This is a genomic window from Pseudomonas psychrophila HA-4, assembly GCF_000282975.1.
Taxonomy (GTDB): Bacteria; Pseudomonadota; Gammaproteobacteria; order Pseudomonadales; family Pseudomonadaceae; genus Aquipseudomonas; species Aquipseudomonas psychrophila_A.
In genome coordinates this window covers 1-53,771 of the sequence record NZ_ALJC01000110.1, presented here as the reverse complement: position 1 = coordinate 53,771, position 53,771 = coordinate 1, and the positions used below count along the sequence as shown (strand labels likewise).

At 57.8% G+C, this 53,771-nt stretch carries 45 protein-coding genes, 1 pseudogene and 1 riboswitch; of the genes and pseudogenes, 14 read left to right on the top strand and 32 right to left on the bottom strand.

Going from position 1 to position 53,771, the window contains the following annotated elements; all coding sequences use genetic code 11:
- Window positions 1-55 precede the first annotated feature (55 nt).
- From B347_RS27245 to B347_RS0118310, 13 genes and pseudogenes are all read right to left on the bottom strand, one after another.
- Window positions 56-844 (bottom strand): methyl-accepting chemotaxis protein, encoded by a 789-nt coding sequence (locus B347_RS27245; RefSeq protein WP_423812789.1) that lies wholly within the window; start codon window positions 842-844, stop codon window positions 56-58.
- 69 nt (window positions 845-913) lie between these two features.
- Window positions 914-1,174: pseudogene (locus B347_RS27240) on the bottom strand (HAMP domain-containing protein); the annotation flags it as partial.
- 1,037 nt (window positions 1,175-2,211) lie between these two features.
- Window positions 2,212-3,501 carry an adenylosuccinate synthase gene (locus B347_RS0118360; RefSeq protein ID WP_019411159.1) on the bottom strand — a complete coding sequence of 430 codons (1,290 nt, stop codon included), beginning with the start codon at window positions 3,499-3,501 and terminating at the stop codon, window positions 2,212-2,214.
- A 57-nt stretch (window positions 3,502-3,558) separates the two neighbouring features.
- On the bottom strand, window positions 3,559-4,746 hold the full coding sequence (locus B347_RS0118355; RefSeq protein WP_019411158.1) for an ATP phosphoribosyltransferase regulatory subunit: 1,188 nt from the start codon (window positions 4,744-4,746) through the stop codon (window positions 3,559-3,561).
- Between the two features lie 372 nt (window positions 4,747-5,118).
- Window positions 5,119-5,997, bottom strand: coding sequence for a protease modulator HflC (hflC, locus tag B347_RS0118350; protein ID WP_019411157.1), 879 nt, complete (start codon window positions 5,995-5,997; stop codon window positions 5,119-5,121).
- Window positions 5,997-7,178 carry an FtsH protease activity modulator HflK gene (gene hflK / locus B347_RS0118345; RefSeq protein ID WP_019411156.1) on the bottom strand — a complete coding sequence of 394 codons (1,182 nt, stop codon included), beginning with the start codon at window positions 7,176-7,178 and terminating at the stop codon, window positions 5,997-5,999. The genes hflC and hflK overlap by 1 nt, the downstream gene beginning before the upstream one ends.
- A 96-nt stretch (window positions 7,179-7,274) precedes the next feature.
- Complete coding sequence (gene hflX / locus B347_RS0118340) at window positions 7,275-8,576, bottom strand: ribosome rescue GTPase HflX (protein ID WP_019411155.1); 1,302 nt, start codon at window positions 8,574-8,576, stop codon at window positions 7,275-7,277.
- 12 nt (window positions 8,577-8,588) lie between these two features.
- The gene (hfq, locus tag B347_RS0118335; protein ID WP_019411154.1) at window positions 8,589-8,849 is read right to left on the bottom strand and encodes an RNA chaperone Hfq; all 261 of its coding nucleotides are present in this window, start codon (window positions 8,847-8,849) and stop codon (window positions 8,589-8,591) included.
- A 90-nt stretch (window positions 8,850-8,939) separates the two neighbouring features.
- Complete coding sequence (gene miaA, locus B347_RS0118330) at window positions 8,940-9,920, bottom strand: tRNA (adenosine(37)-N6)-dimethylallyltransferase MiaA (RefSeq protein WP_019411153.1); 981 nt, start codon at window positions 9,918-9,920, stop codon at window positions 8,940-8,942.
- Entirely contained in the window at window positions 9,920-11,833 is a 1,914-nt protein-coding gene (mutL, locus tag B347_RS0118325; protein ID WP_019411152.1) for a DNA mismatch repair endonuclease MutL, read from the bottom strand. The genes miaA and mutL overlap by 1 nt, the downstream gene beginning before the upstream one ends.
- Window positions 11,830-13,257: an N-acetylmuramoyl-L-alanine amidase gene (locus B347_RS0118320; RefSeq protein WP_202800818.1), complete on the bottom strand. Its 1,428-nt coding sequence runs from the start codon at window positions 13,255-13,257 to the stop codon at window positions 11,830-11,832. Before B347_RS0118320 ends, mutL begins: the two co-directional genes overlap by 4 nt.
- A 2-nt stretch (window positions 13,258-13,259) precedes the next feature.
- Window positions 13,260-13,730: a tRNA (adenosine(37)-N6)-threonylcarbamoyltransferase complex ATPase subunit type 1 TsaE gene (gene tsaE, locus B347_RS0118315; protein WP_019411150.1), complete on the bottom strand. Its 471-nt coding sequence runs from the start codon at window positions 13,728-13,730 to the stop codon at window positions 13,260-13,262.
- Window positions 13,718-14,578 (bottom strand): NAD(P)H-hydrate dehydratase, encoded by an 861-nt coding sequence (locus B347_RS0118310; protein ID WP_019411149.1) that lies wholly within the window; start codon window positions 14,576-14,578, stop codon window positions 13,718-13,720. Before B347_RS0118310 ends, tsaE begins: the two co-directional genes overlap by 13 nt.
- Window positions 14,579-14,640: 62 nt before the next feature.
- On the opposite strand from B347_RS0118310, the gene queG reads away from it, so the two are divergent.
- Entirely contained in the window at window positions 14,641-15,708 is a 1,068-nt protein-coding gene (gene queG, locus B347_RS0118305) for a tRNA epoxyqueuosine(34) reductase QueG (RefSeq protein WP_026014277.1), read from the top strand.
- Between the two features lie 338 nt (window positions 15,709-16,046).
- Window positions 16,047-16,304 (top strand): DUF3077 domain-containing protein, encoded by a 258-nt coding sequence (locus B347_RS0118300; RefSeq protein ID WP_019411147.1) that lies wholly within the window; start codon window positions 16,047-16,049, stop codon window positions 16,302-16,304.
- On the opposite strand, the gene B347_RS0118295 is transcribed toward B347_RS0118300, so the two are convergent.
- Both B347_RS0118295 and orn read right to left on the bottom strand, forming a co-directional pair.
- Window positions 16,301-16,912, bottom strand: coding sequence for a trimeric intracellular cation channel family protein (locus B347_RS0118295; RefSeq protein ID WP_019411146.1), 612 nt, complete (start codon window positions 16,910-16,912; stop codon window positions 16,301-16,303). The two genes, B347_RS0118300 and B347_RS0118295, sit on opposite strands and share 4 nt — an antisense overlap.
- Before the next feature lie 149 nt (window positions 16,913-17,061).
- Window positions 17,062-17,604, bottom strand: a complete 543-nt coding sequence (gene orn / locus B347_RS0118290) for an oligoribonuclease (RefSeq protein ID WP_019411145.1) — start codon at window positions 17,602-17,604, stop codon at window positions 17,062-17,064.
- A gap of 106 nt (window positions 17,605-17,710) precedes the next feature.
- On the opposite strand from orn, the gene rsgA reads away from it, so the two are divergent.
- Window positions 17,711-18,742 (top strand): small ribosomal subunit biogenesis GTPase RsgA, encoded by a 1,032-nt coding sequence (rsgA, locus tag B347_RS0118285; RefSeq protein WP_019411144.1) that lies wholly within the window; start codon window positions 17,711-17,713, stop codon window positions 18,740-18,742.
- A gap of 112 nt (window positions 18,743-18,854) precedes the next feature.
- Here the strand turns inward: rsgA and motB are convergent, their stop codons facing one another.
- Both motB and motA read right to left on the bottom strand, forming a co-directional pair.
- Window positions 18,855-19,859 (bottom strand): flagellar motor protein MotB, encoded by a 1,005-nt coding sequence (motB, locus tag B347_RS0118280; protein WP_019411143.1) that lies wholly within the window; start codon window positions 19,857-19,859, stop codon window positions 18,855-18,857.
- Between the two features lie 3 nt (window positions 19,860-19,862).
- A complete protein-coding gene (gene motA, locus B347_RS0118275) occupies window positions 19,863-20,714 on the bottom strand; it encodes a flagellar motor stator protein MotA (RefSeq protein ID WP_019411142.1) in 852 nt (283 codons plus the stop codon).
- 264 nt (window positions 20,715-20,978) lie between these two features.
- Between motA and B347_RS0118270 the strand changes: the two genes are divergently transcribed.
- From B347_RS0118270 to asd, 3 genes are read left to right on the top strand one after another with little or no spacing between them, the layout of a single operon-like run.
- Window positions 20,979-22,508 (top strand): HDOD domain-containing protein, encoded by a 1,530-nt coding sequence (locus tag B347_RS0118270; protein ID WP_026014276.1) that lies wholly within the window; start codon window positions 20,979-20,981, stop codon window positions 22,506-22,508.
- A gap of 42 nt (window positions 22,509-22,550) precedes the next feature.
- Window positions 22,551-23,369: a rhodanese-like domain-containing protein gene (locus tag B347_RS0118265; protein ID WP_019411140.1), complete on the top strand. Its 819-nt coding sequence runs from the start codon at window positions 22,551-22,553 to the stop codon at window positions 23,367-23,369.
- Window positions 23,370-23,386: 17 nt separating this feature from the next.
- Window positions 23,387-24,238 (top strand): archaetidylserine decarboxylase, encoded by an 852-nt coding sequence (asd, locus tag B347_RS0118260; RefSeq protein ID WP_019411139.1) that lies wholly within the window; start codon window positions 23,387-23,389, stop codon window positions 24,236-24,238.
- An 81-nt stretch (window positions 24,239-24,319) separates the two neighbouring features.
- Here the strand turns inward: asd and serB are convergent, their stop codons facing one another.
- The gene (gene serB / locus B347_RS0118255) at window positions 24,320-25,534 is read right to left on the bottom strand and encodes a phosphoserine phosphatase SerB (RefSeq protein WP_019411138.1); all 1,215 of its coding nucleotides are present in this window, start codon (window positions 25,532-25,534) and stop codon (window positions 24,320-24,322) included.
- Window positions 25,535-25,667: 133 nt separating this feature from the next.
- On the opposite strand from serB, the gene B347_RS0118250 reads away from it, so the two are divergent.
- A complete protein-coding gene (locus B347_RS0118250; protein WP_019411137.1) occupies window positions 25,668-27,206 on the top strand; it encodes an AhpA/YtjB family protein in 1,539 nt (512 codons plus the stop codon).
- Window positions 27,207-27,510: 304 nt separating this feature from the next.
- On the opposite strand, the gene B347_RS0118240 is transcribed toward B347_RS0118250, so the two are convergent.
- The 9 genes from B347_RS0118240 to B347_RS0118200 form a co-directional block, all read right to left on the bottom strand.
- On the bottom strand, window positions 27,511-28,215 hold the full coding sequence (locus tag B347_RS0118240) for a PqiC family protein (RefSeq protein WP_026014275.1): 705 nt from the start codon (window positions 28,213-28,215) through the stop codon (window positions 27,511-27,513).
- Window positions 28,216-28,395: 180 nt separating this feature from the next.
- Window positions 28,396-30,660 carry a DNA topoisomerase IV subunit A gene (parC, locus tag B347_RS0118235; protein WP_019411134.1) on the bottom strand — a complete coding sequence of 755 codons (2,265 nt, stop codon included), beginning with the start codon at window positions 30,658-30,660 and terminating at the stop codon, window positions 28,396-28,398.
- 11 nt (window positions 30,661-30,671) lie between these two features.
- A complete protein-coding gene (locus B347_RS0118230) occupies window positions 30,672-31,193 on the bottom strand; it encodes a retropepsin-like aspartic protease family protein (protein WP_019411133.1) in 522 nt (173 codons plus the stop codon).
- Window positions 31,190-32,170 (bottom strand): esterase-like activity of phytase family protein, encoded by a 981-nt coding sequence (locus B347_RS0118225; RefSeq protein WP_019411132.1) that lies wholly within the window; start codon window positions 32,168-32,170, stop codon window positions 31,190-31,192. Before B347_RS0118225 ends, B347_RS0118230 begins: the two co-directional genes overlap by 4 nt.
- Complete coding sequence (gene parE / locus B347_RS0118220; protein ID WP_019411131.1) at window positions 32,170-34,074, bottom strand: DNA topoisomerase IV subunit B; 1,905 nt, start codon at window positions 34,072-34,074, stop codon at window positions 32,170-32,172. The genes B347_RS0118225 and parE overlap by 1 nt, the downstream gene beginning before the upstream one ends.
- A gap of 52 nt (window positions 34,075-34,126) precedes the next feature.
- Window positions 34,127-34,735: a YqiA/YcfP family alpha/beta fold hydrolase gene (locus B347_RS0118215; RefSeq protein ID WP_019411130.1), complete on the bottom strand. Its 609-nt coding sequence runs from the start codon at window positions 34,733-34,735 to the stop codon at window positions 34,127-34,129.
- Window positions 34,736-34,835: 100 nt separating this feature from the next.
- Window positions 34,836-35,651, bottom strand: coding sequence for a 3',5'-cyclic-AMP phosphodiesterase (gene cpdA / locus B347_RS0118210; protein ID WP_019411129.1), 816 nt, complete (start codon window positions 35,649-35,651; stop codon window positions 34,836-34,838).
- A 55-nt stretch (window positions 35,652-35,706) separates the two neighbouring features.
- Window positions 35,707-36,159, bottom strand: a complete 453-nt coding sequence (locus B347_RS0118205) for a DUF1249 domain-containing protein (RefSeq protein ID WP_019411128.1) — start codon at window positions 36,157-36,159, stop codon at window positions 35,707-35,709.
- Window positions 36,150-36,773 (bottom strand): NUDIX domain-containing protein, encoded by a 624-nt coding sequence (locus tag B347_RS0118200; protein WP_019411127.1) that lies wholly within the window; start codon window positions 36,771-36,773, stop codon window positions 36,150-36,152. The genes B347_RS0118205 and B347_RS0118200 overlap by 10 nt, the downstream gene beginning before the upstream one ends.
- 221 nt (window positions 36,774-36,994) lie before the next feature.
- Between B347_RS0118200 and B347_RS0118195 the strand changes: the two genes are divergently transcribed.
- Window positions 36,995-37,732 (top strand): RsiV family protein, encoded by a 738-nt coding sequence (locus B347_RS0118195; protein WP_019411126.1) that lies wholly within the window; start codon window positions 36,995-36,997, stop codon window positions 37,730-37,732.
- Between the two features lie 52 nt (window positions 37,733-37,784).
- Here B347_RS0118195 and cytX read toward each other — a convergent pair whose 3' ends face one another.
- Together cytX and thiC are read right to left on the bottom strand one after the other, a co-directional pair.
- Window positions 37,785-39,047 carry a putative hydroxymethylpyrimidine transporter CytX gene (gene cytX, locus B347_RS0118190; RefSeq protein WP_019411125.1) on the bottom strand — a complete coding sequence of 421 codons (1,263 nt, stop codon included), beginning with the start codon at window positions 39,045-39,047 and terminating at the stop codon, window positions 37,785-37,787.
- Between the two features lie 165 nt (window positions 39,048-39,212).
- Entirely contained in the window at window positions 39,213-41,102 is a 1,890-nt protein-coding gene (thiC, locus tag B347_RS0118185; protein ID WP_019411124.1) for a phosphomethylpyrimidine synthase ThiC, read from the bottom strand.
- 154 nt (window positions 41,103-41,256) lie between these two features.
- Window positions 41,257-41,362: riboswitch (TPP riboswitch) on the bottom strand.
- Window positions 41,363-41,557: 195 nt separating this feature from the next.
- On the opposite strand from thiC, the gene B347_RS0118180 reads away from it, so the two are divergent.
- Both B347_RS0118180 and B347_RS0118175 read left to right on the top strand, forming a co-directional pair.
- The gene (locus B347_RS0118180) at window positions 41,558-42,994 is read left to right on the top strand and encodes a TolC family outer membrane protein (protein ID WP_019411123.1); all 1,437 of its coding nucleotides are present in this window, start codon (window positions 41,558-41,560) and stop codon (window positions 42,992-42,994) included.
- A 147-nt stretch (window positions 42,995-43,141) separates the two neighbouring features.
- Complete coding sequence (locus B347_RS0118175) at window positions 43,142-47,830, top strand: dermonecrotic toxin domain-containing protein (protein ID WP_019411122.1); 4,689 nt, start codon at window positions 43,142-43,144, stop codon at window positions 47,828-47,830.
- Between the two features lie 13 nt (window positions 47,831-47,843).
- Here B347_RS0118175 and waaA read toward each other — a convergent pair whose 3' ends face one another.
- The 3 genes from waaA to B347_RS26065 all read right to left on the bottom strand — a co-directional run bounded on the left by waaA (window position 47,844) and on the right by B347_RS26065 (window position 49,969).
- Entirely contained in the window at window positions 47,844-49,130 is a 1,287-nt protein-coding gene (waaA, locus tag B347_RS0118170) for a lipid IV(A) 3-deoxy-D-manno-octulosonic acid transferase (protein ID WP_026014274.1), read from the bottom strand.
- 28 nt (window positions 49,131-49,158) lie between these two features.
- On the bottom strand, window positions 49,159-49,422 hold the full coding sequence (locus tag B347_RS25170) for a hypothetical protein (RefSeq protein WP_033387952.1): 264 nt from the start codon (window positions 49,420-49,422) through the stop codon (window positions 49,159-49,161).
- Between the two features lie 244 nt (window positions 49,423-49,666).
- Window positions 49,667-49,969 carry a polymorphic toxin type 44 domain-containing protein gene (locus B347_RS26065; RefSeq protein WP_337459911.1) on the bottom strand — a complete coding sequence of 101 codons (303 nt, stop codon included), beginning with the start codon at window positions 49,967-49,969 and terminating at the stop codon, window positions 49,667-49,669.
- Window positions 49,970-50,151: 182 nt separating this feature from the next.
- On the opposite strand from B347_RS26065, the gene B347_RS0118160 reads away from it, so the two are divergent.
- The 4 genes from B347_RS0118160 to B347_RS0118145 all read left to right on the top strand — a co-directional run bounded on the left by B347_RS0118160 (window position 50,152) and on the right by B347_RS0118145 (window position 53,628).
- Complete coding sequence (locus B347_RS0118160) at window positions 50,152-50,484, top strand: DMT family transporter (RefSeq protein WP_019411119.1); 333 nt, start codon at window positions 50,152-50,154, stop codon at window positions 50,482-50,484.
- A gap of 146 nt (window positions 50,485-50,630) precedes the next feature.
- Window positions 50,631-51,806 (top strand): NAD(P)/FAD-dependent oxidoreductase, encoded by a 1,176-nt coding sequence (locus tag B347_RS0118155; protein WP_019411118.1) that lies wholly within the window; start codon window positions 50,631-50,633, stop codon window positions 51,804-51,806.
- On the top strand, window positions 51,803-52,615 hold the full coding sequence (locus B347_RS0118150) for an aldo/keto reductase (RefSeq protein WP_019411117.1): 813 nt from the start codon (window positions 51,803-51,805) through the stop codon (window positions 52,613-52,615). Before B347_RS0118155 ends, B347_RS0118150 begins: the two co-directional genes overlap by 4 nt.
- A gap of 41 nt (window positions 52,616-52,656) precedes the next feature.
- Window positions 52,657-53,628 (top strand): hypothetical protein, encoded by a 972-nt coding sequence (locus B347_RS0118145; RefSeq protein ID WP_019411116.1) that lies wholly within the window; start codon window positions 52,657-52,659, stop codon window positions 53,626-53,628.
- Window positions 53,629-53,771 lie beyond the last annotated feature (143 nt).

Below are 53,771 nucleotides of genomic sequence, written 5' to 3'. Positions count from 1 at the left end.
CCGCATCGCTACTAACGCGAGCAAGCCCGCTCCCACAGGATCAAACAGCGCATTTCTAAGCCCTGAACTGCCCCAAGCTCGCTTTCAGTTGCGCCGCTAAACCATCCAATACCTTGCCGCTGGCCGTGGTCTGAGTCACCGCCTCTGCGGCGCGCTCAGCCTGAGCATGAATCACCTCTACCCGCCCGCGCACCGCATGCGCTCCCTGCGCCTGATGCGCCGCAGCTTTGGTGGCCTCCCCTATCGCCGTGTGAACTTGCTCAACCGACGCCTGCACGCTCTGCTGCAATTGCACACTACCGCGCAACACCGCCAAGCCCTCATCAGCTTGGCGTCCAGCCTGCGCTATCGCTGCCACTGCTTCTTTGGCGCCCTGCTGCAAGGCCACGATATGTGCCTGAATATCGCCTGTAGAGCTTTGTGTCTTGCTCGCCAGCGCACGCACTTCATCCGCCACCACGGCAAAACCACGCCCTGTCTCACCCGCCCGCGCCGCTTCAATGGCTGCGTTCAACGCCAACAAATTAGTTTGCTCGGCGATGCCATGAATCACCGTCAGCACCACCTCTATCTGTTCACTTTGCTGTGCCAGTCGCTCGATGACCTTGGCGCCGGCACCCACTTGCCCAGCCAGCGCTTCGATCAAACCGCCTACTTGCGCTGAAGTGCGAGTGTTCTCATCGGTGGCCTGACGAATATCCACCACCTGTTTGAGCGCCGCCTGCATGGCTTGGCTTTCAGACTGTGCGTCATCGGCCATGGTCGACAGCGCCTTGAGGCTCTGCGCCACTTCATCACGCTGCAACTGCGCGGCCGCATCCGCCCCGGCATTGCGTACGCTCATGGCGCTAATCTCGACCCCGGTGCGCTGCGCCACATCCCCGGCTTCTCGCACGATGGGCTGTAACTTGTCGACAAAGCGGTTAACCGCCGCCGCCATGTCACCAATTTCGTCTTTGCTGTTCAGGCCCACACGCTTAGTCAAATCGCCATCGCCCGCCGCCAGGTCATTCAGCGCCGCAATCAACAGCAGTAATTTGTTGACCACACGCCTACCCAACACCACCGCCAGCAACAGCAATACACCCAAGCCCACCAGCGCTAGGCCCAAACCGATGCGCCAGCGCAAAGTGTCTGCCGCATCCTGCACCGTCAGCGCCGTATTGGCCTGCATCTGCGCCGCCGCAGCCTGAGCCGACTGCAAACGTGCGCCCAAAGCCTTTGAGCTGTCGTTCGCCGCACCTTGCAGGCTTTCGTCGACCAATTGCTCACTGCTGGCTATCAGCAATGCAAAGCGCTTATCCAAAGCCGCCAGCTCCTGTTCAACCGACGCGGTGGAAACCCCCATTAAAACTTTGCCGATCTCAACCCCATTAGGACTGATAGGCGCTTCGAGGTAGTACACCGCCGGGTCGCTGCGCGCCGCATCTAAGACTTTGTCCAGTGCACGCTCGCCCTTGCCCTTTTCCAGCAGCGCTTGGTTGATGGGGTTGTCTCGATTGAGATAACGCGTCAGGTGTTGCCCCGTCGCGTCGTCGTAGACCACAAACAACACATTAGGATTTCGCTGAGCACGGCGCGCGAATTCAGACAGCGCAGGCACATCGTTGTCCCACATTGCACGGGGCGCAACAGACGCCAGCAATTGCGCCATATCATTTGCCGAGTCTTTAAGACTCTTCTCCAGCGTTTCCCACAATTGCATTTGCTCTTCTTTCAGACGCGGTGCTAAGCCTGCGGTCAGGCGTTGGCGGGTGCTAGAAGATAACCCTTCAAGACTGCTCTTGACCTCACGGTCTGCCTGCGCCAATTCAGCCGAGAGCTTTTGACTGTCAGAGGCCAGACCCGCGTCTAAATCAGACTCCAACGCCGTGACCGTGCTCCGTGTGAGTGCAACAGCCACCAGCACTTGCACCAAAAGGGCGATACCGAGGGTAACGAATACAGGCCGCAGCAAACGGCTTTGTAACAATGAGAGAACGGCAGACACAGAAAAACCCTCTACAACGGTGCCATTATATTGATGGCACACTAATAGCATTTTCAAAGCAAGGGTCGTGCCGCGGGTCTGCTGACTGTAGAAGCGAGCTTGCCTCGCGAGCGTTTAGAAGATCAAAAGATCGCGAGCAATCGAGCGTCGACCGGCTGCTCCTACAAAGGGCTAAAACAACAAAAGGCCCCGAAGGGCCCTTTGTTTTGTATCGCGACGTGTTACGCGAACGGGTGACGCAAAACGATGGTTTCGTTGCGGTCCGGACCTGTCGAGACGATGTCGATCGGCGCGCCGATCAGTGCTTCTACGCGCTTGATGTAAGCGCGGGCGTTTTCTGGCAGCTCTTCCAGGGTTTTGGCACCCACGGTCGATTCGGTCCAGCCCGGTACGGTTTCGTACACAGGCTCCAGGCCTACGTAGCTGTCAGCATCAGTCGGCGCCACTTCAACACCGTTTGCATCTTTGTAGCCGACGCAGATGTTGATGGTTTCCAGACCGTCGAGTACGTCCAGCTTGGTCAGGCAGATGCCCGAGATGCTGTTCACATCGATAGCGCGACGCAAGATAACGGCGTCGAACCAGCCACAACGACGAGCACGACCAGTGGTAGCACCGAACTCGTGACCTTGTTTGGCCAAGTGAGCACCAACGTCGTCGAACAGTTCAGTCGGGAACGGGCCAGAACCTACGCGAGTGGTGTAAGCCTTGGTGATGCCCAGGATGTAATCCAGGAACATCGGGCCAACGCCCGAACCGGTGGCAACGCCACCCGCAGTGGTGTTGGAGCTGGTGACGTACGGGTAGGTACCGTGGTCGATGTCCAGCAACGAACCTTGAGCGCCCTCGAACATGATGTCTTTGCCAGCGCGACGCAGGTCGTGCAGCTCAGCAGTCACGTCCAGCATCAACGGCTTCAACAGCTCAGCGTATTCTTTGCACTCGGCCAGCGTCTTGTCGAAGTCGATGGCGGTTTCTTTGTAGTAACCGACCAGCATGAAGTTGTGGTAGTCCACCAACTCGCGCAGTTTGGCTTCAAAACGCGGCATGTTCAGCAAGTCGCCAACACGCAGGCCACGACGAGCAACCTTGTCTTCGTAAGCCGGGCCGATGCCACGACCGGTCGTACCGATCTTCAGCTCGCCACGGGCTTTTTCACGGGCTTGGTCCAACGCAACGTGGAACGACAGGATCAGCGGGCAAGAAGGGCTGATACGCAAGCGCTCGCGCACCGGTACGCCTTTCTCTTCCAGCTTGATGATTTCACGCAACAGGGCGTCGGGAGCAACCACCACACCGTTACCGATCAGGCACTGCACGCCTTCGCGCAGCACGCCCGAGGGGATCAGGTGCAGAACGGTTTTTTCGCCGTCGATTACCAAGGTGTGGCCAGCATTGTGGCCACCTTGGTAGCGCACTACAGCGGCAGCATGTTCGGTCAGCAGATCAACGATCTTGCCTTTGCCCTCATCACCCCATTGGGTGCCCAGGACTACGACATTCTTACCCATAACACTTGTCCTCATTCGCGCAAACTTGGTGCCGGCAACAACCGCCGGCAGGAAAACTCAAGAAACCAGCGGCACTACTTGCCACAAGCCGTTCTGCTGAATCAATTGGCGGTCGCAGTCCGCGTCACGGGCGGCGGCTTGTGGCTGCCCAGGCAATGCCTGAACCACACGCTGACCTTCACTGCGAAGCTGGCAAACCTGCTGCCAGAGTGCCGCATCTGTGCTGTCAGGCATCCAGATACCGCCAGACGGTAACTCGACTTCAGCACGCCCCAGGGTCACCAGGGTTTTCAAATCGGTCGAAAAGCCGGTCGCCGGACGGGCACGCCCGAACACAGCACCGATGTCGTCATAACGACCGCCCTGAGCGATGGAATCTCCAACGCCCGGTACAAAAACCGCAAACACCACACCTGTGTGGTAGTGATACCCACGCAACTCACCCAGGTCAAAATACAGCGGCAACTGCGGAAAACGCACAGACAACCGCTCGGCAATTGCCAGCAAGTCGTCCAGAGCCGCCAGAACCGGGGCCGGAGCCTTGGCCAGACGCTCACGCGCAGCAACCAGCACTTCGCGGCCGCCACACAATCCAACCAATGCCTGGAGCATGCCTGCCAAATCAGCCGGCAAGCCTTCGGTCAAGGCCGTTACTTCGTCGATCGCCTTACGTTGCAGGGCGTCGAACAATTGTTGTTCCACTTCAACCGACAGGTTGGCCGCACGGGCCAGCCCACGGTAAATGCCTACATGCCCAAGGTCCATATGTACATCCGGCACATCGGCCAGTTGCAACATCGCCAGCATCAGGCTGATGACTTCTACGTCGCTGCTCGGGCTTGCATCGCCATACAACTCGGCACCCAACTGGATCGGGCTACGCGAGGATGACAACGCGCGCGGCTGAGCATGCAGCACGCTACCGGCGTAGCACAGACGGCTCGGACCTTCGCGACGCAAGGTGTGCGCATCGATGCGCGCCACTTGCGGCGTTATGTCGGCACGAAAACCCATCTGGCGACCCGTTTTCGGGTCAATAACCTTGAAGGTCCGCAAGTCGAGATCCTGGCCAGCTCCTGTTAGCAAGGACTCCAGGTATTCGATATGCGGGGTGACGACGAACTCATAGCCCCAGCTCTGGAACAGATCCAACACCTGACGCCGCGCGACTTCAATGCGGGCTGCTTCAGGTGGAAGTACTTCTTCGATGCCATCTGGCAGAAGCCAGCGGTCTACCGTTGCCATTACGCCATTCCCCTATGATCCGGGCGGCCAGCCAGCAGGCGAGCCTTGAGTAAAGCAGAACGTGGCTGTGTCTTCAGCGCGCACAGCAAAAAAGCCTGAATGACAGGCTCAGCACATTCCTCGAAAAATCTGCCGACGCTGTAACAGCCATTCGGTCAATCAAACATGCAGACGCAAAAAAGCCGGGAATTTCCCGGCTGCCGCATCATACACACGTTTTATAAAAGGATCACCCCGCGAGGCAATTTGCCCGCCCGGCGGAGTGAATGCATGCTCCCAAAACCTCTGTAGCAGCGCTTGTTCGCGATCTTTTAACACTCAAAAGATCGCGAGCGAGCTTGTTCCTACAGAAGCGGAAGGGAGCCGCTCCTTTTACTGCTGTGCAGGCTTGGACTTTTCCAGGTAGCGGAAAAAGTCGCTGCTTGGGTCTAGGACCAGTACATCGCTCTTGTTCGCAAAGCTTTCGCGGTAAGCGCGCAGGCTGCGATAGAACTTGTAGAACTCTTGGTCCTGACCGTAAGCCTTGGCGTAAATCGCAGCAGCCTGGGCATCACCATCACCGCGTGCTTCTTCGGACTGGCGATAAGCCTCGGCCACCAGAACACGACGTTGACGGTCGGCGTCAGCACGAATGCCTTCTGCCAGTTCGTTACCCTTGGCCCGATGCTCACGTGCTTCACGCTCACGCTCGGTGCTCATACGTTCGAAAACGCTGCGGTTTACTTCTTTAGGCAGGTCAATGGCCTTGACGCGAACGTCGACCACTTCGATACCCAGCTCTTTCTCAGCCATTTTGTTCAGCGATGCGGTGATGTCAGCCATCAGTGCATCACGCTCACCCGACACCACTTCGTGCAAGGTGCGCTTACCGAACTGGTCACGCAGGCCAGACTCCAGACGACGCGACAAGCGCTCGTCAGCAATCTGCTTCATGCCCGACGTTGCGGTGTAGAAGCGCTCGGCATCTTTCACACGCCACTTGGCGAAGGCATCAACCATGACCGCTTTCTTTTCCAGCGTCAGAAAACGCTGAGTCGGCGCATCCAGCGTCATCAGGCGGGCGTCGAACTTGCGCACCTGGTTAACATAAGGAATTTTCACGTGCAGGCCCGGCTGAACATCCGCCTGAACCACACGGCCGAAGCGCAACAGCACTGCACGCTCAGTTTGCGAGACGATGTAGAAGCTGTTCCAGGCAACGATCGCCACGACAACGGCAACAATAAGGGCGATCAGCGATTTATTGCTCATCAGCGACTCTCCCTGGTACGCGGTGGTGTCGGCAGATCCGTGTTGATGTGCGAGCTTGAATCATTGGCGCTCGCCGCAGCTGCCGAACCCGTTGCCGGGGTGCTGCCATTACGGCCTTCGATCATTTTGTCCAACGGCAAGTACAGCAGGTTGCTCTGGCCGTTTTTGTTACCGGTCACGAGTACTTTGCTGGTGTTGCTGAAGACTTCCTGCATGGTGTCCAAGTACAGACGGTCACGGGTCACTTCAGGATTTTTGCGGTACTCGGCCACCAGCTTGGTAAAGCGGTCGGCTTCACCCTTGGCGCGAGAAACCACTTCATCACGGTAGCCGTTGGCATCTTCGATGATGCGCTGAGCCTGACCACGGGCTTCCGGCACCACGCCATTGGCGTAGCCTTCGGCCTGGTTGCGGGCACGCTGCTCGTCTTCACGGGCACGGATCACATCATCAAAGGCTTCCTGCACTTCACGCGGTGCCGCAGCGTTTTGTACGTTGACCTGAGTCACAGTGATACCGGTTTTGTAGGTATCGAGGAAACGCTGCAAGCGCTCCTTGACGTCTACAGCCATTTGTTCACGACCATCGGTCAGCACCTGATCCATCGAAGTGGAGCCCACGACGTGGCGCAAGGCGCTGTCGGTGGCTTGTTGCAGGCTGACTTCCGGTTGATCAACGTTGAGCACGAAGTCGCGCAGGTTGCTGATCTTGTACTGCACGGTCAGCGGCACTTCGACGATGTTTTCGTCTTCAGTGAGCATCTGACCCTGCTTGGTGTACGCACGCTCACGCGTCACGTTTTCCATGTACTTTTTATCGAACGGAGGTAAGTAGATGTTCAGACCCGGTCCTACGGTTTCGTAGTACTTGCCCAGGCGCAGCACCACGGCTTGCTCCTGTTCGTCGACTACATATACCGCGCTGTACAGCCACGCGGCTGCCAACACGACCAAACCGATACCGAGCAAACCGAAGCCAGCACCCTTACCGCTTGGGCCGCCTTCGTTGCCACTACCGCCAGTACGTTTTTTTCCACCACCGAACAACCCATTCAGGCTTTCCTGTAGCTTTCGGAAGGCCTCGTCGAGATCTGGTGGCCCCTTGCGGTCGCCATTTTTAGGGCGTTTGCTACCCCAGGGATCTTGATTATTCGAGTTGCCACCCGGCTCATTCCAAGCCATAGCGCTCTCCATCTGATAAAGCAAAGACGCGCCCACGGCGCGCCGACCAATGCTACAGAATGCCTATCACAGCGGCACAGCCGCTTTGCGAGGCTTTTATTGCAAAGTGTGTTCTTCGATGAATTCCAGCGGCTGCATCCCTTCACGGCTGACCAAGCGATTTAGCTCGGAACGCGGCAGGCGTACGTCCAACAAACTGGCTCCCTCATCGTCATGCTGTTCCTTTTGCACAACTCCCAGTTCGAAGAATTGTGCACGCAGTCGAGCAAAACGCTGCGGCAAGCGCAAGGTCCCGACGAACAAATCGTTACCCAGCAACTCGGCGATAGCTTGCTCAAGCAACTCCAACCCTTGACCTTCACGGGCCGACAACCAGACTCGCTGCGGTTTGCCATCGGCATCGCGCTGGATCTGCGGTTCTACACCTTCAATCAAATCGATTTTGTTGTAGACCTCTAGGATCGGCAAGTCCTGGGCACCAATTTCGCCCAACACCACCATCACTTGTTCGATCTGCTGCATGCGCTCAGGCTCGTGCGCATCGATCACGTGCAGCAGCAAGTCAGAGTTACTCGACTCTTCGAGCGTAGACCGAAATGCTTCAACAAGCTTGTGCGGAAGATGACGAATAAAGCCCACGGTATCGGCCAGCACAATCGGCCCTAGGTCGCCCAGATCAAGGCGGCGCAAGGTCGGGTCGAGCGTGGCGAACAATTGGTCAGCGGCGAAGACATCAGAGCCGGTGACCGCATTGAACAACGTGGATTTGCCGGCGTTGGTGTACCCCACCAGCGACACCGTAGGAATGTCGGCGCGCTGGCGCCCTCTACGGGATTGCTCACGTTGACTGCGGACTTTTTTCAGGCGTGCCTTGATCTGACTGATGCGGATACGCAACAGACGGCGGTCGGTTTCGAGCTGGGTTTCACCCGGCCCGCGCATACCAATGCCGCCACCTTGACGCTCAAGGTGAGTCCAGCCACGCACAAGACGCGTGCTCATGTGGTCAAGCTGAGCCAGTTCGACTTGCAGCTTACCTTCATGGGTACGGGCGCGTTGAGCGAAGATGTCGAGAATCAGCCCGGTACGGTCAAGCACGCGGCACTCGAAAACACGTTCGAGGTTACGCTCCTGACTGGGCGTGAGGACGTGATTGAAAATCACAATATCGACCTTCTCGGCCTTGACCAGGTCGCGTAACTCCTCGACCTTGCCACTGCCAATCAGGTACTTGGCCGATGGCCGATGACGCGGCACGTTAAAAAACGCGACGGTCTCGGCGCCAGCCGATACAGCTAATTCCTGAAACTCCTGCGGATCTTCGCGCGCCTCAGGGTCCTGACCTTCCAAGTGAACGAGGATCGCTCGCTCACCACCACCGTGGCGCTCAAAGAACAAAGCAGACTCCTATCAGGCGTTACCTGGTTCAGCGTCTGCCAGTTCCGATTCAGTTGCGCTAGGCAAACGAATTGGACGCACTGGTACTACTGTCGAGATAGCGTGTTTGTAAACCATTTGGCTGACGGTGTTTTTCAGCAGGATAACGAACTGGTCGAAGGACTCGATAGTCCCCTGCAGCTTGATCCCATTGACCAAGTAGATAGAAACGCCAACCTTCTCTTTACGCAAAGTATTCAAGTAAGGGTCTTGTAGCGAATGCCCTTTTGACATATGCCGCACTCCTGTAAGGATAAAAAATAGAAACAAAAATTAGATGGCTGGTGTCGCCATACCCATAGGATAGACGGCAATTCCCAAGACTCAGCTCAATATGGAGACCGAATTTAGGTATTTCAAGGTTCGTGGCAGATTGTCGCAGTCCAGGCTGTCTAGCCAATGTAGATCATCCCAACTGCGTAACCAGGTGAACTGACGCTTAGCCAATTGGCGCGTAGCAATGATGCCGCGCTCCTGCATCTCGGTCGCTGTCAGCTTGCCGTCCAGATAATCCCAGACTTGGCGGTAGCCCACTGCACGTATAGACGGCAACCCGGCATGCAGGTCACTTCTATTACGCAGGGCTAAGACCTCGTCAATGAATCCCTGTTCCAGCATTTGCCCGAATCTTTGTGCAATTCTTTCATGCAGCACCTGCCGATTCGCCGGAGCGATGGCCAGTTGCGCGACAGTATAGGGCAATTGTCCCCGCCCAGAAGCTGCTGCTTTAGTAGATTGCTCAGATTGTTTTTGGCGATGGGCCGTCATGCTCATGCCACTCACCCGATAAACCTCTAACGCACGGGTGAGGCGCTGCGGATCATTAGGGTGAATACGCGCCGCAGACTCCGGATCGATGGCCGCCAACTGATCGTGCAGGGCTTGCCAGCCCAAGCGCTGAGCTTCTTCTTCAAGCTGCGCACGCACGTGGGGGTCAGCCGCTGGCATGTCCGCCAGCCCGTCAAGGAGCGCCTTGTAATAAAGCATGGTGCCGCCCACCAGCAGCGGGATATTGCCCCGCGCGGTGATTTCGGCCATGGCCTTAAGCGCGTCACGGCGAAAATCAGCCGCAGAATAGCTCTCGACCGGGTCGATGATGTCGATTAACTGATGCGGATGCGCTGCCAGAATATCCTTCGATGGCTTGGCCGTGCCGATGTCCATGCCGCGATACACCAGCGCAGAATCGACACTGATCAGCTCACAGGGCAGCACCTTGCTCAGCTCAATCGCTAGGTCGGTTTTGCCTGCGGCCGTCGGCCCCATCAAAAAGATGGCCGGGGGTAAAGCGTTGGAACCTGTCATCAGCGACCGCGCAAAAAGAGTTTGTCCAAGTCGTCCAGGCCCATTTGGGTCCAGGTCGGACGACCATGATTGCACTGACCGCTGCGCTCGGTGTTTTCCATGTCACGCAACAAGCCGTTCATTTCCGGCACCGCCAAACGGCGATTGGCCCGAATCGCGCCGTGGCACGCCATGGTGCCGAGCAATTCGTTGAGGTGCGCCTGAATCCGGTCACTGGTGCCGTATTCCATCAAATCAGCCAGCACGTCATGCACCAGGCGCTGCGCCTCAGCTTGCTTGAGCAATGCCGGAATCTGGCGAATAGCCAAGGTTTCCGGGCCTAGACGCTGCAACTCGAAACCCAGCCGCTGGAACCATTCGGCGTGCTCTTCGGCGCAATCGGCCTCACGCTGACTGACCGCAATCGACTCTGGCACCAGCAGCGGCTGGCCACTCAAACCTTCGCTGGCCATGGCGATTTTAAGGCGCTCGTACATGATCCGCTCGTGGGCCGCGTGCATGTCTACCAGCACCAGCCCGTGGGCGTTTTCGGCAAGGATATAAATACCCTTGAGCTGCGCCAGGGCAAAACCCAGTGGTGGAATATCCCCCTGCCCGTCAGGCAACGGCGCCGCATTGGCCTCGGGCAGTGGCGCAAAAAACTCGCGGTAGGCGTTTTTAGCTTCAGCAGTCGGCACCGACGGTGTCGAAGACGGCGGGCGATAGTAAGACTGATAGCCCGCTCCGGCGCCAGACCCAGGTACATGTGGTGCAGGCGCAGCCTGCGGTTGCTCCAGCAGGTGGGCGGCCAGGCGCATCTCGCCTTGCGGGCCGAACTCGCCGGCGTCTATGCCGGTTGGGCGCTCCGCACCTGGCACGGGCGCGGGCGCCGCCAACTGGTTTTCGGGACGCACATCGCCCAAGGCGCGGTGCAAGGTGCCGTACAAAAAGTCATGCACCATGCGCCCATCACGAAAGCGCACTTCGTGTTTGGTCGGGTGAACGTTGACGTCGACCACCGAAGGGTCCACTTCAAAAAACAGCACAAACGTCGGGTGCCGACCATTGAACAGCACATCGCGATAAGCCTGACGCACCGCGTGCGCCACCAGTTTGTCGCGGACCGCACGGCCATTCACATAGAAATACTGCAAGTCGGCCTGGCTGCGCGAAAAGGTCGGCAACCCAACCCAACCCCACAAATGCAAACCGTTGCGTTCCACTTCAATCGGCAGCGCTTGCTCTAGAAACGCTGGGCCGCACACCGCCGCCACGCGCCGGGCGCGGGCCGTATCGTCACGGGCCTCATGCAAATTGAGGATGCTTTTGCCGTTGTGGCGCAAATTAAAAGCCACATCAAACCGCGCAAGCGCCAAACGCTTGATCACTTCTTGCAGGTGATCGAATTCGGTTTTCTCGGTTTTGAGAAATTTGCGCCGCGCCGGGGTGTTGAAAAACAGGTCACGGACTTCAACCGAGGTGCCGACCGGGTGCGCTGCGGGCTGAACCCTGGGTGCCATGTCGCGGCCTTCGGTTTCAACCTGCCAAGCCTGATCGGCACCACGGGTGCGCGACGTCAGGGTAAGGCGGGCCACCGAACTGATGGAGGCCAAGGCCTCCCCGCGAAAGCCCAAGCTCATCACCCGTTCAAGGTCTTCAAGGTCACGGATTTTGCTGGTGGCGTGTCGCGCCAGCGCCAGCGGCAAGTCGTCGCTGGAAATACCGCTGCCGTCGTCACGCACCCGCAGCAGCTTGATCCCGGCCTGCTCCACGTCCACATCTATGCGTTTGGCACCCGAATCGAGGCTGTTTTCCAGCAACTCTTTGATCACCGATGCCGGGCGCTCAACCACTTCACCCGCGGCAATCTGGTTAGCCAGACGCGGGCTGAGCAGTTCAATGCGAGTGGTACTGCTTAAGAGCTCTTCACTCATTGCTTGGACGCCAGGTCGGTGGCCGGAATATTCAGGTTTTGGCCAACTTTCAGCTCGTCGGTTCGCAGGTTGTTGCTGGAACGCAGCGACGCCACACCCACTTGATAGCGCACAGCAATCATCGCCAAGGTTTCACCAGGGCGCACGGTGTGCTCGCGAGTGCCTTGGGCGATCTTGCCGGTGTCACGCAGCCAGGCAATGTAAGTGCCCGGTGGCGGGTTTTGCTGGAAGAACTGACGCACGCCGCTGCTGATCGAACGCGCCAGCGCTTGCTGGTGACTGCTCGACGCCAGCTTGGACGCTTCGTTGGAGTTTGAGATAAACCCGGTTTCGACGAGGATCGACGGAATATCTGGCGACTTGAGCACCATAAACCCGGCTTGCTCAACACGCTGCTTGTGCAAGGGAGTGACCCGGCCAATGTTGCTCAGCACTTTCTGCCCAACATTGAGGCTGGACGTCAGCGAGGCGGTCATCGACAAGTCGAGCAGCACGCCCGCCAGCATCCGGTCCTTGTCATCGAGACTCACGTTACCCGCACCACCGATCAAGTCAGAACGGTTTTCGCTGTCAGCCAACCAGCGCGCGGTTTCAGACGTCGCACCGCGTTCAGACAACGCAAACACCGACGCACCAAAGGCCGCCTTGGACGGCGCGGCGTCGGCGTGAATCGACACAAACAGGTCGGCACCCTTCTTACGGGCGATTTCGGTACGGCCACGCAGCGGAATGAAGTAGTCGCCAGAACGGGTCAGCTCTGCTCTAAAGCCCTTCATGCCATTGATCTGGCGCTGCAACTCTCTGGCAATCGCCAGCACCACGTCTTTTTCGTGCTGACCACCCGAACCTGAAGCGCCGGGGTCTTCGCCACCGTGGCCGGGGTCAATCATCACAATAATGTCGCGCTTGCCACTCGGCGCAGGCGGCAGTTTGATCTCGGGCTGCGCAGGCGTTACCGGGACCACAGGTACCTTGGCCACATTGGTGGCAGGCAAGCTTGGCGCCACATCGGCACCCTGATCGAACAGGTCGACCACCAAACGGTTGCCGTACTGGGCATTGGGCGCCAGCACAAAGCTCTTGGGCGTGACCGGTTTTTTAAGGTCGATCACCACCCGCAAATCGGTCGGGGTGCGTTGCGCTGAACGCATGCTGGTGATTGGCGTGTTGGCCGTTGCCACATTCAACGGCCCGGCCAGGGTCGCGCCGTTGATATCAATCACCAGACGATCAGGCGACGTCAGCGTAAACACGCTGTGTTGCACCGGGCCAGTCAGGTCAAACACCAGCCGTGTGTTGTCAGGGGCACGCCACAAACGCACGCTTTTCACTTGTGTCGCTGCCACGGCATTCACCGCCATGACACTCAGCAACAGACCTACGGCGACACTGACCAACGCGCGAAAGCGCATACCAAACCCCATCATTATTTGAATTCCAATGCCAACGCTTCACACCAAGACTCGCCACGCGGGCCTTGTGCCGACACCTTCAGCGAGCGCCCGGCGTTGTACGGGCTAATGGTAATGGTCAGGTCAGGCTTTGGCAAAAAGCCTGCACCCTTATCGGGCCACTCGATGAGGCATAAGGCGTCATCGTCAAAATAATCGCGGATGCCCATGTATTCCAGCTCTTCAGGGTCAACCAGACGATACAAATCGAAATGGAATGCCCTGATCTCACCAATTTCGTAAGGCTCCACCAATGTAAATGTAGGACTTTTTACAGCTCCCACATGCCCAAGGCCGCGAATGATGCCCCGTGACAGGGTGGTTTTACCCGCCCCTAAGTCTCCTTCAAGAAAAATCACGCCATGTCCTTGGGTGATACGAGCCAACTGCCCGCCAAATGCGACCATGGCCGCTTCATCAGCCAGTTGCAGTACTAATTCAGACACGGTGCTTGCTCCTCCAACAACTGACGAATGGCTGGAATCAAATCACTGGCCGCCAGCCCACGGCCCAATTGCCCTTGTTGCTCACCTGCGCGGGCATGCAACCACACCGCCAGGCACGCGGCGTCGAATGCCGTCATGCCCTGCGCCAACAGCGCGCCAAGCACACCGGCCAGCACATCACCCAAACCGGCCGTGGCCATGGCCGGATGACCGTGCGTGCACAGTGCCAATTCGCCATCCAGGCCTGCGATCAACGTGCCCGCCCCTTTAAGGACGCACACCGTTGAGTATTTTTTAACCAGCGCCCGAGCCGCAGCCGGGCGATCGGCCTGCACCTGTTCAGTGCTAAGGCCCAGCAAACGCGCGGCTTCGCCGGGGTGCGGCGTGAGTACCGAGCCCGGTGGCACATCAAACTGCGCGTTGGACAACAGATTTAGCGCATCGGCATCCCATACTTGAGGCATTTTTGCTTGAGCCGCTGCCGACAACACACTACGCCCCCACGCGGCCTGCCCTAACCCAGGCCCCACCACGACCACCGAGGCTTGTGCCAATACGCCCATCAGCTGGTTCGCCGACAACACGCCCAAGGTCATCACCTCAGGCAGCCGGGTCAAGGCCGCAGGCACATGCTCGGGCCGGGTGGCCAGCGACACGAGGCCCGCGCCACAACGCATCGCGCTCTGCGCACTCAGGGCAATGGAGCCGCCAAAACCCCGGTCGCCGCCAATCAGCAGCACATGCCCGAACTGGCCCTTGTGCGCGCTTGGCGCACGCGCAGGCAGTCGCGCCAAGGTATCTGCGAGCAGTGGCTGGGGTTCAGGAAACAGGTGTTTGGTCTGCGGCATACGTGTCGGGCTCCGATGTCTGGCAGAATTATACGCATCTCAGCTCCGGTTTCTCTTGCCTCATGCCTGCTATTACTGACGACCTCCCCGCTCTTGCTCAGTCCATCAAGGAATGGGGCCGCGAGTTGGGCTTTCAACAAGTCGCCATTGCCGGCCTCGACCTGGGAGAACACGAACACCATCTGGAGCGCTGGCTGGCCGCTGGCTACCACGGTGACATGGACTACATGGCCGCCCATGGCAGCAAACGCTCACACCCCGAAGAACTGGTGCCCGGTACACTGCGCGTGGTGTCGTTGCGCATGGACTACCTGCCCGGCGACACCCACATGGCGCAATTGCTGGCCCAGCCCGAAAAAGCCTACGTGTCGCGCTACGCCTTGGGCCGCGACTATCACAAGCTGATCCGCAAGCGCGTACAGCAACTGGCCGACCGCATTCAAAAAGACATCGGCCCATTCGGCTTTCGCGCGTTTGTCGACAGCGCCCCGGTGCTGGAAAAAGCCATCGCGCAAAAAGCCGGACTGGGCTGGATCGGCAAAAACACCTTAGTACTCAATCGCAAGGCAGGCAGTTACTTTTTCTTGAGCGAATTGTTTGTGGATTTGCCGCTGCCAGTAGATGAACCTCACGAAACGGAGCATTGCGGGCGCTGCACCGCGTGCTTGGACATTTGCCCGACCAACGCGTTTGTTGGCCCCTACGTGCTGGATGCGCGACGCTGCATTTCGTACCTGACCATCGAACTCAAAACCGCAATCCCGGAAGAGTTGCGCTCGCTGATTGGCAATCGGGTATTTGGCTGCGACGACTGCCAGATCGTCTGCCCCTGGAACCGCTTTGCCCGCACCACGGCCGAGGGCGACTTCAAGCCCCGCCACAACCTGGACAACGCAGGCTTGGCCGAGCTGTTTATGTGGGACGAAGACACGTTTTTAAGCAGCACCGAAGGCTCGCCTCTGCGCCGGGCGGGCTACGAGCGCTGGCTGCGCAACCTGGCGGTGGGCTTGGGCAATGCGCCCTCAACGATTCCCGTGCTGGAAGCGTTGAACGCACGGCGTGATTACCCGTCCGAGCTGGTGCAGGAACACGTGGAGTGGGCGCTCAGGCAGCACGAACAACGCACGTAAGGCCCGCTCCCACAAGGATGTGGTTGTAATTCCCACATAATTCGCAACGTCTGCACCGGCTTCGTCCCTTTCATTCGCAGGACCTTTCCTAGAGAATCCTCCCCGCCTTGTGGCGCTGGAACTGCGCGGATAGTCTCGCCGAGTCACTGATTTCAGTGGCCGGTTTTGACAGACCGTCTGATCTCGCATGACCACTACTGTGTTATGGCGGCCATGTGCGGGGCATCTTCGGGTGCGCCGAGTTCGCGAGACTCCTCGGTCTGTCAACCCGCACATAGCTGCCACCCTTTCCGATTGACAGCGGATTGACGACAGCTCCAACGCTTGGAGTTTCGCGCATGAATAAGATCGTCCCCGACCCACCCCTCGACGCCTTCCAAACAAGCCCCCATTACTGCACGCGACTGTTCACTATCAACCCCGGCATTCCCGCACGGGACGCACTGATGCAGGTGTCTTTGCTGTTAAAAAGCGCGGAGCTGAACGCCGACGAGATCAGCGCCCACCTCTCAGGCCTTGAAGCCGAGCAGCTCTGGAGTGTGATTCACGGCATGGAGATGGCCCGCGGCCTGGTGGATTCGCTGCTGGCCGATTAATGCTCGTCGTTGTACACGAACTTGGGCATTTCCCAGTTAAAGCGAATCGCTAGCAGGCGCAGCAACAGCCCGCCGAACAAGGTGACGAAAATCGCCTGTTCGTTGGGCATGTTCAGGTAGGTGCACAGCAGAAAGCACCACGCGGCGGCGAATGAAACGCTGGCGTACAGTTCGCGACGGAAGATCAACGGGATGTCGTTGCAGAAGATGTCACGCAGAATGCCGCCAAAGACCCCGGTAATCACCCCACTCACCGACGCCACCAGCATGCCTTGGCCCATTTCCAGGGCCGTCATGCAGCCAATCAGGGTAAACGCCACCAGCCCCAGCGCATCGAGCACCAAAAAAAGCGAGCGTAAATGGCGCATCAGCGGTGCGATAAAAATCGTCACCAGTGCGGCAAAGGAGGTAAGTACCAAGTATTCCGGGTGTTTGACCCACGTCAGCGGGTAATGCCCCAGCAGCACATCGCGCACCGAACCGCCGCCGAGCGCGGTGACGCAGGCAATCAGCACCACACCAAACCAGTCCATGCCCCGACGCCCGGCAGACAGCGCGCCAGTCATGGCTTCGGCAGTAATGGCAACTAAATAGAGCATCAGCAACATGGCAGCGATCCTTGCAAGAAGGCGCGCAGTCTACTCAGTTGCTGAGAGCACCAAAAGGGGGCAAAAAACACACCCCCCTGTAGGAGCGAGCTTGCTCGCGATCTTTTGATCTTTAAAGGCTCGCGCCTACAGACAGCAAACAGCTGTCTTTAGAACTTGATGAAGTGCTTACGGTAATGCTGCAACTCGGCAATCGACTCGCGAATGTCGTCCAGCGCCAGGTGCGTGCCTTTTTTCACTAAGGTATCGCGCACTTCGGGCGCCCAGCGCGCTACCAGTTCTTTGAGGGTTGACACATCGAGGTTGCGGTAGTGGAAGTAGCTTTCGAGGGCCTTCATGTGGGTGTACAGAAAACGCCGGTCCTGGCAGATGCTGTTACCACAGATCGGTGATTTGCCTTTGGGTACCCATTGTTCGAGGAAGGCGATGGTCTGCGCTTCAGCTTCGGCCATGCTGGTGGTGCTGTCTTTGACGCGCTGGGTCAGGCCGCTGCCGCCGTGGGTGCGAGTGTTCCATTCGTCCATACGCGCCAGTACTTCGTCGCTGTGGTGGATGGCGATGACCGGGCCTTCGGCCAAGGTGTTGAGGTTGCTGTCGGTGACGATGGTGGCCATTTCGATAATGACGTCGTTGTCCGGGTCAAGGCCGGTCATTTCCAGGTCGATCCAGATCAGGTTCTGCGTGTTGTTCATAAAGGCCTCCAGAGCTTAGTCGCGCAGTTTAGCTTAGGCGCCCGGCCCTCGTGCTAAACTCGCCAGCGTTTTACCTTCCTTATCGTTTTATCAACACGGAACACCCATGGCCAAACGCCAGCTCAATCGTCGCCAAAACTGGCGCATCGAAAAGATCCAGGGCGAGCGCGCTGCCCGCGCTGCCAAACGTGAATCCAGTGCCGTCGAAGCGCTCGAAGGCGGCGACTTAGGCCCCGAGCAACTCGGCCTGGTGATCGCGCACTTTGGTGTGCAGGTCGAAGTCGAAGCCCAAGAAGGCGAGCTGAAAGGCCAGATGTTCCGTTGCCACTTGCGCGCCAACCTGCCCGCACTGGTAACAGGTGACACGGTGGTGTGGCGCGCCGGCAACCAGGGCATCGGCGTTATCGTCGCCCAGTTGCCGCGCAAAACCGAACTGTGCCGCCCCGATAGCCGTGGCCAGCTCAAGCCGGTAGCCGCCAACGTCGACATGATCGTGATTGTGTTCGCGCCGATGCCCGAGCCCCACGCCAACCTGATCGACCGTTATTTGGTCGCCGCCGAGCACGCCGGGATTCGCCCACTGCTGCTGCTCAACAAAGCGGATTTGATCGACGATCAAAACGCCCCCGCGCTTAATGTGTTGCTGGGTGTTTACCGCCAGTTGGGTTACCCGGTGCTCGAGGTGTCCGCGCATCACGGTGATGGCATGCAGCAGTTGCAAGCGCAACTGGACGGCCGCATCAGCGTGTTTGTGGGTCAGTCGGGCGTGGGCAAGTCATCGCTGGTAAACAGCTTGCTGCCCGAGGTCAACCTGCGGGTTGGGCCGCTGTCGGAGATTTCCGGTCAAGGCACGCACACTACAACCACCGCACGTCTGTTCCACTTTCCGGGCGGCGGCGAGTTGATCGACTCCCCAGGCATCCGCGAGTTTGGTTTGGGCCACGTGAGCCGAGCTGATGTAGAAGCGGGCTTTATCGAGTTCAACGACTTGATCGGTCGCTGCCGTTTTCGCGACTGCAAACACGACCGCGAGCCGGGCTGCGCGTTGTTGATGGCTCTGGAAGATGGCCGCGTGCAGCAACAGCGTATGAACAGCTATCGCTCGATCATTGCGAGCTTGCCGGAAAGCAGTTACTAAACTTCAAGAGCGCCTCACCCTAGCCCTCTCCCGAAGGAGAGGGAGCCGATTGGGGGTTGCTGCTGATTTTCTCTGGTCTGAACGCCCGGCGCTGAATCCGGAGTCTAATCGGTTAGCGCCCTCTCCCTCCGGGAGAGGGCGGCGCCGGATCATCGAACAAGTTCAGCTTCTGACGCTCTTCGTACATCGGCGGCGGCTGTTGGTCGGCGGGCAGTTTAATTGGGTCAGCCAGCGCCTTGGGCAGTTCTTGTGCCTTGACTGGGTCTGGCCCCTGCTCTCCTTCAATCGCTTGCTGAGCCTTTTTGGTCAGTACCACGATGTCGATCCGGCGATTGACCGGGTTGGTCGGGCGAGCTTTATCGAACAACACCGATGACGCATAGCCCACAACCCGCGCTACTTGGTTATCAGGGTAGCTGCCCGCCACCAACGCACGCCGCGCGGCGTTGGCTCGGTTGGCTGAGAGTTCCCAGTTGCCAAAGTCACCCGTACCCGCATATGGCGTGGCGTCGGTGTGGCCGCTGATGCTGATTTTGTTCGGCACCGCTTTAATGGTATCGGCCAAAGCCAGCAAAATATCTTCGAAATAGGGTTTGAGACGCGCACTGCCGACATCGAACATCGGGCGGTTTTCGGCATCCATGACTTGGATACGCAAACCATCAGGGGTGATTTCGAACAGCAACTGATCCTTGAATTTTTTCAGCTGTGGGTTTTCTTCGACCTTGTTTTGCAGTTCTTGCAACAACAGTTCTAGGCGTTCTTTTTCAACCTGTTCGGCCATGCTTTGAATCTGGTCCGCATCGACTTTGATTTTGTCGGGCTGAGGTTGCAGCTTCTCGTCCGGGTTGAGGGTGTTGTCTGGTGCCAGCGCTGGCGTACCGCCCAGGTCGATGATGTACGGCGTGCCACTTTCGGTGAAACCGATCGGGTCTTTGAAATAACCGCCAATGGCGATTTTTTGTTCCGGGGTGGCCGCCGTCATCAGCCACAACACCAGAAAGAACGCCATCATCGCTGTCGCGAAGTCAGCAAAAGCGATTTTCCAGGCACCACCGTGATGGCCTGCCGCATAGCGCTTGACGCGTTTGATGATGATCGGCTGATTGTTTTCCATAAATCAGCGACCGCGAACCACTTGCTCCAGCTCGGAGAAGCTCGGTCGATGCTTGGGATAGAGCACTTTTCGACCAAATTCAACCGCCAGCGACGGCGGCATGCCCGAGGCCGAGGCCACAAGCGACGCTTTGATCGACTCGTAGACGTTGAGCTCTTCTTTGGCATCGTGTGCCAACGAGGTCGCCAAAGGACCAAAGAAGCCATAGGCCGCCAAAATACCGAAGAAGGTCCCCACCAGCGCCGCACCCACGTGCATGCCGATAGCCGCTTGGTCGCCTTCACCCAACGAAGCCATTGTGACCACAATGCCCAGCACCGCAGCCACAATACCGAAGCCCGGCATACCATCGGCGATCCCGGTGATAGCGTGTGAGGGGTGTTCAAGCTCTTCCTTGAGGTTGAACAGCTCCATGTCGAACAGCCCCTCAAGCTCATGGGGCGCCATGTTGCCTGACGCCATGATGCGCAGGTAATCGCAGATAAACGCGATCATGCGCTCGTCTTTCAAGACGGTCGGGTATTTGGCGAAAATCGGGCTGGCAGCAGCGTCTTCGATGTCGGCCTCAATGGCCATCATGCCTTCGCGGCGGCTCTTGTTGAGGATCTCATACACCAGCCCCAACACTTCAAGGTAGAAGGTGTGGGTAAAACGCGAACCGAACATGCTCAGTGATTTTTTGATCACGTGCAGGGTCATGTAGCCGGGGTTGGCCTGCAGAAAGGCACCCAGGGCCGCGCCGCCAATGATCATGACCTCGAAAGGCTGAATCAGCGCACCGATCTTGCCGTGGGAAAGCACGTAACCGCCGAGAACACTCGCAAATACGACGATGATGCCGATAATTTTAGCCATAGTTAATAAGGTACTTTGGGGTCGGGTTCAGGGCGTATTCAAGCGTAACTAAAACTCTTCCACTCCTTATCGGCATTTGTGCGCCAGACTATAGCCGTTGAAGGAGAAAAACCATTTCCTGTATCACCCACGTCAAACCGTTTGCGCAAGAAAACCCAAGAAGTTGCAGACGCCGTCAAGAACAGCGACATCAACAACTTGTGCGATGCACTGGGCGGTGCAATATTCATTTCCACTTATATTGATGATAACTGCGCGCCCATCATGGCCACTGATAAGACTATAAAGCCCTCCACCCTGAATGCGTGGGTCACTCACCTCGACGCGGTTGCCTTGCCGATCCCGCTGCAAAGCCATGCGCTGGTGTGCAATACCATCAGCGACAGTCGCCGCTCGTTGCGCGAAATTGCCGACGTCATGCAGAACAGTCCGGCACTCGCCCTCAACCTTATCCGTGAAGCCAATCAACACACGCAAAGCAGCCTCAGCGAACCCGCCGACAGTCTTGAGGTGGCCATTAACCGCCTAGGTCTAAAGCGCACCCAAGAGCTGCTTGAACAGATGCCGGTGCTGCCCGCCGAAGAAATACCCGTGGTGTTGCGTCAGGTTCAGCTCATCAGCCAGCATGCCGCGCAACAAGGCGTCGGCCTGTTTGGCAATCGACTCGCGCGGTTGTGGCAAGAAGTGTACTGGGGCAGTTTGTTGTTCTTCTCGCCGCTGTGGCCCATGGCCATGAGCTACCCCAAACAGCTCGAAGAGTGGGAAGCGCGGGTGATTCAAAAAGGTGAGTGCGCCCGTACGGTTGAACACGCGCTGTTTGGCGTGCGCCTGTTTGAAATCTGCCAAGCCCTGGCACAGTTGTGGCGGCTGCCCGAATGGGTGATGCAAGGTTACTCGGTGATCACGGATGACAAACGCACGCTAATCAACGTGCTACACATCGCCCGCGACATTCATCACCCGTTGCTCCAGCAGCAACATCTGGATGCCGACCCGGCACTGCGCCGATGGCTGAGCCACCCCGCCAACAGTCTCTTACTGGCCAATGGCCTGGCGCTGTCGGCCCAACAGGGTTGGGACTCGCCGCATAACCTGCGCTGGCAGTACTTGAGCAGTCTGTATTTGCAGTTGCCGCTGCATGAAGTGCAGCAACAAGTGCACCAAAATGCCGCGAGCAGCGCCCGTTATCACTCCATGCCCGACCTCTGGCACCCGGCGCTGGCACTGCTCATGCCCTGGGACGCGCGGCGTGTAAGCACCCACGGCCAACCTACCCCGCCGCCTTCGGCGCAAGCACTGCAAGCGTGGCGCAAATTCTGCGGCCAACTGCTTGAGGAGCCGAGTGCCTTTGCCAACCCGATGCACCTCACCCTCTGCGCGCGCGAAGCGTTACAGGCATGCGGCATGCGTCGGATCATCCTGCTGATGGCCGATAAGACGTCGAGCATTCTGCGCCCGTTTCAACTCTTGGGCGTGCCAAAAAACGCGTTCGACATGACCCTGAATGTCAGCGACAGTACGGGCTTGCAACGCTTGATGGCGCAACCGACGCACCTACGCCTAACACCCGAAAACAACGCTGTGATCTCTGCGGCTTTGCCCGACGACCTGCGCAGCCTGTTCCCCGGCGAGCATCTACTGGTACGCTCGCTGAGCAATAACGGCCGCGTGATCATGTTGCTGCTGGCCGACCAAGACGGCGGACCGTTCTCGGAAACCAGCGTGCAAGCGTTTGGTAAAACCGCGCAATGCATCGAGAAAGCGTTGAACACCTTTACTGCCCGCGGGCGCTAACGCTTGCGCTACAATTCGCCCCTTTTTTGCTCTGGAGAACACATGCCTGACTTCTCTGGCTTGCCTTTAGTCATTGAACCCCGCGACCTATACGCGCGACTCGATGCACCCAACCTGATCGTGGTCGACCTGACCAGCGTTGCGCGCTACGAAGCGGGGCATATTGCGGGCGCACATTTTGCCGACCCCAAGCGCACGCAGCTGGGTCTGCCTCCAGCGCCGGGCTTACTGCCAACCCACGCCGCGCTTGAAGCGTTGTTTGGCGAGTTGGGGCATAACCCCAACGCGGTGTACGTGGTGTATGACGACGAAGGCGGCGGCTGGGCCGGGCGCTTTATCTGGTTACTGGATGTGATCGGGCACGCTGCTTATCACTACCTGGACGGCGGTATTCACGCCTGGGTTGGCGAAGGCTATGACGTTACGCAAGACGTGCCGCCTGCCGCTGGCAACCCGGTTGTATTGACCTTGCACGACGAACCCACCGCCACCCGCGAGTACCTGCAAAGTCGCCTCGGCAGTGCTGATCTGGCGATTTGGGATGCGCGCAGCGAAGGTGAATACCGTGGCGAAAAAGTGCTGGCAGCCAAGGGCGGACACATCCCGGGCGCCACGAATTTTGAATGGACCGCAGGCATGGATAAAACCCGCAACCTGCGCATTCGCACCGACATGGCCCAAGTCCTCAAGGGCCTTGGGATCACGCCGGACAAAGAAGTGATTACCCACTGCCAGACTCACCACCGCTCTGGCTTTACTTATCTGGTCGCCAAAGCGCTCGGTTATCCGCGCGTAAAAGGCTATGCCGGTTCTTGGGGCGAATGGGGCAACCACCCCGATACACCCGTCGAACTGCCCTAAAACACTAAGGATTTTGCATGAATAAGCGTTTGTTTCTTCTGAGTCAGTACCTGTTGCCGCATCACCTGCTGTCGCGTTTGGCCGGCTGTATTGCTGAATGCCGCGTGCGTTGGTTTAAAAATGCATTCACCACTTGGTTCGCCAAGCGTTACCAAGTGGACATGTCTCAGGCACTGGTTGAGGACGTGACCGCGTACGAACACTTCAACGCCTTCTTCACCCGCGCCCTAAAAGACGGCGCTCGCCCGCTGGACCAAACCCCGGGTGCAATCCTGAGCCCAGCCGATGGCGCGATCAGCCAATTGGGCCCGATTGAACACGGTCGTGTATTCCAGGCCAAAGGCCATAGCTACAGCGTGCTGGAACTGGTGGGGGGTGATGCCGCCGTTGCTTCGCAGTTCATGGGCGGCGAATTTGCCACCATTTACCTATCGCCCAAGGACTACCACCGCGTACACATGCCACTGGCGGGCACCCTGCGCGAAATGATCTACGTACCGGGCCGCTTGTTCTCAGTTAACCAAACCACCGCCGAAAACGTGCCGGAACTGTTTGCGCGCAACGAGCGTGCTGTGTGTATTTTTGATACCGAGCGCGGCCCAATGGCCGTGGTATTGGTCGGGGCTATGATCGTGGCATCGATTGAAACGGTATTTGCTGGCCTGGTGACGCCGCCGAAGCGCGAGTTGAGAACCTTCCGTTACGACGAAGCTGCCCGTGCGCCGATCCATTTGGAGAAAGGTGCCGAGTTGGGTCGTTTCAAGCTGGGTTCAACGGCCATCGTGTTGTTTGGCCCGGAGCAAGTGAAGTGGGCTGAAACCCTGGCGGCCGGTACGCCGGTGATGATGGGCGAGAAGATCGGCGAGTAAGCCTTCAGACCTTGTAGGAGCGAGCTTGCTCGCGATCTTTTGATCTTTAAAAGCTCGCTCCTACACAGGTTTCACCCGGCTTTAACCCTGGCTGTTACGGTCACGCTGGCCCAGCAGGTACAGCACACCGTCCAGACCCAAGGTTGTGATCGCATGCTTAGCCGACTTTTTGACCAGCGGCTTGGCGCGGAAAGCCACACCCAAACCGGCAATGGCCAGCATCGGTAAGTCATTGGCGCCGTCACCGACCGCAATGGTCTGCTCCAGGATCAAACCTTCCTTGTGTGCCAGCTCAGACAGTAAGTCTGCCTTGCGCTGTGCATCAACAATCGGCTCAACCGCCACGCCAGTCACTTTGCCATCCACCACTTCTAGCTCGTTGGCGAAGACATAGTCGATGCCCAGCTTGGCCTGCACTTGCTTGGCGAAGTAGGTAAAGCCGCCTGACAAAATCGCGGTCTTGTAGCCCAGGCGCTTGAGTTCAGCAAACAACACCTCAGCCCCCTCGGTCAGTCGCAACGACGCACCGATGGAATCCAGCACGCCCACGTCCAAGCCTTTAAGCAACGCCAGACGTTCTTTGAAGCTGGCCTTGAAGTCCAACTCGCCCGCCATCGAACGCTCGGTGATGGCCGACACTTGATCGCCCACGCCAGCGGCCTTGGCCAGTTCGTCGATGACTTCGGCTTCGATCAGCGTGGAGTCCATGTCGAACACCGCCAGACGGCGATTGCGACGGAACAGGGTGTCTTCCTGCAAGGCGATGTCGACCTGGAGTTCTTGCGCCAGGTTAAAGAACGCTGCGCGCAGGGCGTCGATGTCGGCCATTTCGCCGACGACACGCAGTTCAATGCAGCTTTTGCTCAACTGCGTGGGCGCATCCAACGGAACCCGGCCTGACAGGCGATCGGTTTGCTCAATGTTCAGCCCGTGCTGGCTGATCACCGAGGTCACGCGTTGCAGCTCAAGGGCGGTCACCTGACGGCTCATCAACGTCACGACATGGCGCTTCTGGCTTTGCTCGCTGACCCAACGCTGATAGTGGTCTTCGGTAATCGGGTCAAAACGCAGTTGCAGCCCCTCATTGGCGATCAGCGGCTGAAGGTCTTTAAGCACTGCGGACACTTGCTCGGCTTCGGGGATATCCACCAGAAAACCCAACGACAAAACGCCATGGATGGCGGCCTGACCGATGTCGAGAATATTCACACCATTGCTGGCCAGCACGCCAGTAATGGCCGCAGTGAGACCAGGACGGTCTTCACCGGTGATGTTTATCAGGACGATTTCGCGCAAGGCACACCCCCATTCGCTAAAAAAAAACGCATTCTACCCACTTTCAGTGACCATCGGGCATCGCCAAGGCTTTGCCGCCTCTAGGCTGCTCGCTATACTGCGCACCAACTTAACGGACTAAGAGCCGCGCTCAGTGAACCGGCCATCGCCTGTAAAAACCGATAACTTCTTTCTGCTGATCTTCCGGGCCCTTCGCGATAGACGCGTTCCGATTGCTCTGCGTATTGCCAGCCACAACGTGTTTTTGGTCGCGTTAGCGCTGGTCATTTACGCCGTGGTGATGGGCTTGCAGTTCAAACAGGCCATGCACGAACAAGCCGATGCGCTGGGTCAAAGCCTGACCACACAAACAGCCACGTCTGCGACCGAGTTGCTGGTGTCCAACGACATCCTGAGCCTCAACGTGCTGCTCAACAACCTGACCAAAAACCCGCTGGTGGCGCACGCTGCTATTTATAGCGTCGATAACCGCATCCTCGCCGAAGCCGGCCAACGCCCAAAAAGCAGCCTACTGGGCGAAACCGAAGGCGTGTATCAGACCAAGATTACCTTTCAGGATGTAACCGCCGGGCACCTGCGCATCAGCCTAGACATGAACCAGTTCGAGCAGCCGATGACCATCAGCTTGCAGAGCATGGGCATTTTGAGCGCTATTTTACTGGCGCTGGCGCTGGCACTCAGCTTGCGTTTGGGCAGGAACATTACGACACCGTTGTTGCAGTTGCGTGTCTGGCTGCGTGAACCCGACCCGTACACCCCGGCTATCAATCGCCAAGATGAAATCGGTGATCTGGCCCGTCAACTACACAGCCGCCTAGCCCCTCCGGCGCCTGAGCCAGAACCCGAGCCAGAACCGGAATACGACGACGAAGAAGACGCCGAAGAAGCCGAACCGGCCTTCGAAGTGCGTAACCTGCGTGATCCTGGCTTTGATGAAGCACCCGCCGTGCCGACCCCCAAAGCAGCACCGCGCCAAGTGATCAGCACCGAAGAAGACGAGAACGACGACGAAGACCCGTTCGCTGACTTGCGCGACACCACTCCAACGGCTGTTGCGCCTGTTGCGCTGGTCAAACCCCAGCCGGCCAAGCTTGCTGCGCCGCAACCGAGTGCGGTGCTGGCCGTGCAACTGGGCGCACAAGAGCAACTGCGTCGCTTGCCACGCGCCCGCTTGATGGAACTGCTGGAGCGTTATCGCGACTGCCTGAACCAGGCGGCGTCGCTGTACCAAAGCGAGCTGCACACCTTGAACGATGGCAGCACGTTGATGCTGTTCCATAGCGAAGACAGCGGCGACGACTACCTGACCAACGCTATTTGCTGCGGCGAGTTGTTGCGAGCCTTGGGCCATGCCCTGCAGATCGAAGTCGCGGACAGCGGCATCACCTTGCAACTGCAATTAGGCTTAGTGCTGGGTGAAGGGCTGAGCGGCATAAGCCAAATCGACCTGCTGCTGACTGAAACGGCGCAAGACGCTCTGGCGCTGTCGCAACACAGCCGCAACCTGCTGCTGGTGGAGCGAAAAATCAGCGACGACGCATTGATCCGACAACGCGCCCGTATTCGCCCGATTGCCAGCCCCGAAGGCGCTTGCTGCGTTGAACGACTGATGGAGCCCTACCCGTCCATGCTCGAACGCCAACTGGCGCGGATGCATGAGAATCGCGGGTAAAGCCAAAGCCCTCACCACGCCTCTCCCGGAGGGAGAGGGGACTGATTTGGGGATGCTGAAGGACTTCAGCAATCTGAAGCTCTTGCACTGAACCTGAGAACTCCTCGGCAAAGCTCCTTCTCATCTGGGAAAAGGACTGATTGGGGGATGCTGAAGGGCATTGGCAATCTGAAGCTCTTGCACCGAACCTGAGAACTCCTCGGTAAAGCTCCTTCTCCCTCCGGGAGAGGGTTGGGGTGAGGGGTTTTGGATCTGCAAAAAAAATCCCGCACACGTGCGGGATTTTTGTTTTCTGGCCATCACCTCAGAAGCGGAACACTTCCATGTCGGTGCGAATCGGTGCAGCCATCGGAATCTTAGGCTTACTCACTTCTTGCTTAGGCGCAGGCCGGGCTTCGGATTTGTGCGGTTCAACCAGCGGCGGCTGATTGGCCAGCGGCTTAAGGGCCGTCGCCAATTGCTCGCTCAGTTGCTGCAACAATTCGCCTTGGGCCTTGACCTGTGAGGCGGTGCTGCCGTCGTGCTGTTGTTGCAGGTGCACCATGCGGTTGTCACGCACCTGGCCGCGACGGTCAAGCAAGCGCCATTGTGCATCGAGAATCGCAGGCTGATCTTTACCCGAGTCCAGTCGGGTGATCGACAACAACACTTGTACGTCCGGGGCAAAACCGGCTGTCGCAGGCGCCAACACAACGCGCTGGCTGTCCAGACGCCACGCTAATTGGCGTAACAGCAACTGATCGATGTCTGACGACAAGCTGCCCGCCCAACGACCATCGGTGGCCGCGCTCAGGCTCCCATTGGCTTGACGTTGCAGCAGGGTTTCACGTTGCAGGTAATCAGCCACGATGACCGGGCCAAGTACCACCGCCATGCCAGCACTTTGCTTGGGCTGGCCGGGGTTGCCGCTGTCCAGTTGGTACAGGGACGCTGGCTGGTGCACGCTGCACCCCGCCAGGCCAAGCACACCGGCCAGCAACGCAATTAAAGGAAGGCGCAGAACGTTCATCATTCCATCCAGGTGGCCGCCGTAGGGCACGCCACAGTGTGATTCTCGAAAAAAATCGTTGGGCACATCGCCATTAGCGGTGCCGAAAGTGCGCCATATCATCCGCGAATATCAAGCATGACTCCAGCGCTGCAACGCCGATCTGCGCGAAAAAACGCAGATCGGGTGCATAAATCACGCTTAATTTGGCGTTTCTACCAACAACGCATCCACGCGCTGGAAACCGCGCGGCAACTTGTTGCCTCGCCGTCCTCGCTCACCTTTGTAATGCTCAAGATCGTCAGCCTTTAGCGACAAGGTGCGCTTGCCCGCCTGCAGTACCAAGGTGGCGTTATCCGGCAGCACGGCGATGTCAGTCACGTACTCTTCACGACTGGCCACACGCTCACCAGGGATGCCGATGATCTTGTTGCCTTTGCCTTTGCCCAGTTGCGGCAGGTCGCTGACTTTGAAGATCAACAAGCGACCTTCGGTGGTCACCGCCGCCAACCAGTTGTGTTCGCGGTCCGCCACAGGCCGCGGCAGCATAACTTGCGCGCCTTTTGGCAGACTCAGCAACGCCTTACCGGCTTTGTTTTTGGCTTGCAGGTCTTCACCTTTCACCACAAAACCGTACCCGGCATCGGAGGCGATCACGTACAGCGAGTCGTCATCGGGCAGCAACACGCATTCAAACGTGGCGCCAGGCGGCGGTGTCAGACGGCCGGTTAACGGCTCGCCTTGGCCACGGGCTGACGGCAAGGTGTGCGCTGCCACCGAGTAGCTGCGCCCGGTGGAGTCAATAAATACGGCAAATTGGTTGGAACGTCCGGCAGCGGCGGTTTTGTAACCGTCGCCTGCTTTATAGGACAAACCCGTCGCGTCTAGGTCATGGCCTTTGCCGCAACGCACCCAGCCTTTTTCCGACAGCACAACGGTGACTGACTCAGTCGGCACCAGCTCGTTTTCCGACAGGGCCTTGGCTTCGGCACGGGACACAATCGGCGAACGACGATCATCGCCGTAGGTTTCGGCGTCTGCCAGCAGTTCAGTGCGTACCAACTTTTTGAGCTTGGCTTCGCTGCCCAGCAAGGTTTGCAGCTTGGCTTGTTCTTTACGAAGCGCGTCTTGCTCGTCGCGCAGTTTCATCTCTTCAAGGCGGGCCAGTTGGCGCAAGCGCGTGTCGAGAATGTAGTCGGCTTGGGTTTCAGTCAGGGCAAAACGGGCAATCAGTTCGGCCTTGGGATGCTCCTCGGTCCGAATGATGTGAATCACTTCGTCGAGGTTCAGGTACGCGGTGAGCAAACCGTCCAACAGGTGCAGGCGGCGCTCGACTTTATCGAGGCGGAACTGCAAGCGACGACGCACGGTGCGAACCCGGAATTCCAGCCATTCAACCAGCAAGGCGCGCAGGTTTTTCAGCTGTGGCTTGCCGTCCAGGCCAATGATGTTGATGTTGACCCGAAAGGTCGATTCAAGCTCGGTCACAGCGAATAAGTGCTGCATCAGTTCGTCGAGATCAACCTTGTTGTTGCGCGGGATGATCACGATGCGGCATGGGTTTTCGTGGTCGGACTCGTCACGCAGGTCAGTGACCATCGCCAGCTTGGTCGGCTTGGCCTGCATCAACGCGGCGATTTGTTCCAACACCTTGGCGCCCGATACCTGGTGCGGCAGCGCGGTCACAACAATGTCGCCATCTTCAACGTGGTACACGGCGCGCATACGCACCGAGCCGCGGCCGGTTTGGTAGATCTTCAGCAGGTCGGCGCGCGGGGTGATGATTTCAGCTTCGGTGGGGTAGTCCGGGCCTTGAATGTGCTCGCACAGTTGCTCAACCGTGGCTTTAGGCTCGTCGAGCAAACGCACGCAGGCGCTCGCGACTTCGCGCAGGTTGTGCGGCGGCACGTCGGTGGCCATACCCACGGCGATGCCGGTGGTGCCATTGAGCAGGATATTCGGCAAACGTGCTGGCAACACCGCAGGTTCGTCGAGGGTTCCGTCAAAGTTCGGCACCCAATCCGCCGTGCCTTGGCCCAGTTCGCTGAGCAGCACTTCGGAGTAGCGCGACAAACGCGCTTCGGTGTAACGCATGGCGGCGAAAGATTTGGGGTCATCCGGCGCACCCCAGTTGCCTTGCCCGTCGACCAGCGTGTAGCGGTAGCTGAACGGTTGCGCCATCAGCACCATGGCTTCGTAGCAGGCTGAGTCGCCGTGCGGGTGAAACTTGCCGAGCACGTCACCGACGGTACGCGCCGATTTCTTGTGCTTGGAGTCTGCGTCTAGGCCCAACTCGCTCATGGCGTAAACGATACGCCGTTGCACAGGCTTGAGGCCGTCGCCGATATGCGGCAAGGCCCGGTCCATGATCACGTACATGGAGTAGTTGAGGTAGGCCTGTTCTGTGAAGTCGGCCAGTGACCGGCGTTCTACGCCGTCCAGGCTGAGATCAAGGGAGTCGCTCATGCGGACCTCATTCAGTTCGTTGTCTGGCGCAACAGCATGGTGCCGTCGCGCTGGGTAAATTCAAGTTTGTTCAAAGCGCTCATGCCTAGCAGCACTTGTTCGCCTTCAAGGCCGGGAGCCGCCACCGCACGCACGTTGCGCAGCACGATAGCGCCCAGTTGCAGGCGGTCGATCTGGGTCCGATAACCCTGCACCCGCCCATTGGCGGTGCTCAGCGTCACGGGGGCACCTTTGGGCAGCGCCAGTTGCCTGGCCAGCTCCTGCGGGACCGCCACATCGGTGGCCCCGGTATCCAGTAAAAATTCCACCGGCACGTTGTTGATGCGGCCGCTGGCGACAAAGTGACCCTGCACGTTGCCCTGCAACGTCACCTCGATATAGCCCTCGCCTTGCTGTGAGGTCACTTCGGTGTTGGGGTTTGCCTGACGCTGCTCCCAACGCCCGAAAAACTGCGTGGCCAAATACAAACCGGCGCACCACGCCAGGATCATAAAGACCCGCCCTACACCTTTACCCGGCGGTTGCTGGCTCATAACTTGGCGCTCCAACCACCTTGCGGGGCAGCAAAACGCCAAACAATGGGACGTTTCTCACCATCGGCACGCACGTGGTTGCCATTATCGACGCCTATCCAGGCGCCTTTGGCATCTAGGCTCAAGGCTTCGGCGTTGCCATACGGGCTTTTATACAAGCGCGCTGCCGTCAAGGCATCGTTGGCAAACGACCAGCAGCGCTCGATGTCGCCGGTGTCCAGGGTGCGACGGCAAATGCGATACGCCATGCGCTCAAGGGTGAACAACTTGCCTTCGAACAGCGCCAGATCAGAGAAGTCTTTCTGTTGCGCCTTGCCCTTAAGCGGGTGCGGTGGCTGTTCAAGGCCGCCCTCGCTCATCAATACGCAGCCGTTATCACAGTCCCATACGCTTTGTTTTTTGCGAATGGTCAGTAAACCTCTGCGCTCGCGTTCGGCCGCCAGCCAAATCTGATTGCCCTGCGGGTTAACCGCAATGCCTTCAAACAGCGCATTGAAGTGCAACAGCATGCCGCTGGCACGCGCTTGGCGCACCAGCGCCGGGTCGATTTTAAGCCATGAAGGTGTGCCAATCGGCGGAACCAACAGCACCGCTGCGTGAGACTCACTGACCACGTAACGATTGCCAGCGTCATCGCAGGTGATGCCTTCAAAGTCCAGGTCGCCACCGCGCATCGGACTGATGGCTTTGCCCATCATCCGCACGCCCCACGGCAAACCGCTCTCTGGCGCGGGCGGCACGTCGATGGGCAGCGCCTCGGCGTGCCATTCGGCATATCGAGTATCTAGATGGTAAATCTGATCATCGTCGCGATCAGACACCGCCCACACCTCACCCTGACACATCGCCAAGCCGGACAAGTTACCGCCGCGCATGCCTTCTACCGGATGCTCGGATTGCAACACCAGTTCAGGCCAGTCCTGCGCCATGACCGGGGTCGCACTCACACACAGCAGCGCCAGCAAGGCACTGCGCATCAGGCCAGCACCTGCGCCAAGTCGCCTTTGGATTCCAGCCAAGACTTGCGGTCGCCCGCGCGTTTTTTCGCCAGCAGCATGTCCATCATTTCCGAGGTCGCGGCGTAGTCTTCCAGCGTGAGTTGCACCAGACGGCGGGTGTTCGGGTCCATGGTGGTTTCACGCAACTGCGGTGGGTTCATTTCACCTAGGCCTTTGAATCGCGTGACCTGCGGCTTGCCGCGTTTTTTCTCGGCCACCAGACGGTCCAGAATGCCGTCACGCTCGGCTTCGTCGAGGGCGTAGTAAATCTCTTTGCCCAAGTCGATCCGGTACAGCGGCGGCATGGCCACGTACACGTGCCCGGCGTCTACCAGCGGACGGAAATGCTGGACGAACAGCGCACAGAGCAAGGTCGCAATGTGCAGACCGTCGGAGTCGGCGTCGGCGAGGATGCAGATTTTGCCGTAGCGCAGTTGGCTGATGTCAGCCGCACCCGGATCAACGCCAATGGCCACGGCAATGTTGTGCACCTCTTGGCTGGCCAATACTTCGCTGCCGTCGACTTCCCAGGTATTGAGGATCTTGCCGCGCAACGGCAGGATCGCCTGAAACTCTTTGTCCCGCGCTTGCTTGGCCGAGCCGCCAGCGGAGTCACCCTCTACCAGAAACAGCTCGGAACGCATCGGGTCTTGCCCGGCGCAATCGGCCAATTTACCGGGCAAGGCCGGACCTTGGGTGATGCGCTTGCGCTCGACCTTTTTACTGGCCTTAAGACGACGACCGGCGTTGTTGATCGCCAGCTCCGCCAACTGCATGCCCAATTCGGGGTTAGCGTTGAGCCACAGGCTAAATGCATCCTTGACCACGCCCGAAACGAAGGCGGCCGCTTCGCGGGACGACAAACGCTCTTTGGTCTGGCCGGAGAATTGCGGTTCCTGCATTTTCATCGACAGCACGAACGCAATGCGCTCCCACACGTCTTCTGGCGCCAGCTTCACACCCCGCGGCAACAAGCTGCGGAATTCGCAGAACTCGCGCATGGCATCGAGCAAACCCTGACGCAAGCCGTTGACGTGGGTACCGCCTTGAGCGGTCGGGATTAGGTTGACGTAGCTTTCCTGCACGCTGTCGCCGCCTTCTGGCAGCCACAGCAGCGCCCAATCGACGGCTTCTTTATTACCGGCCAAGCTGCCGCAGAACGGCTCGTCTGGCAGGCGTGCGAATTCGCTGACGGCGTCGACCAAATAAGAACGCAGACCGTCTTCGTAATGCCACTCGATTTTTTCGCCGGTGCCTTTGTCTTCAAAGCTGACCAGCAGCCCCGGGCACAACACAGCCTTGGCCTTGAGCACGTGCTTGAGGCGGCTGACCGAGAACTTAGGCGAATCGAAATATTTTGGGTCCGGCGCAAAGTACACGCTGGTCCCGGTGTTGCGCTTGCCGACCGTGCCAACAACTTCAAGGTCGGTGGCTTTGTAGCCATCGGCGAAGGTCATCTGGTATTCGTTGCCGTCACGCTTGACCTTGACCCGCACTTGGGTCGACAAGGCGTTTACCACCGAGATGCCCACGCCGTGCAGACCGCCGGAAAACTGGTAGTTCTTGTTCGAAAATTTGCCACCCGCGTGGAGCTTGGTCAGGATCAGCTCGACGCCTGACACGCCTTCTTCGGGGTGGATGTCGACCGGCATGCCGCGCCCGTCATCGCTGACTTCCAGCGAGTGGTCGGCGTGCAGGATGACTTGCACCGATTTGGCGTGACCTGCCAAGGCTTCGTCGACGCTGTTGTCGATAACTTCCTGGGCCAAATGGTTAGGCCGACTGGTGTCGGTGTACATGCCGGGGCGTTTGCGCACCGGGTCGAGGCCCGAGAGGACTTCGATGGCGTCTGCGTTATAAGAGCTAGCGCTGGGAGTGGCCATAGGGTCTCGTCGTTAGTCGTAAATGAAAAATAAAGGCCATCCGACAGGCGCCTTAAAGGGCCGCAAAGTCGATGGTTTTATACTGATGCGCCGCTATCCCGGCGAAACTCAACAGCGCGGGCAGTTGCTCGGCAAACCCTTGGTAACTGTGGTCGCCACCACCCTGAATGCGCAGGGCACAAGCTGCGTAGTACTTTTCGGCATGGCGGTAGTCCAGCGTTTCGTCGCCAGTCTGCAACCACACCTGATAACGCTGCGGGTCTTGAGGCGCCTGCACTTCAAGTTCGGCCAGAGCCTCCACATGATCGAGGGTCAGCTCCCAGCTTTCACCGCTGTACAGGTTGGTTTGCGTGCCTAGGTAGCCGTCGAACATGCGATGCGGGCTGACGGCCGGGTTGACCAACAAGGCGTTGAGTCCATGCTGCTCGGCCAGATAGGTCGCATAGTAGCCGCCGAGCGAGCTGCCGACCAGCAGAGGGCTACCCAGTTCGCTGATTGCCGCCTGCAATTGGGCAATCGCTTCACGCGGATGATGGTGCAAGGCCGGAACCCGCAACTGATCGCTCAGCCCCATGCGTTGCATCAGAGACATGAGCTGCGTGGCCTTCTTGGACTCGGGAGCACTGTTGAAACCATGGATATACAAGATGGAACCCGACATGCAATCACTCCCGAGCACGATTTAAGCTGAACGCAGTATCAATAAAGACGCGCAGTTTAGGGCAATAACCCGTCTCAAGGTATTTCCACGTCACCCGCACTCAGTAATTGTTAGCGCTGTAATCGGGCTCGAACACAAAGTTATCCACACGCGACACCCCTGTGTCCAAAGTGCCATCAGGTTGCAGACGCATCCAGCGATAGCCGGGTGCCTCGCTACTGACGTCGAAGTCGCGGCTGGCGGGCGTGAACTGGATGCAGGTCGAGGGTGATGCCAGCAGCCGCACGTTGTTGCGCTGTTGGTCGAAGGGTTGGTGAATATGCCCCCACAGTACCGCCCTCACCTGTGGAAAACGGTCCAGCACGGCCCAAAAAGCGCAGGCATTTAGCAACCCAATCGGCTCGATCCATTCACAGCCCACCGGCACGGGGTGGTGATGCAGGGCAATCAAGTGATGGCGATCAGGGGCTTCGCTCAACGAACGCGCCAGTAGCTGCAGTTGATTGTCTTCTAGGTAGCCGTGGCTTTTTTGATCCACGTTGGAGTGCAACAACGTAATGCGCCAATTGCCAATGTCCAACACCGGCTCAAGCAGGCGGCTTTGCACGGCGGCTTCGAGCATCGGCGGCACAGCGTCGTGATTGCCGGGGATCCAGCGTGCATTCGCCGAGAGCGGCTCGGTCAATTGCCGAAAACGCTGATACGCCGCCACGCTGCCGTCCTGGGTCAAATCACCGGTGCCCAACAACAAATCAACCTGTGGCTGCTCGGCGCGCACCAGATCAATCACGTTTTGCAAGCTTTGTGCGGTATTGAGTCCCAGCAGCGAGCCGTCTGCATCGGCAAACAAATGGCTGTCGGTCAGTTGCACCAGCAACACCGGGTCTTCGGTGGTCAGCGTGGATACATTGGGCAAGGCACTCTCCAGAGCGGGTGGGGTATTTAGGTCATTGCCCGGCAGGAAGAGGTCGTTAGCGCACTTCTGCGTATTCATGCCCACAGGCCAGACAATGGCTCAGCCACTCACCCAAAAACACATTGAGTTGGGCTTTTTCGTCGGGCTGGTGCATGGCCACGTTGGGGTAAGGATAGATGCTGCGAAAGCGCCGCGCATGTTCGGCGCCAATCACTTCGGCCATGCGCGCATCGTGGTACACCTGCACCTGCAGTTCGGGCACCGGCAACCACGGCAGACTGTGCTCCTGACGCACGCGCAAGGTGCTGGTGTACGGGCAATCGAGCATCACTTCAAGGGTCAGCACACCGAGCATCTGCTCGCCCTGAGTGACCGCGATCTGTCGCGCGCTTGGTTGCTCGCGCATGTCAGGCAACAAACGCATCAGCCGGGCGTAGTTGGCCTCGCAGGCAGCCTGCAAGCCAATCAAATCAACCCGGTAGCGATCACGCACGCCATTTACAGCCATAGCCCCCTCACTTCAGCGCGATTAAGCGCCAGCCATTGCAGAGCAATAATGCTCGCTGCATTGGAAATACGTCCATCTCGTACTGCTTGAAGCGCATCCTCATACGCCCATTTAGTGACGCGAATATCTTCGGCTTCCTCGTCCAGGCCATGCAGGCCGCCTGCGTTAGAGCTGTCGCAACGCCCCAGGTACAGGTGCACAAATTCGGTGCTGCCACCCGGCGACGGGAAATAGCGCGTAATGGGCCATAACGACGAGAACGTCAGCCCGGCCTCTTCTTCGCCTTCACGGCGAGCGATGTCTTCGGGGTTGTCTTCGCCTTCTTTGTCGATCAACCCGGCCACCAGCTCGATCAGCCACGGGGTTTCAGTCTTGCCATAGGCGCCGACCCGGAACTGTTCGATCAGCACCACTTCATCGCGCTGCGGGTCATACGGCAGCACGCACACGGCATCATGACGGACAAAGACTTCACGACTGATCTCACGGCTCATGCCACCGGCAAACAGTTCATGGCGCAGGAAGACCCGGTCCAGTTTGTAAAAACCCTGATAGCCGTTCTCACGCTTTACGATCTCGACAGCGCTGGGCGTGGCCTTGGTGATGTCAGTCATTGAAAACCTCTTGCTGGCAAATTCAGGCCGGGGTAGCCCGCGGCATCGCGCATCCTAACGCGCCTGTGCGTGTGGATGCAGCCCCTTTTATAACGTGGGGATAGACGGATTGCCTGCAAACCAACTCTAATTGACACCTTCAAGCTTAGCGGCGAACTGACGCCCTTGTTGGCAGTCGAACGACCCTACGTACACCTTTCTTTCGTTGATGAAGGACGACCATGTCGCTTTTAAAAATTGCCTCCCTGACTTGCATCGCCCTCACGCTGGGCGCTTGCCAGAGCGTTTTTCAACCTAAACCCCTGACGTTTACGCCGGACGCGTCCGAGCAAGTCAAGGCTGGCTGCAACGGTGATGATTGCCCATTGGTCAACATCGAGACAGGGCACTTTGCCAACGAACCGAAACTCAATGCCTTGATCGAACAACGGTTGTTGAAAATGACCGTCAACTCGCCGGACGACACGCTGGCGCCGTCACTGAGTGCCTACCGTGAGCAGTTTTTGCGCACAGCCGACACCCGCAACAGCATGTACTTGCAAGCCAAGGTACGTGAGCAGCATGACGACTTAGTGATTATCGAGCTGATTAGCTACCTGGACACCGGCGGCGCACATGGCATGCCGGGGCGCGGGTTTATCAACTGGTCGCGTAAAGACCAAAAAGAGCTGACCTTGCAGGACATGCTCCTGCCGGGCCAAGAGAAAGCCTTCTGGGGCGCGGTCAAAGTGGCGCACAACAACTGGTTGATTAACTCGCACCGCAGCAACGATGCGCAGTTCATAAAAACCTGGCCGTTCCAGCAGACCCCGAACGTGGCGCTACTCAAAGACAACGTCGTGCTCAAGTACGACGTGTACAGCATTGCCCCGTACTCGGATGGCAACGTTGAACTGAGCATCCCGTATTCACGCTTGAACGGGATTATCAAGCCGGAGTGGTTGCCGGGTCGCGGCTAACTCCAAACGTCTGTAGGAGCGTCGACCGGCTGCTCCTACAGTGGGTTGAGGGTTAGTGTTTACGGCCCAGCAACCACTGCAACAGGCCGGCCAGCAGCAACGCAGGCAAGGTTGCGCCTACATCCGGGAACAAGTTGGCCAGCAGGTGGTAGGTGCTCACACCGCCCAACCAGGCCAATAAGGTGGCCCAGTGCAGCAAACCCGGCACCACGTCGCAACTGCGCTTACGCAGGATGAAGTGATCCACCAACACCACGCCAAACAAGGGCGCAAACACCGAGCCGATCAGCAGCAAGAAGTTCTGGTACTGCGCCAACGGCGCCAGGCAGGCGATCAGGGTGCAGATAACACCAATCGCCAATGCGAGGTGCTCAATCTTCAAGCGCAACAGGATCCCGCTGGAAACCGCCGCCGAGTGAATGTCGGCAAAGGCGTTTTCGGACTCGTCGAGCAGAATTAGCAGCAATGGAATACCCAGCCCTGCCCCCGCCAGCGCCAACAACAGCGCGTTAACTTCACCGCTCGGCGCGAACGCCAAGGTGTAGGCCACACCCAGGCTCATCAACCAGAAGTTGCCAATCAAAAAGCCCAGTACAGTACCGCCAAACACGCTTTTGGCGCGTTTGCCAAAGCGCGAGTAGTCGGCAATCAACGGCAACCACGACAACGGCATGGCGATAGCAATGTCGAAACCCACCGCAAACGGCATCGAACCATCGCCTTTCTGCGCCCATAACGCGGCTAAGTCAGCTTTGGCGAAGAGGTTCCACGTGAGCCAGATGCAAGCACCCAACAGCAGCCAGATGCCCCATTTACGCAAGACCTTACGCACAAAGGTCAACGGCCCGCTGACTGCCAGCAACGTGGCGAGGGCGCCGAAAAACAGGGTCCAAAGCAGCGGATTGGTGAACAAGCTGCCTTCGCTGAACGCACGGGCGCCGAGCAGACTGGCCGCATCGCGCATGACGATGATTTCAAACGAGCCCCAGCCAATCAGCTGCAACACGTTCAGCACGGCAGGCAGCATCGCACCGCGACTGCCTAGGCTCAGCTTCAGCGCGGCCATGGATGACAGGCCCGTGTCGCTGCCGATCACCCCGACCGACGCCAGTAATGCCACGCCGACTAGCGTGCCGAGAAAAATTGCCAACAGCGAACCCGATAGGCCTAGCCCCGGCGCCAGCAAGGCCCCGGTCTGCAACACCATCAGCCCGACGCCGAGGGAGAACCACAGGGAAAACAGATCGCGGGCGCCGAAGACGCGCTTGTCCAAAGGGACGGCGGTATCGGGCGAGTAAGTGCTGGGTGTGTTCAAGGCATCATTCTCGATAAAGGACCAAACCCGTAGTCGCTGTCGAGGCACGAGGCTGCGATGGGTTGCGCAACGACCCTGTTGTTGAAGGTCCTGCGGCCCTTATCGCAGCCTCGTCCCTCGACAGCGACTACAAATGGGCGCCAGCGGCGGCTGGCGCGGTTTACATCACACTTTTTTGTACAGCTGGCTGCCTTCCTGCTTGAAGCGCTCGGCCTGTTCCGCTAGGCCTTTGGCCACGTCGACGTCGATTGCCTCAATGCGCTGGTTGGCAGCGTAGATACGCACTTCTTGGGTGATTTTCATCGAGCAGAATTTCGGCCCGCACATGGAACAGAAGTGTGCAACTTTGGCCGAATCCTTGGGCAAGGTTTCGTCGTGGTAGGAGCGCGCGGTGTCCGGGTCTAGGCCGAGGTTGAACTGGTCTTCCCAGCGAAACTCGAAGCGCGCTTTGCTCAGGGCGTTGTCGCGAATTTGTGCGCCCGGATGGCCTTTGGCCAAGTCGGCCGCGTGAGCCGCGATTTTGTAAGTGATGATCCCGGTTTTCACGTCATCTTTGTTCGGCAACCCCAAGTGTTCCTTGGGCGTCACGTAGCACAGCATGGCGCAACCGAACCAGCCGATCATGGCCGCACCAATGCCCGAGGTGATGTGGTCGTAACCCGGTGCAATGTCGGTGGTCAGCGGGCCGAGGGTGTAGAACGGCGCCTCGTCGCAGCACTCCAGCTGTTTGTCCATGTTCTCTTTGATCAACTGCATCGGCACGTGGCCGGGGCCTTCGATCATGCATTGCACGTCGTGTTTCCAAGCGATTTTGGTCAATTCGCCCAGGGTTTCCAGCTCTCCGAACTGCGCCGCGTCGTTGGCGTCGGCAATCGAGCCCGGACGCAGGCCGTCGCCCAGCGAGAAGCTGACGTCGTAGGCCTTCATGATTTCGCAGATTTCGTCGAAGTGGGTGTAAAGGAAGTTCTCTTTGTGGTGCGCCAGGCACCATTTGGCCATGATCGAGCCACCACGGGACACAATGCCGGTCACACGCTTGGCGGTCAGCGGCACGTAGCGCAGCAACACACCGGCGTGGATGGTGAAGTAGTCAACGCCCTGTTCTGCCTGTTCGATCAGGGTGTCGCGGAACAATTCCCAGGTCAGGTCTTCGGCCACACCGTTGACCTTTTCCAGCGCCTGGTAAATCGGCACTGTGCCGATCGGGACCGGCGAGTTGCGGATGATCCACTCGCGGGTTTCGTGAATGTGTTTGCCGGTGGACAAGTCCATGACCGTGTCCGATCCCCAGCGAATGCCCCAGGTCAGCTTGGCCACTTCCTCCTCAATAGAGGAGCCCAGCGCGCTGTTGCCGATGTTGCCGTTGATCTTCACCAGAAAGTTGCGACCAATGATCATTGGCTCCAACTCAACGTGGTTGATGTTGGCCGGGATGATGGCGCGACCGCGGGCGATTTCGTCGCGCACAAACTCAGGGGTGATTTCTTTCGGGATGTTGGCGCCAAAGCTGTGACCCGCGTGTTGCTGGTCGAGCAAACCTGCTGCACGGGCTTCTTGCAGCTTCATGTTTTCGCGGATGGCGACGTATTCCATCTCGGCGGTAATGATGCCCTGACGCGCATAGTGCATCTGGCTGACGTTAACCCCGGCCTTGGCCCGACGCGGGTTCTTCACGTGGGCGAAGCGCAGTTTGGTCAGTTCGGCGTCTTCAAGGCGCATTTGGCCAAAATTGGAACTTAGACCCGGCAGGCGCTCGGAGTCATCGCGGTCATCGATCCACGCCGAACGTACGTCGCCCAGACCTTTACGCACATCGATTTCGACGGACGGGTCGGTATACGGGCCGGAGGTGTCGTAGATCAATACCGGGGCGTTGATTTCGCCGCCAAAATCAGTCGGTGTGACATCCAGGCTGACTTCACGCATCGGCACCAGAATGTCCGGGCGAGAACCCTGTACGTAGACTTTTTGTGAACGGGTGAACGGCTTTACGGACTGTTCATCGACTTTTGCCGAATCACTGAGATTGATCGCATTTTTTAGTGTTGTACTCATCACGGCTCTCCAGACTGCATCCAGGCGGATTGTCGGAGGGAGAACCTGAAAAAAGCACGGATGCACCCAAGGACTGGATGCTGAGTGACGACCTCGAACGATTGATCATTTTTTGAACAATCGATCCCGGACGGCACTCAAGAGGACTCGCCGGGAGACGAGAAATCTTGTTCCCTACGCAGGCGCTAACCTGATCAGGTTCAACGGGATCCGAAATTATTCGATCTCAGCCTCATAGCAAGGCACCCCGACAAGAACTCGGCCAGTCTATGGCAGCGGCAAGCTTTTAGCTACACGCGGCAAGATTTCGGTGTTGATCTAACTTGCCGCTTGTCGCTTGCAACTTGCGGCTGCTCTCTGCACCCAAAACTACTACACTCGCTACGTCTTGAAATCACGAGCGCCAGAATACGGCCTCGACCCTCAATTTCGCACTATTGAACTAGGGATCGCTCATGCTGCGCAAACTCTCGCTGGCAATCGCCGTGTCTTGGGCGACCAACGCTATGGCTCTGGATACACCGGCTCCTTTATCCAACCAAAACGGCCTGGTCAGTGTTTACCAAGAGGCGGTCGACAATAACGCCGATCTCGCGGCAGCGCGTGCCAACTATTCGGCACAAAAAGAAGTGGTACCGCAGGCCCGTGCCGGTTTGCTGCCCAATCTGTCGGGCGGCGCTGAGTCGAGCAACGTGCGTACAAGCATCGATCGTCCGTCGATGACCACCACCCGCAGTGCGATGGTGTATCAAGCCACACTGGCCCAGCCGCTTTTTCGGATTGACCGCTGGTTCCAGTTGAAAGCCGCCGAATCGGTCAACGAACAGGCAGCACTGCAACTCTCGGCCACCGAGCAGAATCTGATTCTGCAAAGCGCAAACAATTACTTCTCGGTACTGCGCGCCCAAGACACGCTGGCCGCGACCAAGGCCGAAGAAGCGGCATTTAAACGCCAGTTGGACCAGTCCCGCGAGCGTTTTGATGTGGGCCTATCGGACAAGACCGACGTGCTGCAATCCCAGGCCAGCTACGACACTGCGCGGGCTAACCGCATGCTCGCTCAGCGCCAGGTCGAAGATGCCTTTGAAGCACTGGTGACATTAACCAATCGCCAATACAACGCGATTGAAGGCATGCGCCACAGTTTGCCGATCTTGCCGCCGACGCCAAACGACGCTAAAGCTTGGGTCGACACCGCCGCACAGCAAAACCTCAACTTGCTGGCCAGTAACTTCGCAGTGGACGCTGCACAAGAAACGCTCAAGCAGCGTAAGGCCGGCCACGCGCCGACGGTAGACGCCGTGGCGCAATACAAAACCGGCGATAACGACGCGTTCGGCCTGACCAACCCTAATGCCCTGAACCAACGCTATGGTGGCCCGGTCAACCAGACCAGCGTCGGCATTCAGTTGAACATCCCGATCTACAGCGGCGGCCTGACCAGTTCGCAAGTTCGCGAATCGTATTCGCGCCTTGATCAAACCGAGCAACAACGTGAGCAACTGCGCCGCCAGGTGGTAGAAAACACCCGTAACCTGCACCGCGCGGTGAACACCGATGTGGAACAGGTGAAAGCGCGCAAACAGTCGATCATCTCGAACCAGAGCGCCTTGGAAGCCACGGAAATTGGTTATCAGGTCGGTACTCGCAACATCGTTGACGTGCTCGACGCCCAGCGTCAGTTGTACAACTCGGTGCGCGACTACAACAACAGCCGCTACGACTACATCCTCGACAACCTGCGCCTTAAACAGGCTGCGGGCACGTTAAACCCTGGCGACCTGGATGCGTTGTCGCGTTACCTAAAAGCAGACTACAACCCGGATAAGGACTTCCTGCCGCCGGATCTGGCTCAGGAAGCCGCTGCGAATATTCGCTCAGCAGGGAAATAACCGCCCCCTATCGCGGACTTAACCCCGCCACCGCAGGTGTCACCTGTGTTGGCAGGGCTATATGCCAATACCACCGTTCCTTAAGGGCACCAGAGGTTAATACGACATCGGTCGTTTGACCTCTTGGCAACCACTAAAGGAACGCCCATGAACACAGCCCCATCAACGTGGCTCGTGCCTGCAGAAAATGCAGTTCGCGCGCAGTTCGCCAATCCGCCTGCCCTTGAAACCGTCGCACGCCAACTGCTCAAAGAAGCCATCGAACACGTCTATCCCTCACTGAACATAGATCTGCTCATCACACGGTTGGCTGTTCCCTTACCCCAAGGCGGCTGGGGATTAGAACCTTTAATGCCCAAAGTCCTGGATTACCTGGGCGGTGGCCCCGAGCTCAATTTCGACCCAATCAGGGGTCAGTCTTATTACCTATGCGATAGCGCACCCACGTGGCTCACCGTGGAGGAAGGTAATCTGGACATGAACGTCATTAAACAGTTGATCAAAGAGCTTGCCTGGCGCCTCCCCATAGGCTTGCAAGATGCGCTGACCGCCTTCTGGGGAGAAGACTCGGGGGCAGGTGGCAACCGTTGGAACTGGCTTAGCGGTGTGATCAAAGACACCCTGACGATCAGCGCATTCATCCAGGCAGACCTGAACGCTGATGCCCTTGCGGCCATCAGCCAGATAATCACTACCCCTGAGCTCGATAAGCGGATCCAACAATATGGTGAGCGAGCCATACGCGCTTATTGGATGAAAGTGTCGCTGGTGAGCGAAGGAAAAATGAGTTCAAGCCTGAGCCAAAGAATCATATTGGCAACACCTGATCAAGTATTGATGTGTAGGCCCAATGGCACCATCCGCTCATTCAAAAGTATCGACGACTTGAGCCGTTATTGGGGTGCAAATATCAGCAAAAAGTTTGCCGCGCAGAACATTCGCCTGAAACGCTTTGAGCTTGAAGGCAATGCATTTGAGGCTATCGCAGCCGCCATCCTGAATCATCAGCTTGAGAGCATCAGCCTAATGAGGCTGCCAGCCAGTATTGGGTGGCAGGCACTGGAAACGGTGTACATGAACATCACCGATACCGCGAAACTGCTCATTGGTTCGCCCTACGCCAACTCAGACACGCTTGAGCGGGTAAAAACCCAAATGCCCGAGTGGCTCACCAAGGCTTCCCTCGCCGATCAAACGACTTACCGCCATTACAGCCTAGCGTTGTCCGCCATCAAAAAAGTCAACAAGGGCCAGACGTACCTTTCCGGAATTAGCAGCATCCAGGCCTATGCTGTCGATGTACTGCATCAACAGTTATTGGCTGATTGGGCTCGCTTTGAGCCTGACCATTCGGTGCCGGTGACCGAGAGCCTTCTAGAACCTGAAAACATTGAACTCACGTTCCTGACAGTAACGGGCGCTCTTAACAGCGTGGGGATTGTCGAGCCCGTCACCATGAGCCTGACCGAACTGGCCCTTAGAAATCTGGTCGGCCGCCCCAAAGGCAGGCTCACCCTCAGGCATAAACTCGGGTTAGAGCTGCCTGCCTGGCTAACGCCTGACTACGTGACTCGCCGCGATGGCCTTATTGAGCAGGTCAATATTGGTAAGGCTTACCCTGAGCGACTCGAAGATCTGCTACTTAAACAAACTCCCGCTATAAAACAACGAGAGCAATTGTTCGCCGAACTCATCAGTTTGCAGCTGCCATTGGAAGCTCTGGAGCTAAGCCTCAGGCGCGTAAACGGCGTCACCACCACCGGTGCGCGCTATGTGGCGGCACTTGTAAAGCTTGAGGCAGGCGACCGGTTTGTAGACGGCGCAGACATCGTGATCCGCCGCTTGGCGTTGGTACGCAAACCCGGCGCAGTGCCCGATGTGGTCGCCAATATGTTCATCATCGAGCCTGCCAACCTTGAACAGGGTCCACACCTGCTGTACCGGCCGTTCTACGCACAGTCCCTGCTGGAGTTCCCTACGCGCACGGCACTGTTGGACGCTTTAGTTGAGGCAGGCGACCTGCAAGACAGCGTGCTGACATGGTTGAGCGATGTCGCCCGGCCTATTTACGATCACGGCGGCTTTAAAGAGCCTCACTTCGTGCGCTTCGGTCTGGGCAGCGACTTTGCACCCATCGAGATACCGCAACCTGCGTTTCTGGCTACCAATGGCACCAGCAACGAGTTGTTGCAGTACCTGCAAAACGGACAATTGATGCAGTTCCTTTTCGGCTGCACCGCGCGAGCCATGGTAGATCAGGCCGAGGATGAATCCACATCCAACAGCGAAAGCCGCTGGCGGGTATTTATTGAAGGGGGCAGCCTGATTCTTAACAGCCTGCTGGTGCTGCCCATACAACCACGCCCGCTTATGCTAACAAGCGGACTGTTCGGCATGGCCAAATTAGCCTTCCATGTCATTCCGGAACTGGCCAGCGAAGACAAGGCCACCCGTGAGTTAGCGGCGGCGGATGTTTTGATCAACCTGGGCATGGTATTGCTCCATCCACTTCTGAGTGCCCTACCCCAACTCAAAAGATTACCTGAAGGGTTAAAATCTCAAGCGTTACGGCCTTTCGCACCGACACGGCTTGCCGAACAATGGCCCGAGCCTCCAGCCCCCGAAATCGATTCCGGCGCTGTAGCCCTGACGGGCGAGTACCCAAACTCCGAAACAACCGTGCTGGATTTCAGCTTCACCAATGCCCGCAACCAGCTCACCCCTAGCCAGAGAAAAAAATTGGCAGAGTTTGAAGTGGTTCGTCCAGCGTCACTGCCTCCCGCGCAATCTGTCGGCCGACGCAGAGGGCTGTTTCGAATAGATGACACGTGGCACGCCTTGATTGACGGCTACCTGTATGCGGTTGATGTTGACCCCAGCGGCGCTGCCGTCATTGTCTCTTCGTCAGACTTCAACCAACGGGGTCCTGCGGTGAAATCTGACGGCCAAGGCCAATGGAAGCTGGACTTGCGACTGCGAAACAGTGGTGGCATGCCACCTAGGCGAATTGCAGCACACCTTAAGAAAACCGAAGAACGAATACTTGAGCTGAACGCCGATCTGGATAGTTTTATCCCTAAAGAGCTACCGCTGGCTAAAACAGTCGAGATAACGCAGACCACGCTGCAAAGAGCGGAATCTGATGGTCGCTTCCCTCAAGAACAGCTTGCAGAGCTTCGCAACCGACTCAACACCGCCCTTTACACACAAATGAGCGCCTACCAAAAGCTGCTGGGTACCGCTCAGGAGCGCATCACACTGAAGATTCCCTTCTCTGAAGTCATCATGACTTCCCTTTTGGAGAAAGCGTTCGACAACAGGGCTGACGCCTTGGCTCTGTCCGCCAGTGAGCAAAGAGCCATTCTTAAAAAATGGCCCCAATTCCTTAACCCGGGCCCTGGCCTAGAAACGGCAAGTGATGCAGATCCCGAAGGGTTTTTGCAGTTCATGAAAGAGCAAGCGGCGCTAAACGAGAAGAGTATTGAACGCCTCGAGCAAAGGAACACCTACCTCGATCAGTTGCAAAACCTAGGCAGCGCTGGCGCTAAGGCGGCCGAGCCCCTGTTCCAAAGTATTTCCAATGACGCACACACGGTACTAAGTCTGAAAGCATTTCAACTCGATTGCCTCAAATTGCTCAGCTCCAAACTATCGGCACCCAAATCAGTAGAAGAGAGTCTGGATAACGCGACTGATCCGTTGAAGGAGCACATTCAAACCCACAACGAACTCAACAGACTTGAAGTCGAGCCGGTGAAACGTTTGGAGATTCTGGACAGTCTGGTTGAGAGCTACGGCCTGGGGTTGGATGCATTACAGGGCATCAACGTTTTAAATGCTGATGAACTCGAACCACACTTCTTCAATAAACTTAACGAACTGCTGAAGGAGCTTTACCAGGACGCCACTCGGTTACTGGCCGCTGAATTAAAGCCTGTCGGCACGCCGCGTAAAAAACCGCAGAGCCGTCCACCTTCGGCCGGCAAGCCGCACAAGAAAGTGATCAACGTTAGAGGCAAGGGCAAATTGATTGGCGGCGTAAAACCCGCGGGGAAAGACTGGCCTATTGAAGTCGTTGAGGTCCGCTCTGATTATGCCGACCAACTGATTTCGACCTATTCGCAACACGGCGACGAATGGGTAGAAATCCAGGAACCTGTCAAACCGGTGATTTCTCCCACACGCGCATTCAACGTTATAAAGGGCGAGGCGCGTAAAGTCCTCGGTATGTATCAGGAGCATTTAAACAAAGCCCACTATTACAAAACGCTTTGCCGACACCCGGAAGAGATTGAAGAGCTGCTTAATCACCAAGCCACCCGACTCGACAAGCTGGTAAATGAATTAGCTGTCGCGTTACAGGCGGTTCCTCTTGAAGCGCGCATCCTGGGAGATCAAACACTGCTGGACTCGATGAGACGTGCAGCGCAAACCCTGCTCAACGAAGGCCAGGCATTACGCATCCAGTTGAGCCTAGAGCTGCCACCCACGCACGGCAATCTTCAATACCTGCTAGACAAAGAGAAGGTTCAGATTGCCAGCCTGGGAAAACGCATCAAGCTGCAAGGCGAACGCCAGGACTTTATACAGGAGTACGCCATCAACGACCGAGAGGGCTACCCGTTGTGGTATGCACACTTTCATTATGCGAAAGCCAATACGCCTAGGCAGGAATACACAGTTGCGCACCTGAAAACCAAAGAGCAGCGCACGCTGAGCTATTACTCGCAATTGGCCGCCGCCACGAATGGTCAAGCGATCGTTAACATACACCGCGGAAAAATTGGCAAAACCTTGGCAGAGCGCTGGTTCCTGCCATTAGCGGGTGATAAATAAGCGCTGGTTGGCGCTAAATCACTGAGCGGGCCAATAAGCCCTCCAGCCCGTCCAACAGACGTTGCAATGCGCCCTGGTTGGCCTGCATAACCTTCAGGCCCGCCTGGGCCATGCGCTGCGCATCTTGTGGCAACTCGAACAAGCGCTGTATGGCAATTGCCAAACCCTGCGCGTCGTCCACTTCTTCCAGCGCCCCGGCACCACGAAGGAGTGCGGCGATTTCGAGGAAGTTAAACAGATGCGGCCCGCTCAGCACCGGCTTGGCCAGCGCGGCAGGCTCCAGCAGGTTATGTCCGCCATTGGGCACCAGGCTGCCGCCAACAAACGCGCTGTCGGCCAGAGCATACAAAAACAGCAACTCACCCATGGTGTCGCCCAGCAACACCTGCGTTTGCGCATTAACCAACTCGCCCGTAGAGCGGCGCACCGTGTCAAAGCCTTGGCTCTGGCACAACTCGAACACCGAACTGAAGCGCTCCGGGTGGCGTGGCACCAGTATCAACAAGGCATTTGAATGGCGGGTGAGTAACTGGCGATGCGCCGCGAGCACAATCGCGTCTTCACCTTCATGGGTGCTGGCAGCGATCCACACCGGGCGCTCGAGCGCCTGCCATTGCTCACGCAGCGCACGGGCGTTGATCAGCAATTGCGGGTCTATCGTCAGGTCGAATTTGATCGAGCCAGTCACTTGCACGCACTCAGGCCGGGCGCCCAACTGGCGGAAGCGCTCGGCTTCGGCCTCAGTCTGTACCGCGATCAAGCTCATTTCTTGCAGCATCGGCCGAGTAAGCTTGGCAAACCGTGCATAGCCTTTGGCCGAACGCGCCGACAGACGCGCATTGGCCAGCGCGACTGGAATGCCACGCTTGGCGCACTGATGAATATGGTTGGGCCACAACTCGGTTTCCATGATCACAGCCAGCGTGGGTTGCATCCGGTCCAAAAAGCGTGCGGCAGCCCAAGGCAGGTCGTAAGGCAAATAACAGTGCTGAATACGCGGCTCATCGGCGAACAGGGCTTGAATGCGTTCCGATCCGGTCGGTGTCATACACGTTACCGTTATCGGCAACTGCGGATAGCGTTTGAGCAGCGCCCGAATCATCGGCGCGGCCGCGATACTCTCGCCCACCGACACCGCATGTACCCAAATTCCACCGGGCTGCATGGCAGGCAGGTTGAGTGCGAACCGTTCGCCTACTCGCTTGGCATACGCCGGGGCTTTGCGCGCCCGCAGCCACAAACGAATCGCCACCAACGGCAGCCCCAGATGAAACAGCAAGGTGTAGAGAGTTCTATTCATGGTGGCGGAGTTTACTTGAAAACGACGTTTACGATGATGGCACTGACACGGTCTGGGCATCCAACGCGATACTGACCGGCACATAGCTGTTTGCAATGCGTAGCAGTGCCGTACTGTTAAAACTGTAGACACTATCGCGCACTGATACCCGTACGTTATGCCCTTCAACCGTGACCTGCGCATTAGCATCGCGGGTCACCAAAAAAGCGTTGTCCTGTTTACGCAACGCTTCAAGCACGCTCTGATCATCATTCATGGGCACTGCGATGTAATAGCGATAGGTAAACGGCACTGTTGCCCCACCTGAATCGCTGACTACCCCATAGACCATCCCCTCACTGCCGATGGGATACCTGCCAATAACCGAGGACAAGACTGGCAACGAAGGTCTACTGAAGTAAATCCATAGAGTCTGCAGTGCACAAACCAGCAAGAAAACACCGAATAATCGGTTAATAACCTTTGGACTTCGCATAGTCGATACCTTCATTTATCCAGTACTGATCCCTAGGATCATCGCCATAAGGCGCTGTCGACTACCATTTCCCAAAAGTAGAATTACTTGTACCTGATCTTGATTGAGCGATGCCAGCGGCTCGTAGCAATGTTTCCTTAGAGAATCCGGCAGCTGTGCCCACAGCGCCATAATGAAAGTTACCAAAGCTCTCGTATTGCGCCCCGCGTTGCTTAAAATCCCATGGGCCACGATTTTTTACTTGCGAATAAAACCAACTGTAAAGAAAGGCACCTCCTCCGTTGCCGAAATGACCTCCCTGCAGATGTGCCAAGCGCATGTTGCTATCAAGCGAAACACCTGATGGTCCAGCAGGTAAAGGCATAACTTACCCCTTAGAAGATTTTTAGACCGCAAATATAGGGGTAGACTTCACGACCTCAAACCATCCCGCTTGAATTCAGAACCTTCCTGCTACTCACGGAATAAAAGCCTACTACAGACTTTTACAACTAATAGAATGCCGTGCTGTTAAATTGCCTCGCCCCCCCTATTCAGGACGCCTCTATGAACGCTTATTACTATTTGGCTATCGCCATTTGCGCCGAAGTGATTGCCACCGTTTCGATGAAAGCGATCAAGGGTTTCAGCACGCCACTCCCTCTGATTCTGGTGATAGCAGGGTATGCCACGGCATTTTGGATGTTGACGCTGGTGGTGCGCACCATCCCAGTTGGTGTGGCGTATGCGGTGTGGGCGGGCATGGGCATTGTGATGGTGAGCATTGCCGCGCTGTTTATTTACGGCCAAAAACTCGACCTGCCCGCCATGCTAGGCATGGGCCTGATTGTGCTAGGCGTGGTGGTGATTCAGCTGTTCTCGAAAACGGCAGGGCATTGAAGCAGCTACACGGCAAGTTTTAAGCCACAAGGTAAAAGCTAGATCAAAAGCGGGTATCACGCGGATTTTGATCTAGCTTTTACTTGCAGCTTGCAGCTTGCTGCTTCTTTATACTGCATCTTTGTCTTTAAACGCTGAGGTCGCCCATGCCATCTGTTATTTCCACCGACGTGCTGATTGTCGGCGCTGGTGTCGCTGGCCTCTGGCTCAATGCCCGCCTGCGTCGTCAGGGGTTTTCTACGATTTTGGTCGAGAACCAATCACTCGGTGGCGCACAGACGGTGAAGTCGCAGGGCATCATTCACGGCGGCGCCAAGTATGCGCTGCACGGTGCGCTGACCGGCGCCTCTGAAGCCATTGCCGACATGCCGCGCCGCTGGCGTGAAGCCCTTGCCGGTGACGGCGAGCTGGATTTAAGCGGCGTACGCTTGCTGTCAGACGCTCACTATTTGTGGTCCCCCGGCACTCTAGCAGGCAATCTGACCAGCTTTTTTGCCAGTAAGGCCGTGCGCGGTCGAGTCGATCAGGTCAAGGGCGATCAATTACCCCCCGCACTGCAAGACCCTCGTTTCAAGGGCAAGGTGTATCGCTTGGCTGAGCTGGTGGTCGATGTCCCCAGCCTGATCGCACGTCTGGCCGAGCTGGCAGGCGATGGCCTGCTGGCTGGCCAGCACATCGAGCCGCTGTTCGAAAACCAAGAATTGATTGGCCTGCGGGTCGATGGCCGCGACATTCACGCCCAACGCATCGTGCTCAGCGCCGGCGCCGGTAATGCTGAGCTACTGGCCAGCGCCGGAATCAGCGTACCCGCGCAACAATTACGACCGCTGCACATGGTGTTGGTCAAAGGTCCAAGCCTTAAGCCTCTGTACGCGCATTGCCTGGGCGGTGGCCCCAAACCGCGCATCACCGTCACCACGCACCCGGCCGCGAATGGCGAGTGGGTATGGTATTTGGGCGGTGACATTGCCGAAGCCGATGGCGTAGCCCGTGAACCTGCCGAACAAATCGCTGTGGCGCAAAAAGAACTGGCCAATTTGCTGCCGTGGGTCGATCTGAGCCAGGCGCAATGGGCCACGTTGCGGGTCAATCGCGCCGAACCTGCGCAGTCTGGCTTGGTACGGCCGGACAATGCGTTTCTCGCCGATCAAGGCCGCCTACTGGTGGGCTGGCCAACCAAACTGGCCTTGGCACCGGACTTCGCCGATCGGGTTATCAGCGCACTTGAGCAAGACGCCATCAAGCCAAGCAACCCGCCTGCGCTGCCAGAATTCCCACGCCCAGCATTGGGTCAAACCGCATGGGAGCAACTGCTGCCATGAGCCAGGCAACCCTGCACGACTTTCTTCGCCCACTGGGCAGCACCGGCCTGATGGTCTCACCGCTGGGTCTGGGCACCGTAAAACTGGGTCGCGACCAAGGGGTGAAATACCCCAGCGGTTTTCAGATTCCGAATGATAACGAAGCCCAAATGCTGCTCAAACTGAGCCGTGATCTGGGGATTAATCTGATCGACACTGCGCCGGCTTATGGACGCAGCGAAGAGCGCCTGGGGCCACTGTTGCGCGGCCAGCGTCAAGATTGGGTGATTGTCAGCAAGGTCGGCGAAGAGTTCGATAACGGCGTATCGCGCCACGACTTCAGCGCCGCACACACCCGACGCTCGGTCGAGCGAAGCCTGCAACGTCTGGAAACAGACTTCATTGATCTAGTGCTGGTGCACTCTGACGGCAATGACCTTGCGATCCTCAACGAAAGCGAGGTCTACGCAACCTTGGCCGAGCTGAAACGCGAGGGCAAGATTCGCGGGTACGGGCTCTCGGGAAAAACCGTCGAGGGCGGCCTTAAAGCCTTGGAAAACGGCGACTGTGCGATGGTCACGTACAACCTCAACGAGCAGGCCGAAAAGCCGGTGATTGACTACGCAGCAGTTCACGGCAAGGCAATTCTGGTGAAAAAAGCCTTGGCCAGCGGCCATGTGTGCCTCAAGCCAGGCGTTGATCCGGTGCGCGCCAGCTTCGAACTGGTGTTTGGCCATCACGGGGTTGCCAGTGCTATTGTCGGTACCATCAATCCGCTGCACTTGGTCCATAACGTGGCGACCGTTGCGCAGGTTCTGCGTAACGCCTAAAGCCGCCGAATCGGCCGACCCCGACGCAAGAAGGAGCCGACATGCCGCGAATGCTGATCCGCAAGAACCCCAGCGACTTCAAAACCCTGCCGTTGTCTGTCGAGGCCACACCTGAAGGCTTGAGCTATCAAAGTGTCGGCATGCCACTTAACTTTTCACAAACCCTGAGTAAGCGCCGTCTGGTGAGTGTTGCAGACACTGAACGCTTCACTTTGGAGTTGGCCAACTTGGGGGTATCGGTACGTCTGACGCTGACCTGGCAAGGCCGCGATTACTGGGTATTGGTGCGCCAGCGCCGTCAGGACCGAGGCGATGTGGTACTCAAGCTGATCTCGGGCTATGTGCCTGCACATGAGGTCAACTTGCCGCTGCACACTGCGGTTCAGGAAGTGGCTGAAGAGTGCCTGCTGGAAACCCCGGAAGGCTGGCTCAGCGGGCGCTTCAACGAAACGTGGCTGCCGGCGCCTTACGCCAGCGCGCTGCATTACCGCGAAGCCCTGCCCTTTCGCCTGACGCCGTTGTCCGGCGCGGCGCGGCCTGTGCGGTGTGCCAGCCAGCCTTTGTTGGAACGTCCATGGGCTTACGTACATTTACCGACCGCGTCCCTGCAACTGATTTACGACCTGCGCCTTGAGGTGCCCAAGGAAGCCAAGTCGCTGAGCCTGTTTCATGTTGATGAGCGTCTGGAGGGGGATCAACTGGTCGCCCGCCTCAACCGCAAACGCCCGGATCTGTACCTGATGCCGCTGACCGACGGTCAGCCGTGCGCCGAGTTGTACACCTTGACGAAGGATCAACTGAAACCGGCCAGCACCCGAGGGCTGTATCTGGCTGAAAGTTTTGCGCCTCAGGAGGGCTGGGTGGTCAGCGAGGAGCGTATTCGCTGGAAGGACTGGCTCAAGCAGCAAGGCTTGAGCGCGCCTAGCAAAGAGTCGAGGCTCAAGCGCCTGACCAGCAAGGCGCAGCAGATGTTTAGGAAGGTGATAAAAAAGACTGAATCAAAAGCCCCCTAACCCACTCCCGAGGGAGAGGGAACTGATTGGGGAATGCTTAAGAAATGACGCTGAATCTGTAAACACCTCGATAGAACTCCCTCTCCCTCCGGGAGAGGATTGGGGTGGGTAGAAACCGGGTACGTCCTTTACGTTTTAGACCG

Excerpts from the sequence above, each read along its gene's own strand:
- B347_RS27245 (WP_423812789.1), bottom strand. The coding sequence starts at position 844 with ATGAGCGTACGCAATGCCGGGGCGGATGCGGCCGCGCAGTTGCAGCGT.
- B347_RS0118360 (WP_019411159.1), bottom strand. The coding sequence starts at position 3,501 with ATGGGTAAGAATGTCGTAGTCCTGGGCACCCAATGGGGTGATGAGGGC.
- B347_RS0118355 (WP_019411158.1), bottom strand. The coding sequence starts at position 4,746 with ATGGCAACGGTAGACCGCTGGCTTCTGCCAGATGGCATCGAAGAAGTA.
- hflC (WP_019411157.1), bottom strand. The coding sequence starts at position 5,997 with ATGAGCAATAAATCGCTGATCGCCCTTATTGTTGCCGTTGTCGTGGCG.
- hflK (WP_019411156.1), bottom strand. The coding sequence starts at position 7,178 with ATGGCTTGGAATGAGCCGGGTGGCAACTCGAATAATCAAGATCCCTGG.
- hfq (WP_019411154.1), bottom strand. The coding sequence starts at position 8,849 with ATGTCAAAAGGGCATTCGCTACAAGACCCTTACTTGAATACTTTGCGT.
- miaA (WP_019411153.1), bottom strand. The coding sequence starts at position 9,920 with ATGACAGGTTCCAACGCTTTACCCCCGGCCATCTTTTTGATGGGGCCG.
- mutL (WP_019411152.1), bottom strand. The coding sequence starts at position 11,833 with ATGAGTGAAGAGCTCTTAAGCAGTACCACTCGCATTGAACTGCTCAGC.
- B347_RS0118320 (WP_202800818.1), bottom strand. The coding sequence starts at position 13,257 with ATGGGGTTTGGTATGCGCTTTCGCGCGTTGGTCAGTGTCGCCGTAGGT.
- B347_RS0118310 (WP_019411149.1), bottom strand. The coding sequence starts at position 14,578 with ATGCCGCAGACCAAACACCTGTTTCCTGAACCCCAGCCACTGCTCGCA.
- queG (WP_026014277.1), top strand. The coding sequence starts at position 14,641 with ATGCCTGCTATTACTGACGACCTCCCCGCTCTTGCTCAGTCCATCAAG.
- B347_RS0118300 (WP_019411147.1), top strand. The coding sequence starts at position 16,047 with ATGAATAAGATCGTCCCCGACCCACCCCTCGACGCCTTCCAAACAAGC.
- B347_RS0118295 (WP_019411146.1), bottom strand. The coding sequence starts at position 16,912 with ATGTTGCTGATGCTCTATTTAGTTGCCATTACTGCCGAAGCCATGACT.
- orn (WP_019411145.1), bottom strand. The coding sequence starts at position 17,604 with ATGAACAACACGCAGAACCTGATCTGGATCGACCTGGAAATGACCGGC.
- rsgA (WP_019411144.1), top strand. The coding sequence starts at position 17,711 with ATGGCCAAACGCCAGCTCAATCGTCGCCAAAACTGGCGCATCGAAAAG.
- motB (WP_019411143.1), bottom strand. The coding sequence starts at position 19,859 with ATGGAAAACAATCAGCCGATCATCATCAAACGCGTCAAGCGCTATGCG.
- motA (WP_019411142.1), bottom strand. The coding sequence starts at position 20,714 with ATGGCTAAAATTATCGGCATCATCGTCGTATTTGCGAGTGTTCTCGGC.
- B347_RS0118270 (WP_026014276.1), top strand. The coding sequence starts at position 20,979 with ATGGCCACTGATAAGACTATAAAGCCCTCCACCCTGAATGCGTGGGTC.
- B347_RS0118265 (WP_019411140.1), top strand. The coding sequence starts at position 22,551 with ATGCCTGACTTCTCTGGCTTGCCTTTAGTCATTGAACCCCGCGACCTA.
- asd (WP_019411139.1), top strand. The coding sequence starts at position 23,387 with ATGAATAAGCGTTTGTTTCTTCTGAGTCAGTACCTGTTGCCGCATCAC.
- B347_RS0118240 (WP_026014275.1), bottom strand. The coding sequence starts at position 28,215 with ATGAACGTTCTGCGCCTTCCTTTAATTGCGTTGCTGGCCGGTGTGCTT.
- parC (WP_019411134.1), bottom strand. The coding sequence starts at position 30,660 with ATGAGCGACTCCCTTGATCTCAGCCTGGACGGCGTAGAACGCCGGTCA.
- B347_RS0118230 (WP_019411133.1), bottom strand. The coding sequence starts at position 31,193 with ATGAGCCAGCAACCGCCGGGTAAAGGTGTAGGGCGGGTCTTTATGATC.
- B347_RS0118225 (WP_019411132.1), bottom strand. The coding sequence starts at position 32,170 with ATGCGCAGTGCCTTGCTGGCGCTGCTGTGTGTGAGTGCGACCCCGGTC.
- parE (WP_019411131.1), bottom strand. The coding sequence starts at position 34,074 with ATGGCCACTCCCAGCGCTAGCTCTTATAACGCAGACGCCATCGAAGTC.
- B347_RS0118215 (WP_019411130.1), bottom strand. The coding sequence starts at position 34,735 with ATGTCGGGTTCCATCTTGTATATCCATGGTTTCAACAGTGCTCCCGAG.
- B347_RS0118205 (WP_019411128.1), bottom strand. The coding sequence starts at position 36,159 with ATGGCTGTAAATGGCGTGCGTGATCGCTACCGGGTTGATTTGATTGGC.
- B347_RS0118200 (WP_019411127.1), bottom strand. The coding sequence starts at position 36,773 with ATGACTGACATCACCAAGGCCACGCCCAGCGCTGTCGAGATCGTAAAG.
- B347_RS0118195 (WP_019411126.1), top strand. The coding sequence starts at position 36,995 with ATGTCGCTTTTAAAAATTGCCTCCCTGACTTGCATCGCCCTCACGCTG.
- thiC (WP_019411124.1), bottom strand. The coding sequence starts at position 41,102 with ATGAGTACAACACTAAAAAATGCGATCAATCTCAGTGATTCGGCAAAA.
- B347_RS0118180 (WP_019411123.1), top strand. The coding sequence starts at position 41,558 with ATGCTGCGCAAACTCTCGCTGGCAATCGCCGTGTCTTGGGCGACCAAC.
- B347_RS0118175 (WP_019411122.1), top strand. The coding sequence starts at position 43,142 with ATGAACACAGCCCCATCAACGTGGCTCGTGCCTGCAGAAAATGCAGTT.
- waaA (WP_026014274.1), bottom strand. The coding sequence starts at position 49,130 with ATGAATAGAACTCTCTACACCTTGCTGTTTCATCTGGGGCTGCCGTTG.
- B347_RS26065 (WP_337459911.1), bottom strand. The coding sequence starts at position 49,969 with ATGCCTTTACCTGCTGGACCATCAGGTGTTTCGCTTGATAGCAACATG.
- B347_RS0118160 (WP_019411119.1), top strand. The coding sequence starts at position 50,152 with ATGAACGCTTATTACTATTTGGCTATCGCCATTTGCGCCGAAGTGATT.
- B347_RS0118155 (WP_019411118.1), top strand. The coding sequence starts at position 50,631 with ATGCCATCTGTTATTTCCACCGACGTGCTGATTGTCGGCGCTGGTGTC.
- B347_RS0118150 (WP_019411117.1), top strand. The coding sequence starts at position 51,803 with ATGAGCCAGGCAACCCTGCACGACTTTCTTCGCCCACTGGGCAGCACC.
- B347_RS0118145 (WP_019411116.1), top strand. The coding sequence starts at position 52,657 with ATGCCGCGAATGCTGATCCGCAAGAACCCCAGCGACTTCAAAACCCTG.